The 55,197-nt window shown below is 64.9% G+C and carries 59 protein-coding genes and 2 pseudogenes; 26 read left to right on the forward strand and 35 right to left on the reverse strand.

Annotation, left to right across the window (positions count from 1 at the left end; genetic code table 11):
• Positions 1-368: 368 nt before the first annotated feature.
• Positions 369-1,265: a LysR family transcriptional regulator gene (locus tag FV242_RS11925; protein WP_147939069.1), complete on the reverse strand. Its 897-nt coding sequence runs from the start codon at positions 1,263-1,265 to the stop codon at positions 369-371.
• Between the two features lie 117 nt (positions 1,266-1,382).
• Here FV242_RS11925 and FV242_RS11930 point away from each other — a divergent pair, with 117 nt between their 5' ends.
• Genes FV242_RS11930 through atzF form a run of 5 tightly spaced genes read left to right on the forward strand, consistent with a single transcriptional unit; the run spans position 1,383 to position 6,722 of the window.
• On the forward strand, positions 1,383-2,333 hold the full coding sequence (locus FV242_RS11930; protein WP_147939070.1) for an ABC transporter substrate-binding protein: 951 nt from the start codon (positions 1,383-1,385) through the stop codon (positions 2,331-2,333).
• Between the two features lie 23 nt (positions 2,334-2,356).
• Positions 2,357-3,193, forward strand: coding sequence for an ABC transporter permease (locus tag FV242_RS11935; RefSeq protein WP_246692684.1), 837 nt, complete (start codon positions 2,357-2,359; stop codon positions 3,191-3,193).
• Entirely contained in the window at positions 3,186-3,968 is a 783-nt protein-coding gene (locus FV242_RS11940; protein ID WP_147939072.1) for an ABC transporter ATP-binding protein, read from the forward strand. The genes FV242_RS11935 and FV242_RS11940 overlap by 8 nt, the downstream gene beginning before the upstream one ends.
• Positions 3,968-4,882, forward strand: coding sequence for a polysaccharide deacetylase family protein (locus FV242_RS11945; protein WP_147939073.1), 915 nt, complete (start codon positions 3,968-3,970; stop codon positions 4,880-4,882). Before FV242_RS11940 ends, FV242_RS11945 begins: the two co-directional genes overlap by 1 nt.
• 49 nt (positions 4,883-4,931) lie before the next feature.
• On the forward strand, positions 4,932-6,722 hold the full coding sequence (atzF, locus tag FV242_RS11950) for an allophanate hydrolase (RefSeq protein WP_147939123.1): 1,791 nt from the start codon (positions 4,932-4,934) through the stop codon (positions 6,720-6,722).
• 107 nt (positions 6,723-6,829) lie between these two features.
• On the opposite strand, the gene FV242_RS11955 is transcribed toward atzF, so the two are convergent.
• From FV242_RS11955 to FV242_RS34495, 4 genes are all read right to left on the reverse strand, one after another.
• A complete protein-coding gene (locus FV242_RS11955; RefSeq protein WP_246692678.1) occupies positions 6,830-7,111 on the reverse strand; it encodes a GNAT family N-acetyltransferase in 282 nt (93 codons plus the stop codon).
• Positions 7,112-7,189: 78 nt separating this feature from the next.
• Entirely contained in the window at positions 7,190-7,417 is a 228-nt protein-coding gene (locus FV242_RS11960) for a hypothetical protein (protein WP_147939074.1), read from the reverse strand.
• 2 nt (positions 7,418-7,419) lie between these two features.
• Positions 7,420-7,785 (reverse strand): hypothetical protein, encoded by a 366-nt coding sequence (locus FV242_RS11965; protein ID WP_147939075.1) that lies wholly within the window; start codon positions 7,783-7,785, stop codon positions 7,420-7,422.
• Positions 7,786-8,388: 603 nt separating this feature from the next.
• A complete protein-coding gene (locus FV242_RS34495) occupies positions 8,389-8,532 on the reverse strand; it encodes a hypothetical protein (protein ID WP_187278400.1) in 144 nt (47 codons plus the stop codon).
• Between FV242_RS34495 and FV242_RS11975 the strand changes: the two genes are divergently transcribed.
• The 3 genes from FV242_RS11975 (at position 8,525) to FV242_RS11985 (ending at position 10,471) form a co-directional block, all read left to right on the forward strand.
• Entirely contained in the window at positions 8,525-8,725 is a 201-nt protein-coding gene (locus FV242_RS11975; RefSeq protein WP_147939077.1) for a hypothetical protein, read from the forward strand. The two genes, FV242_RS34495 and FV242_RS11975, sit on opposite strands and share 8 nt — an antisense overlap.
• 91 nt (positions 8,726-8,816) lie before the next feature.
• The gene (locus FV242_RS11980) at positions 8,817-8,999 is read left to right on the forward strand and encodes a hypothetical protein (protein ID WP_147939078.1); all 183 of its coding nucleotides are present in this window, start codon (positions 8,817-8,819) and stop codon (positions 8,997-8,999) included.
• 1,097 nt (positions 9,000-10,096) lie between these two features.
• A complete protein-coding gene (locus tag FV242_RS11985) occupies positions 10,097-10,471 on the forward strand; it encodes a DUF4440 domain-containing protein (RefSeq protein WP_147939079.1) in 375 nt (124 codons plus the stop codon).
• A 20-nt stretch (positions 10,472-10,491) separates the two neighbouring features.
• Here FV242_RS11985 and FV242_RS11990 read toward each other — a convergent pair whose 3' ends face one another.
• Entirely contained in the window at positions 10,492-11,421 is a 930-nt protein-coding gene (locus FV242_RS11990; protein WP_147939080.1) for a hypothetical protein, read from the reverse strand.
• Between the two features lie 110 nt (positions 11,422-11,531).
• Between FV242_RS11990 and FV242_RS11995 the strand changes: the two genes are divergently transcribed.
• The gene (locus FV242_RS11995) at positions 11,532-11,999 is read left to right on the forward strand and encodes a hypothetical protein (RefSeq protein ID WP_147939081.1); all 468 of its coding nucleotides are present in this window, start codon (positions 11,532-11,534) and stop codon (positions 11,997-11,999) included.
• Here the strand turns inward: FV242_RS11995 and FV242_RS12000 are convergent.
• Positions 11,971-12,501, reverse strand: coding sequence for a hypothetical protein (locus tag FV242_RS12000; protein WP_246692679.1), 531 nt, complete (start codon positions 12,499-12,501; stop codon positions 11,971-11,973). The genes FV242_RS11995 and FV242_RS12000 overlap by 29 nt on opposite strands.
• 263 nt (positions 12,502-12,764) lie before the next feature.
• Here FV242_RS12000 and FV242_RS12005 point away from each other — a divergent pair, with 263 nt between their 5' ends.
• Together FV242_RS12005 and FV242_RS12010 are read left to right on the forward strand one after the other, a co-directional pair.
• Positions 12,765-12,929: a Flp family type IVb pilin gene (locus FV242_RS12005; protein WP_147939082.1), complete on the forward strand. Its 165-nt coding sequence runs from the start codon at positions 12,765-12,767 to the stop codon at positions 12,927-12,929.
• Between the two features lie 81 nt (positions 12,930-13,010).
• The gene (locus FV242_RS12010) at positions 13,011-13,295 is read left to right on the forward strand and encodes a hypothetical protein (RefSeq protein ID WP_246692680.1); all 285 of its coding nucleotides are present in this window, start codon (positions 13,011-13,013) and stop codon (positions 13,293-13,295) included.
• Between the two features lie 106 nt (positions 13,296-13,401).
• Here FV242_RS12010 and FV242_RS12015 read toward each other — a convergent pair whose 3' ends face one another.
• Positions 13,402-13,590 (reverse strand): hypothetical protein, encoded by a 189-nt coding sequence (locus tag FV242_RS12015; RefSeq protein WP_147907891.1) that lies wholly within the window; start codon positions 13,588-13,590, stop codon positions 13,402-13,404.
• Between the two features lie 229 nt (positions 13,591-13,819).
• Between FV242_RS12015 and FV242_RS12020 the strand changes: the two genes are divergently transcribed.
• Positions 13,820-14,080: a hypothetical protein gene (locus FV242_RS12020; protein WP_147939083.1), complete on the forward strand. Its 261-nt coding sequence runs from the start codon at positions 13,820-13,822 to the stop codon at positions 14,078-14,080.
• 654 nt (positions 14,081-14,734) lie between these two features.
• Entirely contained in the window at positions 14,735-15,433 is a 699-nt protein-coding gene (locus tag FV242_RS12030) for a thermonuclease family protein (protein ID WP_147939085.1), read from the forward strand.
• 18 nt (positions 15,434-15,451) lie between these two features.
• Here FV242_RS12030 and FV242_RS12035 read toward each other — a convergent pair whose 3' ends face one another.
• Positions 15,452-15,895, reverse strand: coding sequence for a hypothetical protein (locus tag FV242_RS12035; protein WP_147939086.1), 444 nt, complete (start codon positions 15,893-15,895; stop codon positions 15,452-15,454).
• Positions 15,896-16,659: 764 nt separating this feature from the next.
• Positions 16,660-17,244, reverse strand: a complete 585-nt coding sequence (locus tag FV242_RS12040) for a thermonuclease family protein (protein ID WP_147939087.1) — start codon at positions 17,242-17,244, stop codon at positions 16,660-16,662.
• A gap of 170 nt (positions 17,245-17,414) precedes the next feature.
• Here FV242_RS12040 and FV242_RS12045 point away from each other — a divergent pair, with 170 nt between their 5' ends.
• Genes FV242_RS12045 through FV242_RS12055 form a run of 3 tightly spaced genes read left to right on the forward strand, consistent with a single transcriptional unit; the run spans position 17,415 to position 19,762 of the window.
• Positions 17,415-17,720: a PepSY domain-containing protein gene (locus FV242_RS12045; protein WP_147907885.1), complete on the forward strand. Its 306-nt coding sequence runs from the start codon at positions 17,415-17,417 to the stop codon at positions 17,718-17,720.
• A 15-nt stretch (positions 17,721-17,735) separates the two neighbouring features.
• Positions 17,736-18,398, forward strand: a complete 663-nt coding sequence (locus tag FV242_RS12050; protein WP_147939088.1) for a response regulator transcription factor — start codon at positions 17,736-17,738, stop codon at positions 18,396-18,398.
• Positions 18,395-19,762, forward strand: coding sequence for an ATP-binding protein (locus FV242_RS12055; protein ID WP_147939089.1), 1,368 nt, complete (start codon positions 18,395-18,397; stop codon positions 19,760-19,762). Before FV242_RS12050 ends, FV242_RS12055 begins: the two co-directional genes overlap by 4 nt.
• Positions 19,763-19,846: 84 nt before the next feature.
• On the opposite strand, the gene FV242_RS34500 is transcribed toward FV242_RS12055, so the two are convergent.
• Positions 19,847-19,984 carry a hypothetical protein gene (locus FV242_RS34500; protein ID WP_187278401.1) on the reverse strand — a complete coding sequence of 46 codons (138 nt, stop codon included), beginning with the start codon at positions 19,982-19,984 and terminating at the stop codon, positions 19,847-19,849.
• A gap of 54 nt (positions 19,985-20,038) precedes the next feature.
• Complete coding sequence (locus FV242_RS34505; RefSeq protein WP_187278402.1) at positions 20,039-20,398, reverse strand: hypothetical protein; 360 nt, start codon at positions 20,396-20,398, stop codon at positions 20,039-20,041.
• Between the two features lie 14 nt (positions 20,399-20,412).
• Between FV242_RS34505 and FV242_RS12060 the strand changes: the two genes are divergently transcribed.
• Together FV242_RS12060 and FV242_RS35440 are read left to right on the forward strand one after the other, a co-directional pair.
• Positions 20,413-20,949: a MucR family transcriptional regulator gene (locus tag FV242_RS12060; protein WP_147939090.1), complete on the forward strand. Its 537-nt coding sequence runs from the start codon at positions 20,413-20,415 to the stop codon at positions 20,947-20,949.
• A gap of 832 nt (positions 20,950-21,781) precedes the next feature.
• A pseudogene (locus FV242_RS35440) lies at positions 21,782-22,012 on the forward strand (alpha/beta hydrolase); the annotation flags it as partial.
• A gap of 105 nt (positions 22,013-22,117) precedes the next feature.
• Here the strand turns inward: FV242_RS35440 and FV242_RS35445 are convergent.
• From FV242_RS35445 to FV242_RS12090, 4 genes are all read right to left on the reverse strand, one after another.
• The gene (locus tag FV242_RS35445; RefSeq protein ID WP_147939092.1) at positions 22,118-23,209 is read right to left on the reverse strand and encodes a G1 family glutamic endopeptidase; all 1,092 of its coding nucleotides are present in this window, start codon (positions 23,207-23,209) and stop codon (positions 22,118-22,120) included.
• Positions 23,206-24,180, reverse strand: coding sequence for a phosphatase PAP2 family protein (locus tag FV242_RS12075; RefSeq protein WP_187278403.1), 975 nt, complete (start codon positions 24,178-24,180; stop codon positions 23,206-23,208). Before FV242_RS12075 ends, FV242_RS35445 begins: the two co-directional genes overlap by 4 nt.
• Positions 24,181-24,202: 22 nt before the next feature.
• Complete coding sequence (locus tag FV242_RS12080) at positions 24,203-25,960, reverse strand: adenylate/guanylate cyclase domain-containing protein (protein ID WP_147939094.1); 1,758 nt, start codon at positions 25,958-25,960, stop codon at positions 24,203-24,205.
• A gap of 1,508 nt (positions 25,961-27,468) precedes the next feature.
• On the reverse strand, positions 27,469-28,182 hold the full coding sequence (locus FV242_RS12090; RefSeq protein WP_147939096.1) for a Crp/Fnr family transcriptional regulator: 714 nt from the start codon (positions 28,180-28,182) through the stop codon (positions 27,469-27,471).
• A 519-nt stretch (positions 28,183-28,701) separates the two neighbouring features.
• On the opposite strand from FV242_RS12090, the gene FV242_RS12095 reads away from it, so the two are divergent.
• The 3 genes and pseudogenes from FV242_RS12095 (at position 28,702) to FV242_RS12105 (ending at position 31,654) form a co-directional block, all read left to right on the forward strand.
• Entirely contained in the window at positions 28,702-29,409 is a 708-nt protein-coding gene (locus FV242_RS12095) for a helix-turn-helix transcriptional regulator (protein WP_147939097.1), read from the forward strand.
• A gap of 102 nt (positions 29,410-29,511) precedes the next feature.
• A pseudogene (locus tag FV242_RS12100) lies at positions 29,512-29,865 on the forward strand (integrase core domain-containing protein); the annotation flags it as partial.
• A 571-nt stretch (positions 29,866-30,436) separates the two neighbouring features.
• Positions 30,437-31,654: a M23 family metallopeptidase gene (locus tag FV242_RS12105; RefSeq protein WP_147939098.1), complete on the forward strand. Its 1,218-nt coding sequence runs from the start codon at positions 30,437-30,439 to the stop codon at positions 31,652-31,654.
• A 285-nt stretch (positions 31,655-31,939) separates the two neighbouring features.
• Here FV242_RS12105 and FV242_RS12110 read toward each other — a convergent pair whose 3' ends face one another.
• The 17 genes from FV242_RS12110 to FV242_RS12180 form a co-directional block, all read right to left on the reverse strand.
• Positions 31,940-34,696, reverse strand: coding sequence for a PAS domain-containing sensor histidine kinase (locus tag FV242_RS12110; RefSeq protein WP_147939099.1), 2,757 nt, complete (start codon positions 34,694-34,696; stop codon positions 31,940-31,942).
• 313 nt (positions 34,697-35,009) lie between these two features.
• Positions 35,010-35,210 (reverse strand): hypothetical protein, encoded by a 201-nt coding sequence (locus FV242_RS12115; RefSeq protein WP_147939100.1) that lies wholly within the window; start codon positions 35,208-35,210, stop codon positions 35,010-35,012.
• Positions 35,211-35,213: 3 nt separating this feature from the next.
• Entirely contained in the window at positions 35,214-35,561 is a 348-nt protein-coding gene (locus FV242_RS12120; protein ID WP_147939101.1) for a DUF3140 domain-containing protein, read from the reverse strand.
• A gap of 55 nt (positions 35,562-35,616) precedes the next feature.
• Positions 35,617-36,129 (reverse strand): DUF892 family protein, encoded by a 513-nt coding sequence (locus FV242_RS12125; protein WP_147939102.1) that lies wholly within the window; start codon positions 36,127-36,129, stop codon positions 35,617-35,619.
• Between the two features lie 141 nt (positions 36,130-36,270).
• Positions 36,271-38,310 carry a PAS domain-containing hybrid sensor histidine kinase/response regulator gene (locus FV242_RS12130; protein ID WP_147939103.1) on the reverse strand — a complete coding sequence of 680 codons (2,040 nt, stop codon included), beginning with the start codon at positions 38,308-38,310 and terminating at the stop codon, positions 36,271-36,273.
• Positions 38,310-39,827: an ATPase domain-containing protein gene (locus FV242_RS12135; RefSeq protein ID WP_147939127.1), complete on the reverse strand. Its 1,518-nt coding sequence runs from the start codon at positions 39,825-39,827 to the stop codon at positions 38,310-38,312. Before FV242_RS12135 ends, FV242_RS12130 begins: the two co-directional genes overlap by 1 nt.
• 251 nt (positions 39,828-40,078) lie before the next feature.
• Positions 40,079-43,072 (reverse strand): PAS domain-containing protein, encoded by a 2,994-nt coding sequence (locus FV242_RS12140; protein ID WP_147939104.1) that lies wholly within the window; start codon positions 43,070-43,072, stop codon positions 40,079-40,081.
• Between the two features lie 220 nt (positions 43,073-43,292).
• Complete coding sequence (locus tag FV242_RS12145) at positions 43,293-44,249, reverse strand: HWE histidine kinase domain-containing protein (RefSeq protein WP_246692682.1); 957 nt, start codon at positions 44,247-44,249, stop codon at positions 43,293-43,295.
• Positions 44,250-44,583: 334 nt separating this feature from the next.
• Positions 44,584-44,982: a hypothetical protein gene (locus FV242_RS12150; RefSeq protein WP_147939106.1), complete on the reverse strand. Its 399-nt coding sequence runs from the start codon at positions 44,980-44,982 to the stop codon at positions 44,584-44,586.
• A 1,300-nt stretch (positions 44,983-46,282) separates the two neighbouring features.
• Positions 46,283-46,453: a hypothetical protein gene (locus FV242_RS34510; protein WP_187278405.1), complete on the reverse strand. Its 171-nt coding sequence runs from the start codon at positions 46,451-46,453 to the stop codon at positions 46,283-46,285.
• Between the two features lie 707 nt (positions 46,454-47,160).
• A complete protein-coding gene (locus FV242_RS36065) occupies positions 47,161-47,289 on the reverse strand; it encodes a hypothetical protein (protein WP_281407057.1) in 129 nt (42 codons plus the stop codon).
• Between the two features lie 151 nt (positions 47,290-47,440).
• Positions 47,441-47,788 (reverse strand): hypothetical protein, encoded by a 348-nt coding sequence (locus FV242_RS12155; protein WP_147939107.1) that lies wholly within the window; start codon positions 47,786-47,788, stop codon positions 47,441-47,443.
• A 161-nt stretch (positions 47,789-47,949) separates the two neighbouring features.
• Positions 47,950-48,450, reverse strand: a complete 501-nt coding sequence (locus FV242_RS12160; RefSeq protein ID WP_147939108.1) for a hypothetical protein — start codon at positions 48,448-48,450, stop codon at positions 47,950-47,952.
• Positions 48,447-48,698, reverse strand: coding sequence for a DUF6074 family protein (locus tag FV242_RS35450; RefSeq protein WP_147939109.1), 252 nt, complete (start codon positions 48,696-48,698; stop codon positions 48,447-48,449). Before FV242_RS35450 ends, FV242_RS12160 begins: the two co-directional genes overlap by 4 nt.
• On the reverse strand, positions 48,695-49,024 hold the full coding sequence (locus FV242_RS12170; protein WP_147939110.1) for a hypothetical protein: 330 nt from the start codon (positions 49,022-49,024) through the stop codon (positions 48,695-48,697). Before FV242_RS12170 ends, FV242_RS35450 begins: the two co-directional genes overlap by 4 nt.
• On the reverse strand, positions 49,021-49,266 hold the full coding sequence (locus tag FV242_RS12175) for a DNA-binding protein (RefSeq protein WP_147939111.1): 246 nt from the start codon (positions 49,264-49,266) through the stop codon (positions 49,021-49,023). Before FV242_RS12175 ends, FV242_RS12170 begins: the two co-directional genes overlap by 4 nt.
• 18 nt (positions 49,267-49,284) lie before the next feature.
• Entirely contained in the window at positions 49,285-49,899 is a 615-nt protein-coding gene (locus tag FV242_RS12180; protein ID WP_147939112.1) for a hypothetical protein, read from the reverse strand.
• Positions 49,900-50,008: 109 nt separating this feature from the next.
• Here FV242_RS12180 and FV242_RS12185 point away from each other — a divergent pair, with 109 nt between their 5' ends.
• Positions 50,009-51,352, forward strand: coding sequence for a site-specific integrase (locus FV242_RS12185; protein WP_147939113.1), 1,344 nt, complete (start codon positions 50,009-50,011; stop codon positions 51,350-51,352).
• Between the two features lie 599 nt (positions 51,353-51,951).
• Here FV242_RS12185 and FV242_RS12190 read toward each other — a convergent pair.
• Positions 51,952-52,131, reverse strand: coding sequence for a hypothetical protein (locus tag FV242_RS12190; protein ID WP_147939114.1), 180 nt, complete (start codon positions 52,129-52,131; stop codon positions 51,952-51,954).
• A gap of 343 nt (positions 52,132-52,474) precedes the next feature.
• Complete coding sequence (locus FV242_RS12195; protein WP_246692683.1) at positions 52,475-53,578, reverse strand: SMP-30/gluconolactonase/LRE family protein; 1,104 nt, start codon at positions 53,576-53,578, stop codon at positions 52,475-52,477.
• A gap of 307 nt (positions 53,579-53,885) precedes the next feature.
• On the opposite strand from FV242_RS12195, the gene FV242_RS12200 reads away from it, so the two are divergent.
• The 4 genes from FV242_RS12200 (at position 53,886) to FV242_RS36070 (ending at position 55,009) form a co-directional block, all read left to right on the forward strand.
• Positions 53,886-54,131: a DUF333 domain-containing protein gene (locus tag FV242_RS12200; protein ID WP_147909628.1), complete on the forward strand. Its 246-nt coding sequence runs from the start codon at positions 53,886-53,888 to the stop codon at positions 54,129-54,131.
• Positions 54,132-54,189: 58 nt separating this feature from the next.
• Positions 54,190-54,507 (forward strand): hypothetical protein, encoded by a 318-nt coding sequence (locus tag FV242_RS12205; protein ID WP_147909627.1) that lies wholly within the window; start codon positions 54,190-54,192, stop codon positions 54,505-54,507.
• A gap of 10 nt (positions 54,508-54,517) precedes the next feature.
• On the forward strand, positions 54,518-54,724 hold the full coding sequence (locus tag FV242_RS12210; protein ID WP_147939115.1) for a hypothetical protein: 207 nt from the start codon (positions 54,518-54,520) through the stop codon (positions 54,722-54,724).
• A 162-nt stretch (positions 54,725-54,886) separates the two neighbouring features.
• The gene (locus FV242_RS36070) at positions 54,887-55,009 is read left to right on the forward strand and encodes a hypothetical protein (protein ID WP_281407058.1); all 123 of its coding nucleotides are present in this window, start codon (positions 54,887-54,889) and stop codon (positions 55,007-55,009) included.
• The last annotated feature ends 188 nt before the right edge of the window (positions 55,010-55,197 follow it).

A 55,197-nucleotide genomic window follows, 5' to 3' on the forward strand; every position in this document is an offset into this window, starting at 1 on the left:
ATCCGGACGCTGCAGCCGCAGCACCAGTTCGATCAACTCCTCGCGGCTCAGCCGCTCAAGATCGGTACGAACCATCCCACGAGGGAATCAGCGAAACCCAACCCGCGCAAGGGGGTGGGTAATTACGAGTAATATGTAGCGCAAAAGCAATATTAGAACATGGATCGCAATTTTGATGACATTAATTGATGATTGATAGATGTTACAACAGATTTAGATCGTAATTAATGCATGTGATTTATAACTCGATAGATAAAAATTTCAATTTGTATTTTTTTCTTAATATCGTCTGACGCATCCGAAAAAATTACTAGAATATAAAAGCTACTTCATCAAGCGATACTGGTAATGCCCAACCAAACGATCGGTCAGACTGCTTCTCGATTGAGTCGAAGAACAAGCTGATCGGCAAACTTCGCCGCGGCCACCGAGAGGGATCGCCCGCGCAGCTGCGCGAGAACCAGCGTCATCGGCGTCAGATCGCGCGTGTCGATAGGACGACTGTGCAGGCGCGGATCCTGGGGGATGCCACTGGGGATCTGAAGGCTGATCACGTCCTCCCGTAGCGTCAGATTGCGCAAGAATTCTAGCGACCCTGATTCGACAGCCGGCCGTAGCTCGACGCCGCGCCGGGCCAGCGCGTGCTCCATGTGGTGGCGGATGGCCAGCGAGTGGTCGGGCAGCGCCAGGGCATGGGTCAGGCAGTCGCGCAGCCGCACAGGCCCGGTCTCCGCCGCCAGCGCGTGGCCCTTGCGCATCAATGCGCAGAGCGTCTGCTGGCCGGAATAGAGGAGATGCAGCTCCGCCGAGGGCGGCGGCTGCAGGATAAGGGCGAGATCCGCCTCAAAGGCTGCCAGGGCGCTCACCCCCTGCGCGTGGTCGCGGACCTGCACCGCGAAGCCGACCTGCGGGAAGCGTGCACGATAGGCCTCCACCTCTTCCGGCACCACCTGCGTGACGAAGGCCTGGCTGCAGGCCAGGGCCACGTGCCCTCGCCGCACCCCCGACAGGTCGGCGATCTGCGAGCGCACCCGCTCAAGATCCGCGGCCTGATCGCGGATGTGGCGGACGAAGAGCTCGCCGGCCGCGTTGAGCCGCATTCCCTGTGGCAAGCGCTCGAAGATCGGCGTGCCGAGCTCGTATTCGAGGTCCTGGATCTGTCGCGTTAGAGCCGACGGCGTGAGGTTCAGACGCTCCGCCGCGCGTCGGATCGAGCCGGCCCGGGCGACTTCGGCGACATAGGTGACCGTGCGCAGGTGCTTCATGCCTTCACCATGAGCGCCGTTGCCTGCGAAGCAACAGCGCGATCATCAAATAGCACTTCCTTGCAACAGGGGAGAATCCTAGCGTTTGCAGCATCGGGACTCTGAAGGAGCCATTCGATGATCCGCCGCCGCACTCTTCTGGCCGGTCTCGGGGCTGGCCTCGCCCTTGGCCCCCTGTCTGGCGCGCGCGCCCAGGGCACGCCCGTCACGATCCGGATGGGATCGCTCAAGCTCATCCACTCGATCGCGCCGAGTTTCTACGAGCGCTTCACTCCCGCGGGCGTGACGGTGGAGGTGGTGCCCTTCGAGAGCCCCACGGAATGCAAGAACGCCGTCGTCACCAAGTCGGTTGATTTTGGGACCTTCGGCATCGCCGCCGCGACGCTGGGAGCCGCAGCCGGAGAGCCGCTCGTGGTCATCGCCTCTACCTGCAACCGCGGCATGGCGGTGATTGCCAAAAAGGATTCTGACATCCGCGCCATCAAGGACCTGCGGGGCAAGCGGGTCGCGATCTGGCCCGGCAGCACCCAGGAGGTCTTCGTCCTCGAACGGATGCGCATGGAAGGACTGTCCGTAAAGGACATCACGCCCGTGCGGATCTCCTTCTCGGAGATGCACATCGCGCTGGCCCGCGGCGATATCGATGCCTATGTCGGCGCAGAGCCAGGGCCGGGCGTCAGCCTCGCCTCCGGGGTGGGGCAGCTCGTCGAGTATCCCTACGGCACCGAGATGGGGGCCCTGAACATGGTGTTCGGCGCCCACCGCGACACGCTGGCCGAGCGTCCGGACCTCGTCCGGACCATGCTGGAGATCCACCGGAAGGCCACGGATTTCGCTGCTGGAGACCGCGGCGCGATGATCGCCATGGCGGTGGTCAAGCTCGGGCAAAAGCGCGAGGCGCTGGAACTCTCGGCCCCGAACGTCGAGCTGACTTGGCGCCTTGGGCCGGACGAGGTGAGGCAGGCTGGGGCCTACGCCCAGCACATGCTGGCGCTCAAGCAGATCAAGCGCCTGCCGGAGCCCGGCTTCATCGACACCCGTTTCGTCGATGCGATGGGGCGGGCGTGAGCACCGGGATTGAGGCCGGCGCACTGCCGGCGTCTACGGTCGGATCGAGCTCCGCGCCTGCAGCTAAGACCAGCTCCGGGATCGCACGCCTGCGCCGCCTGGGGCTGGCCTGCGTGGTACCAGCTTTGCTCGTCGCCGTCTGGCAGGTCGCCACCGCGGGCCGGCCTTACAGCCTGATCCCGCCGCCCGCCGATGTCTGGACCGAAATGCAGGATCTCGCGGTTGGCGGGGTCAACGACGACGCCTTCAGCGGCACCCTGTGGACGCATCTCGCGGCTTCGCTGGGCCGCGTTTACGGCGGCTTCGCGCTGGCCGCTGCCGCAGCCCTACCGCTCGGCCTTCTGATCGGCCGCGTCCCGCTCATCCGGGCGCTCCTCGATCCAGTTCTCCAGGTCCTACGACCGGTCCCGGTCACCGCGTGGCTTCCACTGGCGATGATCCTGTTTGGCCTTGGTCCGCGCTCGGCGTTTTTCCTGGTTTTCCTTGGGGCGTTCTATCCGATCCTGGTCAACACCGTGTTCGGGGTGCGCTCGGTGGAACCGCGCCTGTTCGAGGCGGCCGCAATGCTGGGCTGCACCGGGCCAGCGCAGTTCGCCCGGGTGGTTCTGCCGGCCGCCCTGCCGTCGATCTTCACCGGTCTCCGGCTGGGCCTGGGCTTTGCCTGGGTGGTGATCGTGGTCGGCGAGATGACCGGCGTTCAGACCGGGCTCGGCGCGATCATCATGGAGGCGCGCCAGCTGTCGCGCACCGAGATCGTGATTTGCGGCATGGCGGTGATCGGGGTTGCGGGCTTCGTCTCCGACTGGCTGGTCATGCAACTTGGAAGACGGCTGCTTGCCTGGAGCCCCACCCATGGCTGATCCCTCGATCCCGATCCTCGACCTGCGGGCGGTTTCGAAGACCTACACGGCGGGCGGCCGCAGGACCGAGGCGCTGCGCGAGGCGAACCTCACCGTAGCCCGAGGCGAGTTCGTCTGCCTGCTCGGCGCCTCAGGCTGCGGGAAGTCGACGCTGCTACGCGTGGCCGCCGGCTTCGAGGCGCCGAGTGCTGGCGCCGCTCTGATGTGGGACAGGCCCATCGCCGGCCCCGGGCCGAGCCGCGGCATGGTCTTCCAGGATTATGGCCTGTTCCCGTGGCTCACGGTGCGCGACAATATCGGCTTCGGCCCGAAGGCGCGCGGCCGGCCCGCAGCCGAGGTGCGTGACGTCATCGAGCGGTACGTCTCGCTCGTCGGCCTCCAGGCCTTCGCCGACGCCTATCCGCACCAGCTCTCGGGTGGAATGAAGCAGCGGGTCGCCATCGCACGAGTGCTCGCCAACGAGGCGGAGGTGGTGCTGATGGACGAGCCCTTCGGGGCGCTGGACGCCATGACCCGGGAGCGGCTCCAGGACGAGTTGCTCGATCTCTGGTCGCGCACGGGTCTGACGATCCTGTTCGTCACCCACGCCATCGAGGAAGCCATCTTCCTAGCCGACCGCATCGTGATGATGTCACCCGGCCCCGGCCGGATCGAGGCGGTGCACTCGATCGACCTGAAGCGGCGGCGCGATGTGTCGAGCCCGGCCTTCAACGACCTGCGCCGGATGCTGGCCGCGCAGCTCCATAGTCACCACGCGCCGCGGGCGGCTGCCTGATGGACATCGCGTTGGACGATCCCCGCAGGCCCGAGAACCGCCTCGCCTACCGCGCCGCCGTCGACCGGCCGCGCCTGGCGCTGCCCGGGGGCCAACACGTCGCCGTCTGGCCGGTGGTCAATGTCGAGCACTGGCTGATCGACCACCCCATGCCGCGCCAGATCTTGGTACCGCCAACCGCCGCGAGTCTGCTGCCCGATCTGCCGAACTGGGCGTGGCACGAGTACGGCATGCGGGTCGGCTTCTGGCGCTTCCTCGAGGCGTTCACCAGCCGGGGCATCTGCCCGACCTTGTCTATCAACGGCTCGGTCTGCGCCGCCTATCCACACATCGCCGAGGCAGCCCACACGGCCGGCTGGGAGTTCATGGCCCACGGCTTCCATCAGGTCCCGACCCACCGGGTCGAGGACCAGCCCAAGATGATCGCGCGCACGGTCGCGGCGATCGCAGAGGTCACCGGGCGTCCGCCGCGCGGCTGGCTCGGCCCGGGCCTCACCGAGACCCTCGACACGCCCGATCATCTGCACGAGGCTGGTATCGAATACGTCGGCGATTTCGTGGTCGACGATCGCCCCTGCCGGGTGGCGACACGCACCGGGTCCCTCGTAGCGCTGCCGTACTCCGTCGAGTTGAACGACATTCCGCTGCTGGCCATCCAGCACCACCGGGCCGACGAGTTCGTCGAGCGGGCGGTTGCCAATTTCGACCGCCTCGCAGCCGAGGCCGCAGGTCCCGGTCCGCTCGGCGGCGCCAAGGTGATGAGCTTCGCGATCCATCCCTACATCACCGGCGTTCCACACCGCATCGGCCTGCTGGAACGGCTGCTGGACGCCCTGGTCGCGCGCAGCGACGCGGTCTTCATGCAGGGGACCGAGATCCTCGACTGGTATCTCGGATCTGGTGACGAATCCTGAACCTCCGAGCCGGCCAAAGACGAGGAGAGCCTCAGTGCCCCCCTTCCCGATGATTCCGCTTCTGCACGCAGCTTATGCGGCGGGCCTCGACCCGCGCGAAGTCGTAGCCGAGTGCTACCGGCGACTCGTGACAGTCGATGATCCCGGTATCTTCCTCGCGCTGGTGCCAGAGGCGGAGGCTCAAGCCGAAGCGGCCGCGCTCCCACCCTTCGACCTCGCGGTAATGCCGCTCTGGGGCGTGCCCTTCGCCGTGAAGGACAACATCGACGTGGCTGGCCTGCCGACCACCGCGGCCTGCCCGGATTTCGCCTACACCCCCACCGAGACCGCGCACGCTGTTGTACGGCTCCGCGCTGCCGGGGCGATCCTGATCGGCAAGACTAACCTCGACCAGTTCGCCACCGGGCTCGTCGGCCTGCGCACGCCCCATCCTGCCCCGCGCAATGCCATCGACCCAGCCTATGTGCCCGGAGGCTCCAGCAGTGGCTCGGCGGTGGCGGTCGCCCATGGGATCGTGTCGTTCGCCCTTGGGACCGACACGGCGGGTTCTGGTCGGGTGCCGGCTGCGCTCAACAACGTCGTAGGGCTGAAGCCGTCCCTCGGCGCGATCTCGAGCCGCGGGATGCTCCCAGCCTGCCGCACCCTCGACACGCTCTCGGTCTTCGCTGGTACCGTCGCCGACGCCGATACAGCCTTCCGCGTCATGTTGGGTCCCGACGGGCTTGATCCCTGGTCGCGGGCGCTGCCCGTAGCTCCCGTCCCCGTGGGGCTCCCGCCGGGCCTGCGCCTCGGGCTCCCGGACGCGGCAAGCCTGCGCTTCGGTGGCGACGGCCTATCGGAGGCGGCCTTCGCTGCTTCCGTCGCCGACCTTGAAACACTTGCCGGTGCGGCGGCGCCGGTCGACCTGAGCCCGATGTTCGCCGTGGCGGCGCTGCTCTACGACGGACCGTGGGTCGCAGAGCGTTACGCGGCGATCCGCCCGGTGATGGAGACGCGCCCTGGGATCCTGCACCCGACCACGCGGGCGGTGATCGGCGCCGCCGAACGCTACAGCGCCGCGGACGCTTTCGCGGGCCTCTACCGCCGGGCAGATCTGCGCCGGGATGCGGATGCCGTCTGGGAGCACGTCGACGTGCTGGCGGTGCCGACCTATCCGCGCCCACAGACCTGCGCGGCCTTGGTGGCCGACCCGATCGGCCCGAACAGCGAGCTCGGGACCTACACCAACTTCGTCAATCTGCTCGACTGGTGCGCCCTTGCGGTCCCGGGGCGGAAACGGGAAGACGGCTTTCCTGCAGGGATCACTCTGCTCGCGCCGCGCGGGTCGGACGGCCTCCTCGCCGCTCTCGGCGCGCGCCTGCATGCGGCCTCCGCTGAGCGGATCGGCGCCAGCACGATGGCTGTTCCAGCGGTGGAGCCGGGCCCGGTCCGGGCCGGCCCGCGCGAGATCGAGCTGGCGGTCGTCGGCGCGCATCTCTCCGGCCTGCCCCTGAACCGCGAGCTGACTGAGCGCGGCGCCCGCTACCTGCGCGCGGTGACGACCCGGCCCGATTACCGCCTCTACGCCCTGCCGGGCGGGCCGCCGCAGCGCCCGGGTCTACTCCGGGTGGCCGCGGGCGAAGGCAGCCACATCGAGACGGAGGTCTGGGCGCTGCCGCCCGCCGCCTTCGGCGACTTCGTGGCTGCCATCCCGACGCCCCTTGGCATCGGCACCCTGCGGCTCGCCGACGGGACGGCGCCAAAGGGCTTTCTCGTCGAGGCGGCTGGCGTCGCAGGTGCGGACGACATCACCCAGTTCGGCGGCTGGCGCAGCTACGTGGCCGGTGGTGCCGCCGCCTAATAAACCTGCCGCTTCTAAGAAGTCCCTGGACTCAAAGGAGCGGCCACGCACCTTGCTATGCCAAGGCCGACGATCTCAATTGATCTGAATAGCCTGTGTTGGCTACCTCACGCGATCAGATCGCGGTGCGCGTGGTGCCTGTGCAGCCAAGTCCTGGCGTAGCCGCACAGAGGTACAATCCGCTCGCCGCTTGCCCGGGCCTGTGCCACCACGCCATCCATGAGCCGTCCAGCAGCTCCGGTGCCTCGCAAGGCAGGTGGTGAGTAGACGTAGCTGATGATGAGGCAGCCTGCTTCGCGCCGATAATCTGCGAACACAACTGCATCGCCGGCCCCCAGCTCGAAACGGCTTTGGTCGACGTTGTTGCGCACCGAGTCCGTCATGTTCATCCCTTGCCTAACATCAATCGTAGAGCATTTTGCCGCCTTCAGCCGGATTGAAACGTCTAAACGTCGTCGGTGTCCGGCTTATCGCTCCATTTCAATTCCAACATAACCGGCCTGGATTTGCATGCTGTGGAGATTGTCGGGCTGGAAAACCCAGTCGCCGGCTTGGGCGGCAGGCCCTCGATCTTGATCATCTAACAGCGCGACGATCCGCTCTACGACATCGAGCGCGAGCTGCTCGAACTCCTCCCGCGGAATGGCTTTGGCCATCACCCGACGGCTGGTGGGAAATGGAACGACATTGCTCATGATCAGCCCCAGGCCTTCACGGCTTCCATGAGGAGATCGCGATCCCGGATCGCCCCCTCGCATAAGATCTCGTCCTTGATGCGCAGGCTTAGGGCTTCGTCGCGCTGCCAGTCGTCCTGCGGCCTTCGCAGACGCGCCTCATCGGCGATGCGGTCACGGATCAGGGCCGCACGCGAGGCTTCCTGCTCAGCAAGATCGCCAGCTGCATTCGGACGCACGCCGACGATTGGGTCATGGCTCTCTGCGAACGGCTGACAGCCTACCTCGAGCCACTGGTGGTGGATCGCCTTGAACACGTCGAAGAGATTGCTGAGCTGGGAGATGTTGAGTCCGCTCAGCTCCACCGCGTCAGCCTGCGTCTTGGCCAACGGCATAGGTTGAGGCGCAGCCGGCTCCTCGGCTTTCCGTCCCAGAACCCGGGCGGCCGAGGCACCTACATCATCGAGGAGAACGGCGAAGGGCCGGGTGTGCGACTGCGGAAGGCCTGAGGACCAACTGGCCGTGGCGCTGGCGCAGGATGCTGTGGCCTGAAGATCACGCGAAAACTGAATTGGCGAACTGTTTAGTTTTGGACCTAGTGGCGGCCCTCAGTCTCCGGCCATCAAGGGTGACGCTCTAGTAGGCCCCCGTCATGCCCGCTGACCTCTCCGACCGTTTTCATCGTTACCTCGTGATCGTCCTGCTGTGCGGGGGAGGAGCCATGATGGGGGCGGCTTGGATATGGGACACGCTTTGATGGCCTCATTTTCCGAGCATCTGAAAGCGAAGGGCTACCTGAAGTGACGGGCTCCCACGCTGAGCCCGACAAGCTGGTCGAGGTCGCCAGGCTCGCGACGGCAATCGCTAACCGCATCCTCGAACAGAACGAGGCGGGCACGACGATCCCGCCAGAGCAGTTCATCATGCTCGTCCGGGCCGCCAGAATGCTCCAAGACAACGGCGCCCCGTGGCCGCCTTCCGTGGAGCACGTGCTAATGGAAGTGGCCAAGCGTGCCGAGCCAGCTGAGGTAGCTCCCCAGGTTGGCCCGGCTGCGACGAAGGGTGACGACGTCGTGGGGCACCTGACGCAAGTTCTCCATGCGATACGGCGGCCGTAGGAAAGCGAACATGCGCATGGGACGATCGAAGCGCAGGCTGCCCGACAGCCTGCCCCAGCACCTGTCGGATCCGAAGATCGTAGCCTTTCGGCCCCGGAACCGCCGGCGCGGCGTTTTTCAGGGGTCCGAGGCGGCAAAGAAAATCGGGATCTCGGCCGTGACCCTCATCGTCGTCGTGCTGGCAGGTGGGTACCTGCTGCGCCTGTGGTAGACTGATCGCTACGCGCTCACAGTTTGGCTCACCGGTCAGGGCTACGTGCGGCACCGCGAGGATCCTGAGGGCGCAAACTAAGGAATCCAGTTTGCCTGAAAATCATAGCAAAGAGCGGAAGCAGGCCGACGCCGCGTTCGCCAAGATACAAGATCATCCTGGCGACAAAACCTCCGTCGCGCCGGGTATCAGCGATGCGGATCAGAACACGGCTCGGCTGAAGGCTGCACGTTTGGAACGGGATGGGTCCACGGGCGAGCTGAAGAAGCTCTGACACACAGTGCTTGCATCTCAACCACTCCCAATCATCGCGGAGGGCCAATGTCTCACTTCCCGATTATACGCTCCAACGATCACACAAGTCTGCACCTGAAGGCTGAGACGCGCGAGACGAACTCCACGGAGGTCTGGATTGAAATCGAGGAGAAGCGTCAGGTCGTTGAGGAGCGGACAGCGCGCCTGAGAGCAATGAGGCTGGCGCGTGAGAGTGTCGGATCCTGAGAGCATGAACTGACGCTCCTCACCGAACACCTGAAGGCGAAGGGCTATCTGAAGTGAAGTCATCCGGGTCGCGATAATCCTGGGTGTCGCGGTCCTGTCGGCGGGAGCCGTGAATATCCTCAACGGCATCGGCTATGAGCATCCTCAGCTCATGGTTTTAGCAGCCGGGCTTTTTGCGTGTGTCGTCATCGCCTTCCTGAAGTGACCGCCCTTGAAGCCGCCAGCGTCATCTTCATCCAACAGAACGGCCAGGGGCCGCAGGCTTGCGACGGGTGCGATGCTTGGTTCTTGGCGGCCAAGCGCCGGCATCATCCAACTGTTCCAGAATGTATGAGTCGGGATTGCGGCCCATCATGTGCTGCCTTGCCCGCCAGTCGCGTTGCTGCGGCGAGAGCAGGTGAATCCAAGGCGGCGGTCCGTTTGGGTCAACGACCCGGTCCTGATCGTCATCCATCGTGGCCTACCTTGGGTTTGCGGCAAGGCAGAACTTACACGAGATCGGTCCGGCCTGGGTTTTGATGGGTCCGGAGGGTAGTCCCGATCAGTCCGTCACCATTTCTCAGGCCCTTTCCAGCCGGATTCGATCACTACCGCCGTCCTGGCGAAGGAGGGCTGCAGCTACCTGCCCGCGAAAAGCATCACGTCATCCCGGGCAGCGCGAGACCGCTGCGAACGAGCTCGTCAACGCCGCTCGCTGATCATGAGCTCGGCGGCGAGCGTGCAACGGGAGAGGTAGGAGGCGGTCGACATCGTTCAGCTTTGCCGCGTAGGTCCGGGCGGGTGTCCAGCGCGTCTGCTCCAGGTCGCAGGCGGAACGAACGTGTCGGCGGTCCGCTTTCCTCTACAATCCGAAGAATCAGGGAGAGCGCTGTGGACGATGATCGCGTGTGGTCGTTCGAGAAGAGCCTGTGGACCTGCGACGCCGAGCACTACCGTGAGCTCGTGGACGAGGAATGCCTCATGGTCCTGCCACAGCCGCCATTCGTCCTCAGCGGGACCCAGGCCATCGAGGCGGTCGCGTCCACACCGCGGTGGGCTGAGATCGAGATCTCGGATGAGCGGATCAGCCGTCCGCAGGAAGGCCTCATCGTGATCGCCTACCGTGCCAAGGCGAGCCGCGACGGCGAGACGTACGAGGCGCGCTGCACCTCGACCTACCGACGGCTGGAGCACGAGGTCTGGCGCGTTGTGCAGCACCAGCAGACGCCTCCGCTCGTGACACCCGCTGCAGAAGTCAGCGGCTGATAGGCGGGATACGGGGCGTCTCAGGGCCCGACGAAATCAATCGACTCGTCGGGCCCGTGCGTCGGCGGAATGACACGCTGGACCTCGACCACATCGTGCTGGACCGACGTCAACCGACCGCCCTTATCGTAGGCGTAGGCATAGCGGACCATGCAGGCGAGTGCAGAGCCTGGCACGATTGGTACCGCACCCGCCCGAAACCGTTGCAGCCACACCTCGTCGAGGATCGCAGCCGTCACGGTGTCCCGCCCGTGCTTGAACTCCCACTTAGCCTCGCCGAGGTAGTCCGGCCGCCTGACCAGCAACTGCATCGGCAGGACACCGCTCGACATGCTGCCTTCGGCTTCGGTGACGAATTCGCTCGGGCGCTTGGTATCCGCGACGTTGGCCTCGTAGGCACCGGCATCCGTCGTCAGTAGCAACCGGTCGCCCGGAGATAGTGCCGCCTTGCCGGCCTGGATCTGATCGAGCGGCCTCACGAGGTCGTGCAACTCAATTTGCGCCGGCTGCGGCAGATGCCGGATCGGGGACGATTCGGCCAGCGCCTGGAGGTCGTCTCTGAGCTGTACGAGCCGCTGGCCCTCGTTCACCGCGTGCTTGGCGTCGAGGTACTCCAGGGTTCGATGCTTACCTTTGACCAGTATCGAGCCAACCGCCTTCTTCCAGTCGCCGGACTTCAGAACCTCGTCGTCGGACTGGCGCAGCCGTGTGCGCACCCAAGCGGTGATTGAGGCCGCCTCGACGTCCTCCAGCACCATCAGCGGCACGATGCGTGGGTCGAGTGCCGAGATGACGACGCGGTCAAGCCCCTCCAGCCCTTCGAGGATCGTCACAAGACCGCCGAACACGCGGCGCGGGCTGGCGGTGCCTTTGGCGAAATCGATCGTCACGCCGAGATCCGCGTCGGCAGGCTTCATGATCAGCGTCTCGGAATGGATCAGCTGAGGCATGATACCTGCAACCTTGGGTAAGGCGAGCGGGTCAGCTGCCCTCAACACCGCCATTCCGGTGGCTACTTTGCATAGACGCACCTCATCGAAGCGGACAGCACGACGACTTTATGCACCGCACTCTGATCCTGGCTATCCTTTGCGGCTGCCTTCCGACCGCTGCGCTCGCCGATCCATGCGACGTGCAGACCGCCGAGATGGTCGAGGCGACCGGTGCAACCTTCGTGCGTCGGTCGCCCAGCGGGGACAATGTGTTCCTGTGGCACCCCCTTGCTGAGAGCTTCATGTTGAGCTGTCGCGACCGCATTGGCGTCGGACCTGGCCACATCAGCCTGAACGTCGAGACGGCCTACCCCCCAAACGATTTCTTCGACCTGATTGGCAAGGCAGCCTCATCCTCCCTCAAGGTCCCCGCGGCCGAAGCCGGGCGCCTGGCGATGCGCTGCCATAAGACCGCGCCCGCAGACAGGGACGAGCTGAGCCAGGCGGACTCCAAGGCTATCCACGTCGAATGCCAGTCCTTCCGTCGGGACGGCGGCGGTACCATCGTCAGCGTGTGGCCGCCGAACCCGCGGTAATGGCGGGGACCGCGACGGTCTCCTCCGGCCGTTCCCGCCGCGCTACGATCCGGCACCGATCCCGAAGCGTGACCTCGTGCTTCGGCCACAGCTCGCAAGCGGCCTCGAACGCGACTCGTGCCATGGCGATGGGGTAGATCACCGCGAGCTGCGCCTCGACGCAGCCGCCCGTCTCCTTCCACACCTCGATCGTGAACGGCACGCCCGGCGGGACCGGCGTCGTGGGTCTGGCCGGCGGCGGAAGCGTGATCGCGGCCAGGCACAGGTGCTCGTACTTCCGGGCCGGCGGCGAGCCGGGCGGCCGCTGGTAGCGGCACGAGGCCGTCAGGGTGCGGAGGATGTCGAGCGTCGACATGTCCGGCCCGAACCGCTCGCGGAGGCTGGCGACCGAGTACCGACCGGACCGCTTGCAGGACGAGCAGTCCACGTAGACCCGCCCGGGCAGAACATCCCGCAGAGACCCCAACGCCATCGCCTCCATTCTGGAACGAAGGTGGAACATGCCAGATCCGGCCGCGCGGTTCAGCAGGCCACGCCCTGGGCTGGCAGCGTCCCGGTGGAGGACTGTGGATCGCGTCGGAGAACGCCAGCCCTGTCAGGCGCTTCGAGCGCCCCAGACACGAAAAGACGTCGCCTTCATCGTCGATGATGGCGAAACGCACTCAACAGGGGATTGGTGGGGACCTGGTAGCGGTTCTTCACAAGCCGTAAACGCGCCATCGGTATCACGGGGTTGTGAGCCCTGACCGGCGCAGGATCCCCGTGATGCCTCGGCTGCTGCAGCGGTTCGCCCGCGACGAGACCGGCGCCACCGCTATCGAGTACGGCATGATCGCCGCCCTGATCGCCGTCGTCATCATCGGCTCGCTCAGGCTCGTGGGTTCGCGGCTTGGCGGCAAGTTCAGCGCCATTGCCGGCAACCTGAATTGAGCCGAGTCCTGCGGATAGGTCCGCTCTCTCGACCCTAACCGAGTGCGGTCTGGGAACGACGCTCCAAGGGGGCAGTTCAGCTTGTTCGCCAGCCGTGCCGTCGGCTGGCAATTCGCAGGCATTCAGGGGCCGATGCACAAGCTTCCGCCCATGAGCTTGTACCAGCTCCGCCTACTGTCCGCAGACGGGCCGCGCTTCTACAAAGTGACCGCCTACCTGCGGCGGCTGGAGGTGCTCCAGCTGATCGACGCGACCGGACGAACCGACATGGCCCTAGGCAGCATCGAGTATCAAATCACCGACGCTGGGCGAGCTGAATTGGCGGAACGCTACGGCCCTGCGTCTCCGCCGCCGACTGCTGAGTGATTCAGGTCCTCAGCTGAACCCCGCTCCTTTCCACGTCACCGGGCCATGGGCCTTTACGCTCGGCCCTGCCCCGATCTGCTCATGGGGCGGGGCGGAACTCGGCCGATCAAAAGCGGCGCATGTGCTCTCCGAGTTCGAGGCGCATCCCCGCTTCGAAGCCGATGTGCCACGCCCGGACTTCAGAAGTTAGCATGCCGGCTTCCTGATGCCCCTGGGCCACGATGACCCCGACCTGCTCAAGCCGGCGCACGACGCCCTCGACGCTGCCTGTCTCCGGGCTCAGCGTCTTGATCATCTCGCTCGCTGCAAGCCGGCCAGCTTTTTCGCCTCGAGCGGTGGGAGCTAGCGGCTTGCTATGTGGCGGCATGGGTCTCGATTGCCTCACCTAAGTGAGCCGATACGCAACGCGGCTCGTGAGACAGGATGGCGCCGGGTGGTTACCAGCTCTTGTCGCCAGCCAATATGTTGTTGCCCCACGACTATACCCTGCGTTAGCGGCGGGTCAGGGAACAGGATCGGGCCGCATGGACGATGACGATCGCGAATTCGAGCATTCCTCGCTGTTGGGCGCGTTCGCCCGCGACGGCGAGACGGTCGAGGTCGAGATCTACCGGTTCGAAGGGGAGACAGGCCGGTGGCGCATGGAGGTGGTCCATCTCTCCGGCTGCGTTCGGTGGGAGACCACGTTTGCGACCGAAGCAGAAGCGCACGCCGCTTTCCTCACGATGATCGAGGCCGTGGGCACAAGGTACTTCGTCGGCGATCGCCCAAAGGCCCGGCACTGATCGAACGGCACGGCACGAAAAAGCCCGCGCCGGCGAACCGGGCGGGCGAAGGTCAAGGAGTCCCCCGGTGCGTTACGCCAGGCAACGAGTCGACCGTATCAGCATTGCAGGCGCAGGAGAGCCCGCTGCGATGACAGATCGGGCGGGCTCTCAGCCTCGGACAAAGGTGTCACCGCGGAGTTCGACGCTGGCGTTCACGTACCATGTGGCGGGCCACCACGATGGAAGCCTGCGGTGGCTAAACTGCGCAGCCTGTGCCGTTTAACCGCCGCCACCGTTGCCGGCACCACCGCCGCTGCCACCCGTCGAACGTGACCCGCGAGAAGGCTGACCTGCATTGCCACCAGCGGCCGAGCTCGACGAGCCACGCCCGCCGGTGTTGTTCGTGATGGGGATGCCCGTCCGCTTGGCCGACTTCATGTGACGTGAGCGCGCATCAGCCGGCGCTGTCGTCTGTGAGAGTACGAAAGATGACAAGGCTAGGGCGCATGCGCCAAGAAGGAGCTGCTTCAAAACGGTTCTCCGATTCAGCCGATAACGAGCAACCCGTTGCGGAAGCATAGTATCCGCACCGCCATTCGATCGTCCGTCCTTGGCTCGGCATCGCGCTCTCGAACCGGTTGCCGGAAGCCGCGGATCGGCTATCGCTTCGGGATGCGCCACACCCTCCTCGCTCTCCTGCTGCTGAGCGGCCCCGCTCTGGCTGCCGAGCCCATCACCGGTCGCGCCTCCGTCACGGACGGCGACACCGTGGTGATCCACGGAACCCGCATTCGCTTGTTCGGCATTGACGCGCCGGAGAGCGCTCAACTCTGCCAGGACGCGGCGGGCAAGGACTATCGCTGCGGCCAGCGGGCGGCGCTGGCGCTGGCCGACCGGATCGGCGAGGCTCCCATCTCCTGCGAGCCGCGCGACACGGACCGCTACGGGCGCACCGTTGCGGTGTGCAGGAAGGGCACGGAGGATCTGAACGCCTGGATGGTCCAGCAGGGCCTCGCCACAGCCTACCAGCGGTATTCCCGCGATTACGTCCCGGCCGAGACGACTGCGAGAGCTGCGAAGCGCGGGCTCTGGGCTGGCACCTTCGATCCACCGTCGGACTGGCGGCGCGCCAAGCGTGCGGGTGGCGTCGAGACCAGGCCGGAGATGGAGAAGCCCCCGGCAGCCGCGCCGGCGCCAGCGCCGGTCACCTGCGCGATCAAGGGCAACATCTCGCGGAAGGGCGATAAGATCTATCACCTGCCCGGGACCCGGGACTACGAGCGCACCGTGATCAACGCCGGCTCCGGTGAGAGGATGTTCTGCAGCGAGGACGAGGCGAAGGCGGCCGGCTGGCGGGCGGCACGCGGGTGATCGGACTTCCAGCCGCGCTCACAACTGCCCGATTATGCGATCCCACCGATTACGATATGGGGTCATCCGCTCCAAGACCGCAGCGCCGGGGTTCGTTACCGCGTAGACCCCGTTCTCGGCCCAGAACTTGGACGCGCTGAACGTGGCGCCGAGCGCCTCCTCAATCCTCGCCAACGAGTCGAAGACGTAGAACTTGGGCGTGGCTTCGAGCCGCCACACGAGCACAAGGTTGGTCGACTTCCTGAGCCAGCTCTTGTGGAAGTTGAAGGCAACGTTCGAGGCTGATTTGACCTGGACCGGAACGATGCGACTCGGCACGGTCGAGGCCGGCTCCAGGCGATAGGCCAGCAGGTCGACGCCTACATCGGAATGGGGCTGGGCGACCTCGACGCCACGGCGCATCAGTTCGGCCGCCACCATCATCTCGCCGGCCTTCCCGATCAACGCCGAGCGGGCTGCCATCGCCGATCGCTGCATTGGCGCCCCGACCCGAAGGCTTCGCTAGTCAGACGCTACGTCGGGTCTGGAAGGGCGACAAGGCGCTTTGGGTGTGCAGGCCCGGGCATGCTCCTCCCACCCTCGATCACCCGCCATCCGGTCTGCGCGGCCCGAGGCTACCCACGGTCAGAGCCAGTCGGCCATGTCGTCCTTGGTCCCGGGCTTAGAGATCCCAAGATCGTCCGTCATGCCGCTGCGGCCCCGCACCCTGAGCGCCGTCGCCCGCCGCCGGTGACCGCGAAACTGATCTGGCCGTGGAAAACCATGTCGCCCAGCCGGTCGACATGCTTGCCGAACGCATCGACGTGTTGCCCGATGCGCCCCGAGCGCCGACCCCGCCGACGCCGCCGGCAGGGGCTTCCGGAACGATCGACCGGATCGCCCCATCTGGCATCCGCATGGTGCCGTTGCCGAGGTCGAGCCGCTCACTGCCGTCAACGCCTATGGGAGAGCAGAGGCCATGAAAAAGCCCGCGCCGGCGAACCGGGCGGGCGAAGGTTGTGACCTCGAACTCGGGGGAGTCGGAAATCGCGCGGACCATACCCCAAATACCGGCATAGGAAAGCCCGCCACGATGCTGGATCGGGCGGGCTTTCAGCCTCGGACAAAAGTGTCACCGCGGTGCCCGAGGCTCTGATGGCGCCAGCTGTTGAGACGGGCGCCAGAGGCAATTGTAGTGCTGCAGCGCAACAGGAACACTCGTAGTGCACTACGTCAGGCGACGAGGGTTATGTGGCAGGGACGACATCGACCTGTCTGATCCGTCTCTCAGCTGGGTCCTGGAACACCCCGGACCACAGACCCAGATGCTGCCCCCACGCCCGCTCGGCGGCCTTCGTGTAGTCCAGCCCATGGGTCCGATCTGGCACGGCGTAGCCACGCCCGACCATCCAGGCGCCAAGATCCTCGTCACCGACCCGGCAAATCGCTTCGACCGCACCCCCGGCCGTACCGCTGCGTGGTTCACAGGCGATGATAGCGCCGCCGATATGGTCTTTGAGCGCTCGGGCCGCCGTTCGACCGCATGCATAGGGCCGATCCTGTGTGTCTGAGCAGGTTTGGTCAGCATCCGGCGCTACGATGCCGTAGAGGCTGATGCGGCTGACGCCGACCACAACGGTCTCGCCGTCGAGCACCCTGGCTGGGCCGCGTAGAGTCTCGCCTGCTTGGGCGGGGGCATGCCATGCGAGCCCGCCTGCGAGTAACGCTGCCAGCAAAGGCAGCCGCGAGCGGCGGCCGGTCTCATCGGGGCACAGGATGGTACCGGCGAGGCCGGCGGCGCAGGCGAGGAGGGCACCGAGGATCAGGGACATGGGTCGTCTCCGGAAGAGGTCTGGTCCCCTTCTGCTTGAGAGCCGCCTCGCAACCCTGACGGCCCTTGTCAGCCTGCCGTCAGGCAACCGGAGCTATGCCTGTACGGTCACGGGATGATTTCGGGCGACCGGACCCCACCTCTCCCCGTCATGGCCGAGCCCGAGCCCGTATGATCCAGCTCCCGTCCCGACGCGCCGCGCTCATGCTGTTCGCTTGCGTGGCTTGGCCGGCGCACGCCTCCGAGGATGCCGATCGCGCCCGTCGCGCCCTGGAGAAGGGCGAGATCCGCCCGCTCGACGAGATCCTGCGCGCCGCCCGCGAGGCGGTGCCGGGAGACGTGGTGGCGGTCGATCTCAAGCGCGACGATGGGCAGTGGCTGTACAAGCTGCGCATTCTCGGCACCGACGGAAAGCGCCGCTCCGTAAAGGTCGATGCTGGCTCCCTCAAGATCCTGGACGAAGACGACGATGATTGAGCGCGGGAGCAGGCCGTGCGCGTCCTAGTGGTCGAGGACGAACCGCGCATCGCCGCGGACTTGAAGCACGGGCTCGAGCATGCCGGCTACGTCGTCGACGTGGTCGCGGACGGCGAGGCGGCGTGGTTCCGCGCCGAGACCGAGCCCTACGATGCGATGGTGCTCGATCTCGGCCTGCCGCGCCTCGACGGGCTCGGCGTGCTGCGGCGGCTGCGGGCGGCGGAGGTGGCGCTGCCCGTGCTGATCCTCACGGCCCGGGATGGCTGGCGCGAACGGGTCGAGGGCATCGATGCCGGCGCCGACGACTATCTGGTCAAGCCGTTCCGCATGGAGGAGCTGAACGCACGCCTACGAGCGATCCTCCGGCGCACGGCCGGCCACGCCTCGCCGGTGCTCCGGGCCGGAGACGTAGAACTCGACACCCGCACCCGAGCGGTGAGCGTCGCGGGCCGACCGACCGAACTGACCGCCCTCGAATACCGGCTCCTGGCCTTCCTGCTGCACCGGCAGGGGCAGGTCGTGCCGGCAGGCGAACTCCTGGACCACCTTCACGGCGTCGGCACCGAGCGCGAGACCAACGCCCTTGAAGCGCTTCTGACCCGCCTGCGTCGCAAGCTCGGGTCCGGGGTAATCGAGACCCGTCGCGGCCAGGGCTACCGCATCCCGGATGCAACGTGAGGCGCGACTCCCTGCAACTGCGGCTGGGGCTGGCGGCGGCGGCGCTCATCGGGCTTGCCCTGCTGCTCGCCGGCGTCGGCCTAACGGTGATCCTCGACCGGGTGCTCGACGTTCGCACCGCCGACGAGCTCGACCGGACCGCCAAGCTCATCGCCGGCCGGGTCAACCTCGCCGCGGATGGGAGCCCGATCGTCTCCCGGGAGCCGCCGGACCCGCGCTTCGCCACGCCTTATGGCGGACTGTACTGGCAGGTTGAGGCTGGGAGCCAGGTCCTGCGCTCGCGCTCGCTCTGGGACAAGCGCCTGGACCTGGGACTCACTACCGGCGACTCCCCAGCGACCGTGGAGGCCACCGGGCCAGATGGCGGCCGGCTGATCGCCATCGTCCGCCCCCTGGAGATTGGCCCGCGCGGTGCCGAGACCGGCTTGCGGGTGGTCGTGGCGGAGGACCGTCGCGACCTAGCGGCGAGCCGGGCCACATTCCTGCGCCTGCTGGTCCCTGGGCTGGCGGCCCTGTTTGGGGTGCTCACCCTCGCCCTGTGGCTGTTCGTGCACCGGGCGCTGGCGCCGTTCCGCGTGCTGCAGCAGGATCTCGGCGCGGTCCATGCCGGGACCCGGACGCGGTTGCCGGATCATTTTCCCGACGAGGTTCTGCCGCTGGTAGCCGACCTCAACCAGCTGCTCGACGCTCAGGAGCGTGCCCTGATCCGAGCCCGGGCCGCGGCCGCCGACATGGCCCACGGCCTCAAGACGCCGCTTGCCGTGCTGGACGCCTTGGCGCGCCGGAACGGGCCGACCAATGCCGGCTTGTCGGAGGAGATCGCCGAGCAGGCCCGGGCGATGGCGGGCCAGGTCGAGCGCGCGCTCGCCCGAGCGCGGATCGCTGCAGCCGGCGACCTGCGGCGCCGGACTTGCCGGGTCGCCCCGGTGGCCGAGCGCCTGATTGCGACCATGCGCCGGCTGCCGGAGGGCGATTCGCTTGCCTGGGACATCGCCGTGCCGGACGGGCTCGCCTATCCGGGCGAAGAGGGCGAGCTGATGGAGGTGCTGGGCAACCTGCTCGACAACGCTCGCAAATGGGCGCACCGCCGCGTCCGAGTGGCTGGGGCAGTAGATGGTGGGGGCCTGCAGCTCACCATCGAGGACGACGGCCCTGGCATGAGCGAAGCCGCGATCTCCGGCATCGGTCGCGGCCAACGCTGGGACGAAAGCCGCCCGGGTACGGGCTTCGGTATCGCCATTGCCCGAGATATCTCCGAAGCCGCGGGCGTGAGGATGCGCTTCAATCAATCAGAGATGGGTGGTTTGCTAATCGAGCTGAGATGGCGTGGCTCGAGCGACGGTCTCAGACCCAGTCAGATCTGAATGCCGTGCGCGTTCGTCGCTGCCGAACTAACATCACCTTGGCTACCCTCCCCCGGAGATGGAGAGGGCTCGGAGGCCCTCCGATCAGATCGCCCGGGCCTTGTAGCGGACGATCCCGCATCTGTTCAGAAGATCAACCCGCTTGTGAGCCTCGTGCTGGCTGATCTTGGTGAGGAAAATATTGTTGAGCTTTGTGTCGATGATCCGGATTAACTTGGTCATTTGCTTGGTTCCTTCCTGCCGACGGCTAAAAAATAATTGCGAATGATTTTAGCATCAGCGAGCATTCGAAAGAAAAACGCAGGCCAGGCGAAATTTGCGCGCGCCGACGAAGGTCAGCTCAGTGTACTTCCTGATGTCGTGGGAGAACCCGACCGGCGTAAAGTTGGACCAGGGTGGCTGATAAAACGACCTGACGCTGCCGCTAGCTGTGGCGCCTACCGAGTAACTGCAAATCGCCAAGGTTAAAATAACCTCAGCGTTAGGCGTAGCAGAATGAACAAGCCCAGGAATGGGAAAAACGATCTCTGGCGATCCAATTGGGAAAATTCCTAAATAAAACGGGACTTGGATCAGATATGGCGTCCCGATCTCTTGACTCTCAATGCGGTTCGAATCGTTTGTGTGGATGAGCATGAAAGGATCACAACATGTCCGAGAACACACCCACCCCGCAAAATAACCATATCGAACTGAGCGCCGATATCGTGGCGGCATACGTGTCGAACAACAGCGTTCCGGTCGCCGAACTGCCGGCCCTGCTTTCCGGGGTCTACTCCGCTCTGTCCGGGCTCGGCCAGGGTGGCGCCCCGGAGACGTCCGCGGTCGAGAAGCCTACGCCTGCACAGATCCGCAAGTCCGTAAGAGACGACGCGCTGGTAAGCTTCCTTGACGGCAAGCCATACAAGACGCTGAAGCGGCACCTCAGCGGCAACGGCATGACGATCGAGCAATACCGCGAGCGCTTCGGTCTGCCGAGGGATTATCCCTCGACGGCCGCGAGCTATTCAGCGCAGCGCTCGGCGCTCGCCAAGAGTCTCGGGCTGGGTCAGCAGCGGCGGAAGGCGGGGGCAAAGACCGCCCAGACCGACGAGACCATCAGCGAGACGCCGAAGAAGGCTGCGGAGCCGGCCGCGAAGCCCACCAAGGGCCGCAAGAAGGCTTCATCGGCCGTCGCGGCCGAGTGAGATTGTTCGGTGCGGACAACCTATCGATCCAGACTGTAGGCAGATCCAGGACGTGGGCGGCGAGCGAATGCTGCCCACGCTCCAATCCAAGCTGCACTCAACGAGCTATCTCATCCGCCGCCGCCTCCATGAGTCACCATATCGCTTCGTTAAGCGTCGTATGGTCAGCCTGGCCGCTACAGCCGACTTGGATCGGCATGACAATTTCGGACCCATATGCGCAGAGATTCACGGCGCTCGTTCACCGTCGAGATCAAGTCTACTGATCGTCGACATGGGACCGTCATCCCTCGGCGCTCGGCCCCGCCAGCAGTCACCTCGCCGTGGTTCAGCACGATCGTCTCTTCCGAACCGCCAGCACCGGTCCCAGAGCAGCGTCGCGTCCTGCCTAGCCTCATCGTATCCGAGGCGGTCGAGCTGATGCCGGTTGCTGATGAGATCCGCATGAAGCGTTCGCGCGGCCGGCCTCGCAAGACCGCCCCCGCCCCGTGCGCGTCATTCGAAGATCTGGCTGACGCTGCACCTGCTTACCCGCTCTCGGTAGCCGCTGTGCCGCTGCCAGTGGAAGATTACGCTGCGGCGGCTCCCTCGCCAGCGCTTCGCTCCCTCAAGATTAAGCCAGAGCCGAACCTCGCACCTGGCGAGCGGTGGAAACGGCGTCTCGGGCGCTGGGCACGGTAAGCCCCGTATCTCGGGGGCCGGTCATGTGTCGAAGTCCGTGCTGTTTGGACATCGCTTCCCGGGCCGATGATCCAGGGAGTGTACCGGTCCACTTATCTGACCGCCCCTGTGCTGCGAGCTAATGCTGCCTCAAGGCACACAGGATAAATTTAACGCCGATGTGGCCGGCTTGCCGCCGATACTTATACTAGTCGGTTCTGCCGAGACGCTTCTCAAAGACGCCCTGCGGTTGGCCCGCCTTGCCGGCGCCGCCGACTTCGCCGTGGATCTGCAGATCTGGCCGCGGATGATCCACGCATGGCACCTGTTCTACCCAGACCTCGCTGACGGGCGCCGGTCCCAGTCGAGCGCGGGGCGATTCATGCGGGCTCACCTTAGAGGCGTCGCCGCGGGCTGGTCGCGCGGGTGGCCCGACTCGGGGACGACCCCCGACACGCCCGTGGCGCGGATCAGCCCATCGCAGTTGATCGATCAGGAGGGCTGCGCGTCAGCGCATACCTCCGTACGTCACCGTCAGCGCGGTCGGGCTGCGTCGCTTGGCAAGCGACAGGACCGCGATGCGGGCCGGGTCGGGCTCGCGTTCGAGCATCCTGATGTAGCGAGTCCCGTGCAGGATCTGCGGAACCCCAGATGACAGGGCCGGGAAATCGGCGGCTGGGCTTCCGACAGCGACGCACAGGTCAAACTCGGCGCTGTCGTAGTTTGGAAAGTTGTATATGTCCGAACTTCCGACGATGCTCGGTCGCTCGACGATCCATTCCGCGGTGGCGCCTGTGATTTTGGGACTTATCGTCTGGCCGCCGATGTCGACGGGCTGAGGGCCGTATTGGACGGCGATGCCGACCGGCGGCGAAGTCGAGAGATTGACGACGACGGCAACCACGCGCCGCGCATCGATCGCCGTCAGCACGCAAAGCACCTCGTCGCCTGGGGCGAGGGGAAGTGGGAGATACGTCGGCGCGTTGTGCGCGGCGTCTCGCGTCCACCATTGCGTCCACGCTTCGACCGTCACCGTGCCATCCGCGTGCAACAGGGAGACGGTGCCGACCTGTGGCAGCGACGCGTCAAGATACCGGCGCTGACCGTCGAGCCCGATCCAGTGGGAGCACGCATAGGGCAGGCCGGGCGTCCCCGCGTTCGGCGGGGCCGGGAAACGCAGCGTTTCAGGCGTCTTCCATGCCCCCCAGATCTGGGCGAACTGTCGGCCGCCGTTGGCCGTCAGATAGGCGCCCGCCCAGTTCCGGCTGGTGTCGAGCGGGCTCGCGGTCGCACTCAGGCGGTTGGCGCGCTGCGCGCTGATCCGATACGGGGTCGTCTCGATCCTCCGACGGACCACGGGGTCGAAAGCGAATGTTCTGAGGGCCAAGGTCTTTCCGAACCCGCGCTCCCACACGCGGTGCAAGATACCAGACGCCGCAGGCCCCGGTCGTGGCGGCAGGCCGAATCGACGAAGCTGAGTGGCATCGATATCGGCCGGCGTGATCGGCTGGGCTGGCGCGTCGAAGCCCGTGAATCGTCGCCGCAGATCATCGAGCACACGCTCATCGACGCCGCCAGAAGCGGACGATGGATCTCTCATGCCCACTCCTCCCGCGCAGCATCGACGGCGATCTGATACTTGCTGGCGCCTGGCGCGATCGCAGACTGTTGCAGCAGCGGTAAGGTGCTGATCGCGAGCGCGACGCCCCCATCCGTGTCGCTTTTGTAGTGAAGGCCGGCGATCTCCCTGTTTCTCGCTATTCTGTTAGCCAAGGTCCAAAGAACTACCGCGGCGGTGTCGTACATCTGCGAGCCCGCGAGCACGTCGCGCATACACAGCGCCATGAGGTGCGCCTGGGTCGCATGGCCGCTCGGAAAAGATGCGTGACCCGGGACTTGAACGGGAGGCATAAGTGCGGGGCAGAGGTGCGAGGGGCGTGGCCGCGCATAGTGACCCTTAAAATACATCGCCACGAACGTACCAATTAGGCTTGCGATTGTCAGAACCTTGTTCGTATTCGGGTACGATCCGGGTCGGGACGATAATGAATTCAGAAAATAGCTGATGAATTCGTCCGACTGGGAAACGATTTCGCCCAACGCGTCGGCCCGTTCCTCCTCGGCCGCGATGACGAGATCGTGGATCTCCTCGGTTACGTTCAATGCGCTGTTGCTACCGAGCCAATCCACGGGCGGGACGGCGGGAAACGCCGGAGGTTGTGCGGTGACCGGCGGAAGCTGCGGTATGCCGGGCGGCCATGCGGGGGTCATAGCGCGCCAACTCGTGGCCGAGAACTCGGCCAGGCACTGCCACGCGTACCACTCCGCCGACCAATTGCGATCGGGGAACTTCGAGTGCGCAATGACGGCGAGCGCCCCGATGGTCTCACCGGCAGGCACCACGGCCCCACCCGGTGGAGTGGCCGCAGGCGCGAAGATGAACGGAAGAGCGACCCGGTCGGGAAAGAACCATCCGGCGGAATTGCCCGAGGCGTTGCCGCCGCCCCCGGCGTTGCCACTGTTGCCGTTATTTCCATTGTTGCCGTTATTTCCATTAAAGCTCGCCGGCATATTCATTTCCTCTCAGAAAAAACTAGTCGGGGATTCCAGCCTCAAGAAGTTGCGTCGCGAAAAGATCGCGGACTTGGCCACGTAGCGGCGTTCGGCTGCGGAACATGCGGACGCGATATTCGGGAATACATTCGAGAAGCTGACAAGCGACGAGGCGGGCTTCCGCTCGATGCCCTGCTGCAACGAGGCTTGCGATCAGGCACCGCAGATTGGAGGCGTTGTTGGCGCCCTTAGCCGCAGATGCGCGGCCCCAGGTGATCGCATCCGGATACCGCCCGGCGAGGTAGTACGCCTGCGACAAATAGTGTTCCAGCCAAAAGGCATCGACGCCCAATGGTGATAACCGCACGGCGTGCTCGGCATGCACAACAGCGCGCGCCGTTTCGCCGGTGTAACCGAGGGTCAACCCACTGTAGGCCCAAGCCGAAGCACAGCTAGGGCCGGCAGCAAGAGCGCGTTTAAAATACTCATGGGCGCCGTTATAATCACAAAACAGATAAGACTGAAGATGTCCATAGATCGATAGGCCGACCGCGTCGCTTGGATCGCGCTCGATAGCCATCTGCGCGGCATGAGAGGCTGCGAGGCAGTCGGCATTCTCGTCGTCCGACCAGCCCTGGCCGATCCATTGCATGCCGAGCGATGCCAGGTGGGAATAGGCCGGCGCGTAGGCTGCATCGCAGACTGACGCCTGTTCGAGCAATCTCCTGGCCTCGATGAAAGACGTTCGCTCCAGTCTGTGAATGAGACTGAGTGCCTGGAGCGTGAGGTCATAGGCCGTGAGGCTGTCGGGTCGCTTGCGGTGTGCACGCGCAAGTTCGTGGGATCGCAAGTGCGGAGCGACGATCGACGCGACCCGCAATGCGATCGCATCCTGCATTTCGAAGACACTGCCGAGCATCCCGTCAAAACGATCTGCCCAGATCACGCCGCCTTGGTTTGCCAGTTCCACCGTGAGGCGCAAGGCATCCCCGTGTCGTCGCAGGCTGCCGTGCAGGACATAGTCCGCATCGAGTTCATGAAAAGCGCGGCGCATATCGACCGGGATGAGTTTGAACCCCGCGGTAGAGCTTCGCGAGATGACCAGCAGATCCTTGAGTCCGCTCAGCGCGCGGATGATGTCATCGATCATGCCTTCCGCAAAGTACGTATCCGATCTGCTCCTGTGCAGTGCCCGAAACGGAAGCACAGCCAGCACGGGCCTGTAATCACGACGATCGTCGCCTGACGATCGTTTCGATCGCTGTGGCGGCGTATGCACATCCGCTCCTGTCGGGACGGTCTTTGCGCAAGCGGCATACAGCATGACGGGCTCGCGGATGTTTTTCAGCCGCCGCTCGCCGACGCACGCGAAGGCCGACGGTAAGCGTTGGCTGACCTGATCGTAGACGGTCGCCGAGATCAAAATTCCGCCGGGATCCGCAAGTGGTTCCAGACGTGCTGCAATGTTTACCGCAGTTCCCCCGATCTGATCTCCCTTGACCATGATTTCGCCGGCATGGATACCGACCCTAAAAAGTATTCGCCGGTCGGCCGAAACCGCGGCCGTGCGGCGCTGGCAGTTGGTTTGAAAGCGCAACGCGCAGGTCACGGCCTCGACGGCGCTGGAAAATTCCGCAATCACTCCGTCGCCCGCGATGCCGAACACTTGGCCACCCGATCGCGCGATATCGCGGCAAAGCCTTCGGATTTCCGCGCATACGCGGCGGTGGGTATCCTCTTCCGCGCTCCCCATCAGGGTGCTGTAGCCAACGATGTCTGCCGTGAGGATCGCGGCCAACCGGCGCTGGATCTTCTCCTTGCCGACCGAAGCGACGCTAATCGCAGGGAGAGGCGACAATGTCTTGCCCTCGCGACAGCCAGGCTAGATCCAAGATCACGGGCATGCGTTGGCGTTCCATTTAACTGATGGCTGCATAAAGAGTCATCAATCCGAATGCGACGAAAATCAATAAAATACGTCACGTTCCGACAATGCAATCTGCGCCGATCCGGATTCATCGCACACCGATTTCATTGCTCAGATTGCATTCAATCCTTTCGAGTTGCACATAACAGTGGTCACGTCCGCGGCAGCACGCTGGAACCTATATCGGCGGTCGTGATTCGATCAACGTATTTTTTGAATGCTCGGTGTATCCGGTGCCTCCCCCTCCCGAGACCGATCTCGACCTTGCTTGGCCGCCAGCCGGTGAGGGGCGCCGAGCGGCGGGCCGCTCCGTGGCTTCGGGTTGCGCTTCGTTCTGCAGATCTGTCGATCCGCACTCCGGACTCTCTCTTCCACGCCGGTGTCGAGCGCCTTCAGCCCAAGCCTTTGGGGCAGGCGGGAAGCGCCCGCAGACGCCAACCCGGAGCGCGCATCGGGTGTCCGGGGGCTGATCAGCGCAGGATGCCGTCGATCCCGCACCGGGCGGATGCATCCGGCATCTTGGCGTGCGTCGCAGAAAGATTTCATCCCGGCGTACGTCGATCGATCGACGCGACTACGACACGTAAGCCAGATCCCGCGCTGTGGCGGGCGTCCCCAACGGAAGCGACTGTTCCGCGACCGTCGATCGCGCCGGATGGCTGCCGTGATCGGGCCAGCACCGATTACCGCATGTCGCGGTCCATCAGTATCGGAACGTGTTCGCCGTTAGGTGTCAAGTCTTTGAGCCATGCACGCTCAATAATTGAATCATAACATTCAGATTGTCAAAATAATAACGTCGTTTTATATAATATTCATTTCATAGAACGCATCATTAAAATTATAAAGTATGTGAAATAAATATTAGTTGCTGACAATTCAGATCATATTTGAATCACATTTAATCACCACATGAGTAATCGGATTGCACAAGCATCGCGGCCGATGACTTATTCGTAGTTATCTCAATCGGTGGGCCGCATCCCGGCACTGTGCCTGGATCGGCGCTTGTCTGGGCGGCTGCACCACGTTTCATCGCTGGCTGGACACACTACGTCGTCCCGCATCAAGCCAACATCCTCGAGTTCGCGGTCCGTGAAATGAACTAACACGCGGCGACTGCTCAGGATCCGCTGCCGTATCTCCAACAGTTCCAATAGGTAGCGCACCATCGCTGGCCTCCACAGAACGTGTACAGCACACGCTAACGGATCCTCCAAGTCACGGGTGTGCGATGCCTCACAGCGAAAATTACATAAGCGGCGATATTGCAATGAATATCTTATAATTTCAAATTATACAAAAATAAAAGATGTCCATTCGGACAGAACGAGTAAAAAATAGGATGTAAAAACTTGTGTTGAGCCGCCAAATCGATGTCAGGAGATTTCGAGAAATCCTGATGCGATATTTTGCAAAGCTTTGCGATTAAATACCGTGCAGGCACCCGGCGCCAATGTGACATAACCTTTGCGTTGCCACGCTGAAAGATGCCGGTTGATCCCCTCTCGGGAAAGACCAACCATGTGGCCAAGTTCGCGTTGCGTGGTCAGCACGCGGCCGCCGTTGCGGTCGGGGTCGCCGGCCAGCGTGAGCAGCGTTTTCGCCAAGCGCTGCTCGGCGCAGACGAAGGCATGATCCGACAATTGCTGGCTGGTCCTCCGCAGCCGTCCGCTCAAGATCGCAAGGAGCCGGATGGCCAGCATCGGGAAGTCGTTGACGAGGGGAAGGAGATCGCGCCGCTCCAACAACAGAAGGTAGCAGCGTGTCGCCGCGACCGCGTCGGCCGTGCGCGGCCCATCGTCGAGAAGAGCAATTTCGCCGAAAACCTCGTTCGGGCCGATCAGATTCATGATTAGCTCGGACCGGCCCTCCGGGCACGGTGTCGAAATTCGAACGTGACCGCTCACGACGGCGAGCAGTCCATGACTCTCATCGCCCCGGCAAAAGATGCGCTGCCCGCAGCGAAACGTGAGGGGCTGCGCGCGCACGGCGAGGCGCTCGGTGACGGTTTGCGGCGCGTCCCGAAATAGCTCGTGCTGGGTCAGCACACGTCGCTTATCGAACGCCGCGGCGGCTTTGTCGGACGGCACGCGTCAGGCTCCTTCCCCGGTTCGGGGCAGACGAGGCGCAGGTCTGCGGAAGAGCCCGAAAACCGACGGCGTAGTGCATGAGGATCTGTCGTTTCGTTCCGAACCAATCATATTGGACTGTATCCACGGCATGCCGAAGACAGATCGCAACTCCGAGATATCGCCAAATCGCAGCAGTGCAATACGGCTAGATACGAAATCGGTACAAGACCACCATACCCGCTCGCCCGGCGCAGCCGGCCGTGTCGAACGTCAATAAAAATTGAATCCCGCGGCGGGCGGGTGATGTCACGGCCGGCCGAAGGGGCGCATTGCGGTCTCAACGATCGCGCCGCGACCTGACATCAGGATCCGGCAACAGCAGGCGCGCTGCGATCGATGGTCCTCGCCGCCGCAGTCGTCCTGTTCTTCCGCGTGGTGCGGGGGTGACGAACCTCACACCCTTCCGCCTCCGACGGATTGCACTGTGTCCGCTCTCAAGAGGTCGTTTCACCTGAACCGGACGAGGGATCGCTCATGTTGGCTGCCGCAGACCCGACCCCGTTGATGCCGGGCGTCCCGCCGGCACCCCTCCGCGACACGAGGGGAGGCGGCTCAGACCGGTCGGACGGCGCTGATGGACCGCAACGCTCCAGGGTCGATCCGACGGGCGTCGCCGCCGCGCTTCTGGCTTTCGTCGAGCATTTCGAGGAAGGAGTAGCGGTCCTCGCCACCTGCGGGCGCGTGCTGTTCCTAAATTACGCCGCCCGCGCCATGGTTCTCGGTGTTCCGTTGCGGCTTGTGGATGGTCATCTCCGCGCCGGGGCGCCGAACGATACCGCGGCCCTTCGCAGGATGGTCTCGGGTTGCGCGGTGACGGGCAGCGGTTCGATCCGTCTCGTGAGCGAGGACAGGACATTGCTGATCGCCGCGAGCGCGCTGGCCCCGACACCCTATGGGACTGCCGAGCCAGCCGTGCTCCTGCGCCTGATCGATCCCGCTACCATCCGGCTGCCCGGGAAAGACACGCTGCAGGTGCAATTCGGTCTCACGCCCGCCGAGGCTGCATTCGCCCTAGAGATGCTGGCCGGGAACGATCTGGTGGCGAGCGCGAGCCACCGCGGGATCACGTTGCATACCGCACGCGTCCATCTGCGCCGCATCTTCGAGAAGACGGAGACACGTCGGCAGGCGGCGATGATACGTCTGCTCCTGCTCTGCCCCCGACTTGTCACGCGGCAGGCTTGAAGCGAGCGCTGATCGGACGGTTGACGCGGTTCACGAGCGAGGCAGGCTTCGTCCGGCCGTCGACATCGAACGCCGTCGGGATTAACTTCCTGGAAGCCGCGCGAACTCAGGGTAACCAAGCCGCGTCACTCCTGGACCAACAGTCAGGTCGAGCGAATGAACCGCTCGATCAAGGACGCGACGGTCAAGCGCTACCACTACGACAACCACGCGCAACTCTGCGTTCACCTGGCTAACTTCGTTGACGCCTAAAACTTTGTCCGCGGCCTTAAGACCTTGCCTGGGCTCACCCCCTATTAGGCTATCTGTAAAGCATGGTCCGCCGAGCCCAGCCGCTTCAAGTCAAACCCACTCCACCAAATGCCGGGACCAAACAACTCGTTGATTTGCTTGCCCTCTGCCGTCCTGTACCACCGCGCCCGATCCTGTAGCTCAATAAGTTGGCTCGCTGGATGATTGCCGAACCCTCATGTTGCTTGACCTCTTGCTAACATAGCGCGCAGTCCTGCTCTTCAGCGGATCTGTCGCTGGCATGTCTGACCGCAAGCATCCTCTGCGGGTGGGGCGGCCCACCCGCTTCGAGATGGGGGGCTAAAGTCTGATTTCCAACCAAAGCCGATGTTATTGGGCGGCTGGCCAGTGGCCGCTTTAGAGAAGGGCCGATAGCTATTCGCGTGAGCGTGATAGGTTGGTGCAGGTCCGTCCGCTTTTCCGGCTGGCCCTCCCCGGAGCGGTCATTCTGCTATCGGCCAGATCAGGACGTCAGCATCCGCGCACGCTCGCGTCGCGAGAACGTCGACTGGTCCGATGTAATGCGCGATCTCGCCCGGCAGACATTCACCACGGCCGAAGGTCGGGACCGATGGCGGTTGCGCCCTCGCGCATCAACGTCGTGCCCGCGCGGCTTCAGATTTCCAACACATGGGCTCGAAATGACCGGTATCGGTAAAACCGTTTCGACTTCTATTCTTGCTCCCAAACGGTCGGTGCGGCGCGCCGAGCGATTGTCTCAGCCCGGAGGAACTGTATGCGTGCCCTGACTCTCGTCCGCGCTGCAGCCATCCTCGCGCCTCTGTTCTGCGGAGCGGTGCGGGCGGCCGAAACCGGACAACCGAGCGCCTCCACGGTGCCCGTCATGACGCCGCTCATTGCCGATGTCCTGACAGCGCCACGCGTCGTGCCGATGTCGGACGGCCGCAATCACCTCGTCTACGAACTCCGCCTCTCGAACGTGCTGGATGGACGGTTCGACCTCAAGCGGCTGGTCGTGCTTGACGCCGGCTCACAACGGCCGCTCCTGGCGCTCGATCGGGAAGCGATCGGTCAGCGGTCGTCCCTCGGTGGCCGTCGGGGAAACGCGACGGCGTCGCTCGGGGCTTATCAGTTCGGGATCGTCTTCCTTCACATCATCCTGCGGGCGGACGAGCGTATTCCCGAGGCCCTCGTCCACGAGATCGAAGGGTTCGCCGAGCCGCTGAAAGCCGATCTGTCGATGCAGATTGCGAGAACCCCGGTCATCGATCGATCCTTGCCTGTCCTGGCGGCACCGCTACACGGCGGTGGCTACATCGTCGGGGATGGCTGCTGCGATTCGATTCGGCATGTCCGAGCTCTCCTGCCGCTCAACGGGGCCTTACGCTTGGCACAGCGCTACGCAATCGACTGGGAAAGGATCGATGACGAGGACCGGATCGTGCGCGGCGATCTGAAGGACGTGAGAAGCTACCGCATCTACGGTGAGCCCATTCTGGCCGTGGCAGACGGCACGGTGGCTGGCTCGCGCAACAACTTGCCCGACCAAGTACCGGGTGCGCTGCCGTCGAATCTGCCGATCGGCGAAGCGGACGGCAACTTCATCGTCATGGACATCGGTGGTGGAGCGTTCGTTCTCTACGCCCATCTCAAGCCCGGAAGTGTCGGCCCGGGCGTCGGCGATCATGTCAGGCGCGGCGACCTCCTCGGCGAGGTCGGCAACAGCGGCAACAGCCAAGCGCCACATCTGCACTTGCACGTCATGGACAGTCCGAACGCACTTTTCGCAGACGGGCTGCCCTACGTGTTCGAGGCCTTCACCGTTCCCGCTGCAGTCGATGCAGGGACCGCTGACTTTGATCACGCCGAGGCGACCGGCTCCCCGCTTCGCTTGGCGCGGAAGACCCGACCGTCGGCCGTGCGCGACGTCCTGCCGCTCGACCTCTCCATCGTCGATTGGCCGGCGCCACCGTCGAAGCCAAGCAAGCCGTAGCGATCATGCGCTCAGGAGGCGGACTGCGTCGCTCGCAGCGCGGTCCGCATGGCAGTCCGAGGCAATCTGGATGGCACCCGACGCGCGGAAGGGCCACGAGCGGTCGCACGGTGGCGGGATCGCGCCCATTTCGGACATTCAAGGAGTTTTAAGCCTTCCTGAATAGCGGACATTCAGCAACACTCAGCGATCAGTCGCGGGACCATGATATGTATGATCGTATCCCGGGACCGGTAGAAGGGTGAGCGTGGCGGTCGGGCTACCGCCATTCGGGCGATCCGGCCCTTATATCGGGGCGGCGATGAGATCTTTGATGCGGGTTGCGAGGGCTTCCAGAACGAACGGCTTGGTCAAAACCTGCATCCCCGGGCGGAGGTGCCCGTTCCCGAGAACGGCGTTTTCGGCGTAGCCGGTGATGAACAGCACCTTCAGGTCCGGGCGCCGCTCGCGTGCGGCGTCCGCCATCTGGCGGCCGTTCATGCCTCCGGGCAGGCCAACATCGGTCACCAGCAGATCGATGCGGACGTCCGACTGCAGCACCTTCAGACCCGAAACACTGTCGGCGGCCTCGATGGCCGTATAGCCGAGATCCTCAAGAACCTCGGTGACCAGCATCCGCACCGAAGGCTCGTCGTCGACGATCAGTACCGTCTCGCCCTGGCCGGCACGCCCGACCTCTGCGAGACGCCGTGTGACGTCATCCTCATCGGCCGCGCCGTAATGGCGCGGCAGGTACAGGCAAACCGTCGTACCCTCGCCGACCTCGGAGTAGATCCGGACCTGCCCGCCGGACTGTCGGGCGAAGCCGTAGACCATTGACAGGCCGAGCCCCGTGCCCTCGCCCAGGGGCTTGGTGGTGAAGAACGGCTCGAACACCTTGGTCATCAGGTCCGCGGACATCCCAACGCCAGTGTCTGTCACGCACAGGCTCAGGTACTGGCCCGGCGGCATGTCGTGCTGGGTTGCGCCGGCATCGTCCATCCACCTGTTGGCGGTCTCGATGGTAATGCGGCCGCCGTCCGGCATCGCGTCCCGGGCGTTGATGCATAGGTTGAGCAGGGCGTTCTCAAGCTGGCCCGGATCGATCAGGGCCGGCCAGATTCCAGCGAGCCCCACGACCTCCAGGTGGATGGCCGGGCCGACCGTGCGGCGAATGAGTTCCTCCATGTCCGTGACGAGGCGGTTCACGTTCGTGGGCTTCGGATCGAGGGTCTGCCTGCGCGAGAAGGCGAGCAGGCGATGCGTCAGGGCTGCCGCCCGCTTGGCCGCGCCCTGTGCCACCGTCATGTACCGGTCGATGTCGGTGAGCCGACCCTGGGCCATCCGGGTCTGCATCAGCTCCAAGGAGCCGGAGATGCCCGCCAGAAGGTTGTTGAAATCGTGCGCGAGGCCGCCGGTAAGTTGACCGACCGCCTCCATTTTCTGGCTCTGGCGCAGTGCTTCCTCGGTTTTGGCAAGGGCCTCGGCCTGGTGCTTGACCCGAGTGACGTCGCGGACAGTGGCGTAGATTAACCCGTCGCTCGGGACTGCATTCCACGACAGCCAAACATGGCTGCCGTCCTTGTGCCTGTAGCGATTCTCGAAGGTGAACTGGGCCTCGCCGCGCGACAGGCCGGCCGCCGCCGCCAGGGTGGCCTCGATGTCGTCCGGGTGCACGAAGTCGAGGAATGGCCGCGCCTTCATCTCTTCCTCAGTCCAACCCAGCGTCCTCGGCCAGGCCGGGTTGAGGCTGACGAAATAACCATCGAGGTTGGCTACACAGAGCAGGTCAGAGGAGGCTTTCCAGACTTGGTCGCGCTCGGCGGTACGGGCCGCGACCTGGCGAGAAAGGTCCACTTCCGTGCGCTTCCGTGCGGTGATGTCGTGGACGAACACGTGGAAGCCGTCGACGGTTCTGTCAGTCGCGCGGCGGGGCAGGTAGCGGATCTCGGCGATGCGGGGTTCCCCGTCGCGACGCGGCCAGTCGAGCTCGAAGGTGACCGTCTTGCCTGCAAGCGCCCGGTCGATGTACGGCCTCCGAGCGGCGTAGGCCTCCGGCCCAAGCAGGTCTCTGACGTCCCGGCCGACGACCGCCTCGGCCGGGATGGAGAACCAGTCGTCGTAGGCGCGGTTGGCGAAGCGATAGACGTGGTCGTCGCCGATGAAGGAGATTAGGACGGGCAGCGCGTCGGTGATTAAGCGGAGCTCGCGCTCCCCTGCCTCGGCCCGCTTCTCGACGGTCCTTCGTTCGGTGATGTCCGAGAAGAAGATGGCGACCCGTCTTGCGGAAGCGTCCCCGGTCCTCAGGGCACGGACGTCGAACCAACGTCCGAAGACTTCGGCGTAGTGCTCGAAATGGGCGGGCTCGCCGGTCAGTGCGACGTGCCCGTAGGTGTCGAACCAATGCCGTTCCAGGTTGGGAGCGAACTCGCTGACCCACCGTCCCGCGACATCGGCCCCCGTCTGCCGCACGAAGGCCGGATTGGCCTCGACGATCCGGTAGTCGACGGCGCGCTCGCCCTCGAACCGCATCTCGACGATGCAGAACCCGACCTCAATGCTCTCGAACAGCGTCCGGTAGCGCGCCTCGTTTTCGCGGAGGGCGACCTCGGCAAGCGTGCGTTCCGTGACGTCGTGCCCCTCGACAAAGATGCCGCTGACCGTGCCGTGGGCATCGGTGATCGGTTGGTAGACGAAGTCGAGGTAGCGCTCGTTGACCGGTCCACCTGGCACAGCCTGGACGTCGAACCGGGCAGCCGTGGCCCTATGTGCCTTGCCCGAACGGAAGACCTGGTCGAGCAGGTCGACATAGCCCTGCGCCGCCGCGTCCGGCAGAACCTCCGCCACGGTGCTTCCGACCACGTCCCGATGATCGATGGCCTGCTGGTAGGCGGCGTTGGTCAGCGCGAAGCGATGCTCGGGCCCGGTCAGAAGCGCGATGAAGCTCGGGGCCTGCTCGAACATCTGCGCGAGCGAGGCCGACTGGGCACGTAATTGGCGCACCTCAGCTTCGAGTTTGTCGCGTGTCAGGGTGGTTGGGTCGGATCGGTGCGAAGCCTGCATGTCGGGGCGTTAGTAGGCAAATGTGTTGGACGCGAGGAGGTTGGAGCCAGTTCGTAGCGGCGCCGACAGGACGCCTGAGACGAAACATGTAACCAGCCGGAAGGCTCATCCCCAGAGTCGACCGTCTTCTGACGAAATGCCACTATGGCGCAGGGCCGCCAGGGTTCTGCAGGCTTCCGAGCCCCTGACGCGATGCTTGCGACTCAAGCGCAGCATAACGTCGGCATAGGCATGGTGGCTATCCATCCTCAGAACGTGGCCCGGCGCCGCCAGGTCTCGTGCGTATCTATTCCGGTTCTGACCTTACAAAACTTTACGACGTTCGAAGGTTTGAGGCCGAACCAAACGCCTCCAGCGCCGCCTGCCCCGCTACCTCGGCATCCTCGGCCGTGTCGTAGGCTTCAGGGGCGACGCGGACGGACACACCGTCCGCGTCCGTGAGGTGCCACCGGTAGCGAGCGTGATCCTGGCCACAAGCCTCGACGGTGGTGGCGATCGGGGTGGGGTCATCCATGGATCAGGCCTTCATCGGGTCGTGGCCCCAGTTCATCAACGACATCCGCCAAGGCGAGTCCTTCATGTCGGCCTTGTCCTGTGGGCCACCTTGCTTCAGGTGCCGGTGAACGTAGCCGACGACCTTGCGCATGTGTCCGTAGTCGTCGTCCGACAAGTCGGATTTCTTCTTGTGCAGCATCTCTACGATGCGGCGCCCTTCTTGGTGCCCCGTCGCCTCGCCCCCGTCCTTCTTCTGGCCGACGGCTTGGCTATCCTCGCTCCCGAGATGCTTATCGAGGGCCGCGGCAGTCATGTTCACGACCTCCTTGAACGCCTTGTAGGTCGCCTCGTGATCGTCCTTGTCCGCCATCGTTCAACTCCGAAACGGGAAACGAGCGACCTGAATGAGGCCGCCCGGAAGCGGTTCAGCAATCGGCCTTGGCGCCGCTAAGGGTGAGGTCGAGGTAGGTCTTGGTCACCGGTTCGATCAGCGCCGCGATATCCTCGGCGGCCTTCGCCTCTTCCTCGGCCGTGGTGTGGAAGGCCGAGACTTGGTCGGTCTTGCCGGCCTTTTCCGCGATGACCGCCAACGAGCGGTAGGCGGCGACTTGGTCGTACTGGTAGGCGTAGCCCGCGTAGAGGTTCTTCAGCGTCTCGTCTTGGGCGATGCCGTGCACGGCGGCGCCAATGGAGCCGGCGACGCTGGTGACGGTCTCCTTCAGGGTCGAGGGGCTCTCGCCGATGGCGGCCAACGCCTTGTCAAGGCGGTCGATCTGCGCCTTCGTGGTCTCGACGTGGCGTCGAAGGACGGCTGCGTAGTCGGGATAGCGCTCCAGGCCCGAAAGCTGACGTTCCATCTGCTCCAGGCCTTGCTTCTCAAGGGCGCGGGTGTTGCGCAACGCGCCTGCGTAGATCGTGGCGATGTCCGTGCCGGCCATGTATTCGAGGCTCCGATTTATTCAGGGTTCGGCGGCCAACGTGGGGCGGGTACCGCCGTTCCTGGAATGTCCTGCGGCGGAAGCGCCCCGCCACGCCTCGGAAGGTGGAGGTTCGAGGGCACCCGGAGCGTTCGCCGGACCTCACTCGCCATTTAGGACGAGGCGCAGGGACCGGGCGAGCTCGTCCCGTCGATAGGGCTTGTTCAGGACCGGCAGCTCGCCCTTGCCGATGACTTGGCCCTCGTCGAGATTCGCGACGTAGCCCGAGGTGAGCAGGACCTTCAGCCCGGGGCGCAGGCGTTGGGCCTCGACAGCGAGCTGGGACCCGTTCATCCCGCCGGGCATCACGACGTCGGAGAACAGGATGTCGATGCGTTCGACACCCCGCAGATGCTCCAGTGCCTCCGCCGCGTTGCGGGCGACGACCACGCGGTAGCGCAATTCCTCCAGGCTCTCGACCGCCATGCCGAGCACCTGCTCGTCGTCCTCGACCAGCAGGACGGTGTCGCCGTCCGTCGCCCTCCTGAGCGGCAGGGAGCCGCCCGTACCGACTTCCTCACCCGCGGGGTCCGAGGACCGTGGGATGAGCAGCCGGAACGTCGTGCCGGCATCCACGACGGATTCGATGGCGACGTAGCCGCCTGCGCTGCGGGTGAAGCCGTAGACCTGGGATAGGCCGAGCCCGGTTCCCTTGCCGACTTCCTTGGTTGTGAAGAACGGCTCGAACACCCGCGCCAGGGCCTCGGGCGGAATACCGGATCCGGTATCCGCGACCGAGACCTCGACGTAGTCGCCCGGCGGCACGCCCTTGTCGGCCACGGCGGCGGTGTCGAGGCGGACGTTGCGGCTGGCGACTGAGATCCGTCCGGCGCGGTCGCTCCCATCCATCGCGTCGCGGGCGTTGACCACGAGGTTCAGCACCGCGGCCTCAAACTGAGCCGGGTCGATGCGGATTGGGTCGATGGTCGGATCGAGGTCGAACGCCATCTCGACGGCACCGCCGGCCGCACGCTCGGCCAGGGGCCGGAAGTCGAGGAGCAGGCGGTTCGGGTTGAGGGTCTGCGGCCGCAGCATCTGCCGTCGCGAGAAGGCCAGGAGCTGCTGGGTCAGCTGTTCGCCGCGGCGCGCGGCGCCCATGGCGGCCTCGGCCAATCGCACGACGCGCTCGGTGTGCTCCGGCTTCCGGATCATCATGTCGAGGCCGCCGACGATGACGGTGAGCAGGTTGTTGAAGTCGTGCGCCACGCCCCCGGTCAACTGCCCGATGGCCTCCATCTTTTGGGCTTGGCGCAACGCGTCTTCAGTGACCCGCTGGTCGGTCCGGTCCATGACGATGCCGGCCATGCGCACGGGTTCGCCGTCGGCGCGGTACTTCGCCCGGCCCTTGGCGGCGATCCACCGGATCGCACCGTCGAGTCGCTTGATGCGGCACTCCACGTCGAGGGTTCCGGTCCCAGTCGCCCGTACGAAGGCGGCCTCGACGAGCAAGCGGTCCTCCGGGACGACATGGTCGAGGAAGTCCGCCCGACCCCAGGTTGCCACCGGTTCGTCGTAGCCGAAGATCGCGTCGTGGCGGGGGGAGCGCCGTGCGTTATCGCTGGCGAGATCCAGATCCCAGGAACCCATGCCGGCTGAATCCAGCGCGAACGAAAGTGTCTCGCGTGCGGCCTCGACCTCGCGGGTACGCTCCGCGACCCGGCACTCCAGCGTCTCGTTGGCTTCGCGGAGCCGTTCCTCAGCCTGTTCGCGTTCGAGAATGTGCCCACGGGCCTGGTACTGCCGCCGCCTCACTCGGACCGCCGACGCCACCGCGCTGGCGAGGGTCTCGGCGTTGATGGGCCGCTCCAGCAGCACGACGTTGCCGAGCCGCTCGATGATGGCGGCCGCACGCGCCGGCCTGCGTCCGGCCTGGCGCGTCGCCAGCAGGATGAACGGGAAGTCCGACCATGGCGGCTGGGCGTCGATCCAAGCATCGAGCGCGGCCGTGTCGGCCTCCACAAGGGACTCTTCGGTCACGACCGTGGTTGCCGCCCCGTCATTCAGTGCGGCGACCCACGCCGTCACGTCCGCGCAGATCGCGGCGGGCGTCCCCGACTTGGCGAGCAACTGATGGATGACGCCTGCATCGCGTCCGCGCGGTGCCAGGATCAGGACCCGACTCTCGACCTCGGAGGCGGACATCACGTGACGGGTCCGGACGTCACCGTCTCGCCTTCCAGCATCGCGACCTTGCCCCCGTAGGCCGGCAGCCCTGTGAGCACGCCCTGGAAGTCGGTCAGCACCTCTCCGACCTGAAGTCCAGTCGCCGAGATGCGCAGCTCCCGGATCGTGCGCTCGTGCGCGTTGACCCGGCTCTTGACCACCGAGAGTGCGGTCCGGACCGATCCTTGCGCCTCGAAGTACCTGAACAGCAGGATGCCGTCGCTGAGGTAGCTGAGGTCGACGTCACTGCGAACCTCGCCGATGACCCCGTGCTGGCCGAGGACGATCACGGTCGTGACGCCCTTCTGGTCCAGGTAGCTCAGGAGCTCGTGCATCTGCAGGATCAGGTACTGCTCGTCCGGCATGGCGTGGACGTAGGCGTTGAGGCTGTCGATGACCACGAAGGTCGAGCCATTCTGCTCGACGGCCTCGCGGACACGCGAGGAGAGCTCGCCCGGTGAGATCTCGGCCGGGTCGATCTGCATGAGGTCGAGCGAGCCGTTCGCCACGTACGGTCGCAGGTCCATGCCGAGGAGGGCGGAACGCGCGAGCAGGGTCGCCTTGCCCTCATCGAACAGGAAATAGCTCGCCCTCGAACCCCGTTCGAGGGCGGCGAGCAAGCAACGGACGGCGGTGGTCGTCTTGCCGCTGCCGGAGGGCCCCATCAGCAACGTGCTGGTCCCCTTCACGAGGCCACCGCCGAGCAGGAGGTCGAGTTCGGCCAGGCCGGTCGTGTTCGTGACAGGATTGAAGTCAGCTCCGTGTTCCGCGGCGACGAGGCGGGGGAAGACGGTCAGGCCGCCGGTGTCGAGGATGAAGTCGTGGAAGCCGCCTCTGGCCTTGACGCCACGCATCTTGAGAACGCGGACGCGCCGACGTTCGGCCCCGAACTGGCGCTCCATCTGCTCCAGGACGATGACGCCGTGGGCGATGCTATGAAGCTGGACGTCGGCGGTGTTGTCGTCGAGCATCAGCACGGTGCAACGGCGTGACGCGAAGTATTGCTTCAGGGCCAGGATCTGCCGCCTGTAACGCAGCGGGTTCTGGGCCAGCAGGCGGAGTTCCGAGAGGCTGTCGAACACGACGCGGCTCGGTTCGAGCGCGTCGACACGCTCCATGACCTCACGCACGGTCTCGCCGAGTTCGACGTCCGAGGGATGCAGGATCGACTGCTCACTGTCGGGGTCCAGACCGAGTTCGTTGACGAGTTCGTAGACCTCGATGCCGTCGAGCGACCAGCCATGGGAGGCAGCGCCCGCCCGAAGCTCGTCCGCGCTCTCGGAAAGGGTGACGTAGAGGCCCTTCTCGCCCCGCTCGACGCCTTCGAGCAGGAACTGGAGCGACAGGGTCGTCTTGCCGGTGCCGGGGGTGCCTTCCACGAGGTAGAGGCGCTGCGGGGTGAGACCTCCGGCCAGGATGTCGTCGAGGCCCGGGATGCCGGTTGACACCGCGGTCCGGGCAGGGGTCGGAACGGAACGCTTATCGTCGTCGGGCATGGGCACCATGATGCGGGAGCGGCGCAACGGCAGACGCCCGAAACGCGGGCGGCTCATGAGCCTCTCGAAGAACCTAGTGATTTCCCAACGCGTCGTCGAACGATAGGTCCCCGCGGCGCCCTTCAGGCGATGCCGGATGTGCGGAGCGGCGACGCCGTGAAGCCGGTCTCCGGAGGCCCCATGCCCGATCAGGGATTGCGGGGGCACGCCTAAACTTGCGATGGACATCGGAACCCGACCTCACCGCGGCATCAGGCCGCCTCGTCCCTGGTTTCCTGCATCGACGCGAGCGGCGCCTCCAGCCGACAGACGAGCCCAGCGGGGCTGTAGGTCATACGCACGTCGCCACCGACGTCTGCCGCGAAGCTGCGCTCGATCAGTCGAGAACCGAAGCCGCGGCGCGACGGCTGTGCCAGGATCGGTGGGCCACCCTGTTCGGACCAGGTTAGGCAGAAGCGCGGCGTGTCGCCCTCGTGGACGACGTGCCAGCGCAGGTCCACGGTCCCATCCTCGTTCGACAGGGCTCCGTACTTGGCCGCGTTGGTTGCGAGTTCGTGGAGGGCGAGCGCCAGGGCGAGGGCCGGCTTGGCGGCAAGCGGCACGTCGGGACCGCTCGAACGGATACGCGAGACCGCCTCGCCGCGGTGAACCGCCAGGGCGCCGTCCACGACCTCTGCGATGGGAGCCTGGGTCCAGCTGGACTGGGTCAGGATGTCGTGCGCACGCCCGAGGGAGATCAGGCGGGCGGAGAACGCCTCGCGGGCGGACTCGATGTCTGCGGCGTTGCGGAAGGTCTGGCTGGCGATCGCCTGGACCATGGCGAGGGTGTTCTTGACCCGGTGCTGGAGTTCGCCGGTGAGCAGGCGCTGGTGCTCCTCGGCGCGCTTGCGTTCGCTGATGTCGAACATCGCGCCGATCATCCGCACGGCACGACCATCATCGTTCCGTATGACGTAGCCGCGGTCGAGGATGTCGGCGTAGGACCCGTCCGCCCGGCGGAACCGGTACTCGTCGGTCCACGCCGTGTCGATCCGGTCGATGACGGCGTGGATGGAGGCGTCGATACGGGACCGGTCATCGGGGTGGATATGGGCGATCCACCAGTCGCCGGTGGGCTCCACCGTCTCCGGTCGGTGTCCGTGGGCGACGTGGAGCGCCTCGTTCCACAGGACAAGGTTGGTGGTCAGGTCCCAGTCCCAGATCGCGTCGTTGGTTGCCCGTGCGGCGATGCGGTAGCGCTCCTCGGTCTCGCGCAGGGCCTGCTCCGCCCTGCGGCCCTCGGAGACGTCGCGCGCCGTGCCGATGAGGCGTATCGGCCGGTCGCCCTCGAACAGCGTTTGGCCCCTCGCGGAAACCCAACGCTCGATCCCGCCCGCCGGGTCGATGGTGCGGTACGTGATGTCGTAGGTGCCGCCGCCGGCCGGATCGAGCGCCGCGGCCACGGCTCGGTCAGCCCGTTCGCGGTCGTCCGGATGGAGGCGGGCGAGGTAGACCTCAAGGCTGACCGGATCGTCGGGTCCAAGGCCGAAGAAGGAACGCGTGCGGACGTCCCACTCAAGCACATCGGCGACCAGGTCGTAGTCGAAGATGCCGGTGCCGGTCGCGTCGACGGCAAGCCTCAGCTGTTCCCGCGCCCTTGCGAGGTCTTCCACGGCCTGCCTACGGTCGTGGATATCGCTGTTGCTGCCGAGCCAGCCAACAACGTGCCCGGTGCCGTCGCGCATCGGCTCGGCCCGGATCAGGAACCAGCGGTAGGCCCCGTCGAGCCGTCGCAACCGGGCCTCGGTGTCGTAGGTGACCTCGCCCATGCGCGCCGCATCCCATGCCTCTCGGAGGCCGGGCAGGTCGTCCGGGTGGATCACCTCCGCCCATCCCCACGGCAGGGCCTGCTCGGGGATCTGTCCGGTGTAGGCGTACCAACGGTCGTTGAGATAGCTGAGGCTGCCGTCCGGATTGCCGAACCAGATGACGGCCGGGGCGAGCGTCATGAGCGCCTGAAAGCGTTCCTCGGCGACCTTGCGCTCGTGGATGTCGAGTGAGGTTCCGATCCAGCTGCGGATCGTTCCATCGGTGTCCCGTACCGGTTGGGCTCGGGATAGGAACCACCGGTACTCGCCGTCCACCCGCCGAAGGAGGAACTCGACCTCGTAGGGCCGGCCCGCCGAGGCGGCGGAGAGCCATGCCACACGGGTCGCGTCGCGATGATCGGGATGGATCACGCCCATCCAACTGGCCTCGCCGGTCTCGCCGGCCGGGAGGCCCGTGTAGTCGTACCAATAGGCGTTGCAGTAGGAGATCGTCCCGTCGGCATCGCCGAACCACACCACCTGCGGGCTCACCTCGACGAGGGAGCGGTACCTCAACTCGCTGGCTTCCAGTGCTGCCGCGACCTCGCGCTCCTCGGTGCGGTCCCTCAGGATCTTGAGGTAGCCGAGCACCTCGCCGCCGCCCGACATGAGCGGCTTCACCTCGCCCGTCGCCCAGAAACGGCTGCCGTCCTTGCGCACGTGCCATCGCTCGTCCGGACCGTTTCCGGTCAGCCGGGCGAGCTCCATTTCTTCGCGCGGGATGCCCCCGGCCCGATCCTCAGGCGTGAAGAACACGTCGAGTGGGAGACCGAGCATCTCCGCCTCGATCCAGCCCATGATGCGCTCGGCCCCGGCGTTCCACCGGGTGATGCGTCCTTCCGGATCGCTAGCGACGATGGCGTAGTCGGTGGCGCCGTCGAGGATGCGCTCGTTGAGCAGACGCTGCTCGGCCTGCTCCCTGAGGGAGCGGCGAAGCTCCATCTGGCCCATGGCCTGTCGGGCGAGACGCATCAGGCCCTTGCGTTGTCGATCCGTGAGGTCGTGCGGCTTGGTGTCGAGCACGCAGACCGTGCCGACCGGTTGGCCTTCGGGAGTCCTCAGCAAGGCGCCCGCATAGAAGCGCAGGCCAGGCTCGCCGGTCACGAGCGGGTTGCCTGCGAACCGCGGGTCGTGGCTCGCATCGGGGATGCACAGGAAGTCTTCCTGGAGCAGCGCCTGCCGGCAGAAGGAGGTCTCAAGCGGGGTCTCACGGACGCCGAGGCCGATCTCGGCCTTGAAGAACTGGCGCCCGTCGCCGACGAGGTTGACCACCGCGATGGGCGTCTCGCACAGGTCCGCGGCGGCCTCGGCGATCTCGTCGAAGTCCTGCTCGGGAGGCGTGTCCAGCAGCCGGTAGCGGTCGAGGGCTCGAAGGCGTTCGACCTCTCGGTCGCTCATCGTGATGCGATCCATGGGAATGTCAGGCCCAAGCGGCGTAAAGCGTTCCGGCCAATCGGGGTTCTGGTATCGCAGGACATCACATCCACGCTCTCATTCCGTCGTCCGAGCTATTTCTGCAAACATTGCACGACCTTATCGCAATGGTCACCACGTCACCATGCGATCCGCGCAGCGTCCCGGCGGTCGTCGTCCGATTTGTCGATGGCGAAGAGAACCGTCAGCGCTTCGGCAGGGGGATGCCGATGCTGATCCGAAGGCCGTCGGCGTCCGCTGCGATGTCCACCTCGGCGCCCGTCTGCGCGGACAGGATGCGGTTGATCAGTCGCATGCCGAAACCCTCCCGTGTGGGCAGCGAAGGCGGCGGTCCGTCATGCTCGTTCCAGACCCAAGCTAGCCAGCCGCCGTCCGGGCGATCCTCCACGGTCCACGTTACGGTGACCCGACCATTCGGATGCGCCAGAGCGCCGTGCCTAAGGGCGTTGGTGGTCAGCTCGTGCAAGGCCATGCCGATGGGTACCGCCAGCTCGGAGGGAAGCCGAAGGTCCGGCCCCCGGAGGGTGATGCGACCGTTCTCGTTGTAGGGATCGAGTTCGGCCCTGAGCAGTCCCTCGAACGATGCGACCTGAGCCTGGTCCTCGGTAATGAGCGCGTGGGTCCGCGCGAGCGAGACGATGCGGCCGGTGAAGGCCCTCCCGAATTCCGGCAGCGACACGGCCGAGCGCATCGTGGCGTTCAAGACGGCCTGGACGGTCGCCAGGGTGTTCTTGACGCGGTGGTGGAGCTCGCGGACCATCATGGCCTGCCGCTCCTCGAAGGCACGGCGGTCCGTCACGTCGCGCTGGGCGGAGACCCAGTGCGTGATCCGGCCATCGGCTTCCCGAACGGGTGTGATCAGCCACTCGACCATGTAGGTCGAACCATCCTTACGGTAATTCAACGCCTCGCCTTGGAACGGCTCCCCCGCCTCAAGCAACGCCCGGGCGCGGTCGAGCTCGGCACGTTCCGTTCTTGAGCCCTGCAGGAAGCGCGGGCTCCGGCCGATAACCTCGTCCAACCCATAACCGGACAGGCGCACGAAGGCGGCGTTGGCGTATTCGATGCGCGGCCCAGGCTCGTCGAGCTCCGCCGTGGTGATCAGGATGGCCTCGCCCGTCGCCTCGACCGCAGCCTTCAACAGCCTCAGGTCAATCTCGCCAGGCCCGCTATCGTTGCGCAACGCCGTTGCAACCCTTGCCCGGGGGCACCGAAATGCGGTGACCCAGCGTCCGGAGCGAATGCAATCCTCGATCCCGCCGACAGGGAGAGAACCTGCGATGAACGAGTCGGTTGCCGTCCCTCCCGAAGTGTCGCGCCCCTCCTGGCCCGCAGCACGATGGGTCGCGTCGGAGACCCGGATGCCTTGGGATCGTCCGTCACACGGGACCGTCGAAGTCCCGTGTGACGGACGAACGACTCTAACGAGACACAGATCTTGATGATACTTCAGACGCAGGCGGACATCTGCAAACTCACTCTGTCTTGGGTGCGACGGCAGGCGCCTGCGGCTGAGATGGGCCGGGATGGATCGTCATGGCCGGAGGCTGGTCCGAGAGCTGCTGACGCGCCTCGGCGAGCTTGGCCTGGGCCGCCGCCAGTTCCTGACGCGTCGTCCCGAGACGGTCCTCGAGCGCGGCCATCTCCTTGTTCCGAGTGGCCAGCGTCTCGGTCAAGGTCGCCAACTGCGCCTGAGCGTCGGCCTGCTTTCTCTGTAGCGCCTCCACCGCCGAGGTCGCACCGTCGCGGTCGGACGCCAGCTTCCGGACCGCCTGCTCGGCTTGGCTCCGCTCGGAGATCACGCGATCCCGCTCTGACTGCGCCGTGGCGAGTTCCTTCTGGGCCGCTGCCAAGCCGTCCTTGGCTTGCTGCACCTGCTGGCCAACGATGATTGGGAAGCGGGTCGCAACTGAATCACCCGCTCCAGTCGTAGATCGTTGCCCACCAAGCTGCCGGGGAGCGGACCTTCGCTGGGTCTGCAAAGTGTCGGTAGGGGCCCGTCCGCTTTTCCGACCGACTTTCTCCGCAGCGGACAGGCCGCTTTCGGCCACCTTCGGTCATCCGGAGGCGCTCAAACCTCTGGGAAGCAGACGTTCCGAAGCTCGGCGTAGGGTCGCGAGCTACGCGACGGCGGTGAGGGTTGGCGCAAGCGACGGCCTGACCGGGTAGGTCGACGCGATGGCGGCGGGCGAACTCGACAATTCGGCGCAGGGCAGTCTGCCGAAGCATGCTGCGGGGATCCCCGCCGCGGCGGCATCACGGCCGGGGAGGCGCGGGGTCGCCCAGACGATCGAAGGCGACAAGCTGGCGTTGTGCGGCTTGCCGGAGTGCTGGCTCGCGGTCGCCCTTCGGCATCCGCAGCACGTCGAACGGGTGCATCGTCAGCGCCTTGCTGCCGGCTGCGCGAGCCAGCGCAACGCTGTCTTGGCCGCTGCCACGGAAAAGGTCCGGCCCTGGCCGAGCCCGGCGCGAATAATTTCGTGCCGGATGTTCGTTCGCAGGACGATGCGACCAACATCGATGTCAGCGCCGAGGAGTTCCACTAATTCGGCAGGCTCGATCGCCAGAGCCGCGGCGATCTCCTCATTGCTGGCACCGTATGCCGCAAGCGCCGTCGCACACCGCCTTCGCCGGCCCGGTTCTCCGCAGGGTAGCCGGCTGAGTACGTCGCCCAGGGCAATGATCGGATCTGGAGCAATTACAGGCCCCGGTTTCCGCCCTGCGCCAGGGCGATTTCCGCCGTGCTGACCGACCATGTTTGCCCCCAACTTGAATAGAGAAATCAGGCTTGAGGAAATTAAATCTGCGAATGCGACCCTGTGCGGTCAGAAACCCCTACGGCCCGGACTTTTGCCTCCCCCCTCCCTTGGTAAACAGAGCGGGCGATCAAGCTGACACAGGCTCCAGCGTGGTCCGCATCATGTCGGCGGCTGCAGCGGCCCGCGTGTAGGCGTCAGGAGCGACACGACGGTCTCGGGGTGGGTACCCCTCCCGGATCTCTGCAACGGCCGCTGTTGCCTCTCGCTGCCACGTTGTGACGGCGCTCTGGTAGGCGATGGCGGTAGGCGATGGCAGGAAGGTCGCCTTCAGCCTCGGCCGCCTTCACACCGATCGCCAGCATGGGCACGCGCTGGATGAGGCGGATCAGCAGCTCGGTGTTGGTGTCGTTCCTGGTCATGCCGCAACGGGCTCCAGGTCGACGCGAGCTGCGAGCGCCGCGGCGGCCGCATCGAGGTCAGCGTACTCGCCCAGGGGAGCGCCGCTTGGGCTGTAGGCGAAGCAGCCGGACCAACAGTGGACGACGCTCCCGATCAGGACGCCGGAGACGAACAGGTCCAGGGCCATGACGCGGCCTCCCACTACGCTACATGTGCAGCGTTTTACCAGTTAACGGTCAACAATTCGTCACGTGTTCCCGATATGGACTCGCGCGGCACCGGGACGTTGCTAGGATAATTTTGGGGCGAACTTCAGATCGGACAGCCTGTCCGTTCTGCCCCGGATCGCGGTTAGATCGAGCGCATGGTCCGGCCCGGACCTGAAACAATCGATCCTGACCTGAAAATCCCACTGGTCTGCTCTTTTAGGCTTGGTGCCGCCGCATCGCCAGACGCGCCACTCCCAGCGCCCGTTCACTTCCTCCGGCAGGATCGTGACGACCTCGAACCGGGCCGGATCGGTCCAGTCGTTGCGGTGGACGATGTGGAAGCCAGGGCGCGCCTCGTCATCTTTGAGTCACGGCGTAAGGCGGGGGGAAACGATAACTGCGCGGGTCATCGAAGCTTCGCTCTGGGGGATCGCCGGCGCGAAATGCGACGCTCAATGACTACAGCCGTGCGCGGCAACGGCGCTGAAACCGGCAACAGTGGCTCCGCCGGCGGCGACACGACCGGCTCTTTAAGGGGAGGCATTACCGAAGCGACCTGTGCGAACACGGCGAACTCATCATCGTGCCGCTCAGCCAGGACCCGTGCTTGCGTCTCAGCCTTGGCAAGGCTGGTATGCTCGAAAGATCTGCTCGCGATTGCGAATTGCGAATTGCGGACAGAGGCTCAGCGGTTCGCGTGCCGGGCGGTGATTGCGTCGACCCGGTCGAACATGTCGAGGTTGGAAGCGATCTGCTGGACAAGGGCGGCGCGCAGCGCGCGGATGGCCTCGCGATCGGAGTCCGGGTCTCGCATGGTGCCTATCACGGCCGAGACCCGGCCGTGCTGCGGGGAAGCGTGCGGGCCAGCCGAAGGCGTGTTATTTTTGATGATGACTGGAATTCCTCTGCGGGGACTGTGGTTGGGCTCGGGGGCGCTCGCCGTCGCTTCCCGGGCCCGTTTCGTCTCAGATGCGCTGAGCGTCGCCGAATTGATCGGCGATGGCGCTGAGCGCCATGACGGTTTTCATATTGCTCTGAGCTTCGCAGCTCTCCTTTAAGATCGCCGAGTAGAGCGAGGCTTGGAGTTGGAGCGCGGTCGACGCCATCAGCAGCGCCATCCGGAGGGTGATTCCGTGATCACGCCAGTCCGTTTGCGCCGCCGTCGTCTCGAACAACTCCTCGAACTCCGCAGCGGTAATTGTGCTGACGCTAGCTGCATGGAGTTGCTGGGCCATATGTGCCGCCATGGTGACGGCGGGATGCACTAGGCAGTGATTGATCCGGTGGGGCTCGTTTTTTTCTTTCTCAAACATGACTTCTCTCCCTCCGGATAGCGCCGGGCCGCACAGCCGCGGGTGGCGGCCGATCTCTGTGATGGTGCTGGATGCTGTTGGCGCAGAGCGCGTGGCGCCTACGGGAATGGTATATTAGATGTGTCCGCCCTGAGGGACCGTGAGAACGCTGAAACCGGGCTTCACGGTCCGCGGAGAGGGACGGTTCTAGGAATTCTTTGGCCCATCAGTCCGCTCTGGGGGACCGACTGTCCGCCCTCGGGGACTGAGCGTCCGCCCTGGGGGACCGTGAAATTCTTTCCAGGCACCCAACTCATGAAGCGTTTGGTCGGCAATTGGCCCGACACGTCGCATGTGTGTTCGGTCAACCGCCATTCGGTAGCACGTCCATCCTTTCTGCTGTCGAAGCCTCCTACGATCACGACCTCGACGAAGCCGAGCGACTGCAGCTCCCGAAACGCTTTCGAGGCACTGGTCTTGCTAATGTTCAAATTATCGGCGGCTTGCCGCACCGAGAGGATGATGCGACCGTTGTTTATGCCCTTGTATCGCTGCTTCAGCAGCACGTAGAGCGCCCGGCCCGCCGTGCTGAGATGCTGCCAAGCCGCTGATTCCGTCAGCCACTCGTAGAGGCGGATATGCTGCGGCTCTTTCTTGTCGTTGCCCTTGGCATCCCTCTTCACGCGGCGCCTCCTTGGCTGACCAAGAGGCGCCATAGGTGCGCGCGGATGGCGCTTTCGTAGGATCCGACCTCGGACCGGATGAGCGGTTCAGAGATGCCCTTCCTACGAAGTCCGTCTTCAAGGCGCCGCAGCTGCTCCCGAAGGTGGCCCTCGGCATGGTTGCTAGGGACCGTCACCATGTACAACGCCGTCTTCCGAATCTGCGGCAGCCGGCGGGCGAAGCGGAACGGGAGGACGACGGCGGTCATGTCGAAACGGCCAAACGTTCAAACTCGTCCCAGTCGAATTGTTTTACTGGACAATTAGGGACTGGCGCGTCACGACGAACTGGATCCCAGAAGGCCCCCACTTCCTTATATGTATAAGGATCCTCGTAAGGATCAGAATTAAGGTCTCCTGTGAAGGCTGGATTCTTGATCAGCCTGCAGAGCACTTCTTTGCCGGTCCAGTGTGGCACACCGACGCCGTCAACGATGTCAATGCCATATTCAGGCACCCAAGCAATTATTTGTTTGATCGGCGCGGCGCCAAAATTTGGCCTCCCCGTTGGAAACTTGATGACATCCGCGCTCATACCACGCTCTCCTGCTTCGCGATCCACTTCAGGATGGTGGTGCGGCGGGCGCACAGTGTTCCACCTAATTTAAAGCAGGGCAGCCCTAGTTTATCGGCTGCGTGATAGACCTTTCGGCGACTGCCCTCTGAGTCATTGCCGAAGATAAAGTGTGCAATCGCTCCAGCACCAGACATAAGATCCTCAGCAAGAGGCAAGCCGGTAGCGTTCACGCCAGGGGGGCGAGTTTTGATATCTTCCATTTTTCTAATCCCAGCGGTTTAAGATTTTAGTGCTTCGCCAACTCTGGCAAGCGTTCGGTCAGTGAATGTTTTGCTGATCTCTTGATCAGGTACTTCTTTTGAGTCATCACAAACTATATTCGGTCCAAAAGAGACATTTACGAACATGTCTCTTGCTCGCTCTGCTTCTTCTGCACCCATGTAAATGCTGGCTGTCAGTTCCGGCCCGGAGAGCGTGATCCGAGTAGTGTGGCGATCCAACTGATCACCTTCATTGCGGAACTTATTGATTATCTGTTCAAGTGTATCTCCGAACGGAGCGAGTCGGTAAAAAGATTTATTCCAATCATTATCATTTTCTGACCTAAGTTCGTCCCATTCTTCGGGGTCTTCTAGAGATAAAAAATCACGAGTTAGTGGTAGTGCGCGAAATGATCTAACAAGCTGACATGATTGTTTTGCGGCGCCGGGAGCGTTGACGCCAATTAGCAAGTTTGCTGCATCTCCTACTCTCATTTTAGCTCCGCCTCGACCACGGCCACCCTGAGCAATCAGTCCGTCCTCGCGAAGGTATCTAGCGATCCAAAGCACCTGATTTTCCTCAAGTCCCTGAATCTGAGCGATTGCCTTCACCAGTTCGCTAAGGGTTGCCATCGTCTAACGGATCCGATTATGAGTATGGCTCATTTTCAATGCAACCCTATTTTTGAGTGCGGCTCCGTTTTTTCTGATAGCCTCCAAGCGCGATGTCAACGAGGTGCCGATGGCAACTATCCGAAAGCGAACGCTCCCAAGCGGTAAGGCCGTTTGGCTCGCGTCCTACACAGACGGCGGCGGCGCTCGCCGCTTCCGCCAGTTTCCCACGAGGAAGGAGGCTGATGGGTTTCTCGTACGTGTTCGGAGCGAGGTGATAACCGGCATCCATGTACCAGACCGCGCAGCGAGCACGGTGGACCACGCCTACCGGTTGCTGATCGCCGCGCTGGAGGCGGATCGGGCGGCAGGCGCCACGCTGCACAATTACCGCGTCTACTATGGGGGGCATGTAAAGCCCTACCTGGGTACTCGGCTACTCCCGAAACTCCACCCGGCGGACGTCGGTGACTGGCTCGAACGGCTCAAGGCTGAGGGACGCACCGACGACACGTGTCGGCGTGCCAGGATCGTGCTGGGTGCGATCTACGATGAGGCGATCCGTCGGCGACTTGCCCACGCTAATCCCGTCCGCTCGCTTCGGAGCCGGCGGAAAACACGGCGCGCAGAGATCCGTGAGGTCGAGGAGACGATCCGCATTCCAGAACGCGAGGTCGTTAGGGCGATGCTCGCCGCAGCCGCTGATACGGAGGCTCTGTTTCTGATCGCTCGTGAGCGAAGCGGAGACGGGGCCCGTGTCGTTGAGGTGCGGCGGGTCTCGACCGAGCATCCGATCCGGCAGGCGCGTGCCTTCCGCGCGCGGCACTCAGGGGTCGCTGTGGAGACTTTCCGCCCAACACCATGGCTCCGGCCACTCCTGGCCACGATGGCTCTTGCCGGCCTGCGCATCGGTGAGGCGCGCGGCTTGTCCTGGGCCAACGTCGAGCCTGAGCACATTCAGGTCCGAGAAGGAGTCGACCGCTATAATGTTCGAGACACCGTGAAGACGGCGGCGGCTCTGCGTAGCGTGCCGATCGGCCCACAGCTCGCAACGATCCTGGCGAACTGGCGAGCTAGGATGGCAGGGGAGGGCGGTCTGGTGTTCCCGTCGGAGACCGGAACACCGATCGGCTACCCAAACATCGTGAACCGGCAGCTCGGCCCCCTACAGATCGCTCTCGGGATCATAGCGGCTGACGGCTCGCCGCGCTGGACGGCGCACAGCTTCCGGCACTTCGCCGTATCGCTCTGGATCGACGAGGGAGCGAAGATCGGGCAGGTCTCGGAATGGGCAGGGCATGAGTCGCCTGAGTTCACGCAACGGGTCTATGGACACCTGTTCAAGGCTGGCCGGACGGACCGCCGGGCGGTCACTGCAGGCGAGCTTTCTGTGCTCGGCGCGATTGAACCAGCAACACCAACGCAACACGGCAACGACAACGCGCTGAAAAACAGCGCATCAGCAATAGCTTAATCGACCGCAGCAGCCGCCTTCTAAGCGGCAGGTCGTTGGTTCGAGCCCAACCGGGGTCGCCAGGCGTTTTCTGGAGGCGGTGGAGCGTCGCCTGCGCTCGCTCACGCAGCGTACGAGCCCGGCGCCGCGGGGCGGAGGTCGTCCCCGTCGTTGCCGGCCCTGGCGTGCCCGAACGATTCGCCGGCCGCACCCTGGCTCAGCATCCTGCCTGCTGAGCTCGTCGGAGCGTCGGCCCGACGTGTCTGTGCGGGTGAGGGTGAACGCGCTCCGACAACTGCCACTGTCGCACCGGCGCTCCGGCATGGGCGCAACGGCGATCGCCGGATCACGGCGCCGCCCCGGCGCGCGGGTTGGGTGGGAACGTGAAGCGGTTCGACCCTTCGTCAGGCTCGTAAGCCGCTGATCTGGCCCTGTGAAAGGCTTTCGGTTCCGGCGCGTCGACCGAGCTGCGGCAGGCGCACCTTCGGTGCGAAGGCGGCTCAGGCGTGCACCTCGAACCCGGGTCCCCAGAGCGGGCCGGCCCCCAGGACGATGCCGTCCCGGAGGCGCCGTATGTCCTCGTCTTCAGCCCCGCGGATGCGGAACAGGAAGCGCCGCCGTCAGATCGAGGCGGCGCGATGGATGCGGTGGTATCGCGCTGCGCGCTGGGTGGCGCGCGCATTGTGCAGACGGCGCATCCGGTCCTGATGAACCTCATCCTCGTACGATGGATTGACTGTCATCGCGGCGTGGATCGGCAGTGCAGGAAGCCTCTCGTTCTGCGGGTGTACGGTTTTCATGGCGATGCCCCTCGTCACTACTTACGCATTCGAGCTTAACCGCTCATTTGCGATTTGCAAGCGGGCGGCGGGACCCCGTCACCATGGGATTGGCCACCGCGTCCGGCGATCCGTCCCGATCCGCATGAGCCCCCCGCTTCCGGACGCAGGGCCTGCCGGCAAGATCCGGCGGAACGCGGCCGGGTGTCGGTCGGCTCTCAACGCCCCCTCCGTTCGAACACGTGCGCGCGGACCAAACACGTGCGCACGGCCCGGCGCCTGCCCGCAGCACGGCAGGCTCCCGACCGCATGCCGCGGCGCGCCGATGAGCGCCCAGGCCTGCGCCCGGGGGCTCGAACGCGGATCAGTTCCGCAGCGGCTTGGCGTCGATCTGCATCCGATAGATCGTCGTCGGGAATTTCACCGCCGAGGCCTCGCCACCGTTCATCGCCGGCGTGCGGTTCATCTGCGCGGCCGGAATCCACAGGCCGCCCTGCTCGTCGATCCACATCGCGTCGACCCAGACCAGGCGCGGATCCTCCACGAGCGTGCTCATGCGCCCATCCGGGGCGATTTTGAGGATACGCAGCCCGTCCGTATCGCTGGCGTAGATCGTCCCGTCCGCGTCGATCGCGGTCCCGCCCGTGGCTACGGTGGCGGCGAACAGCGTCACGTGTTTGGCCCGCTCGGCGTCGGCCAGGCCGGCATCGTCCAGATAGCGGGTCTCGATGCTGTAGAGCGGGCCAGTGCAGGCCTGGTAATACAGGGTCTTGCCGTCGGGAGAGACTTCGAGCTGGTCGGCGTGGATGAACAGGAGCTTGCCTGTGTCGTCCCGCAAGGTGCGGCCCTGGCCGGTCAGCGGCCGCTGCGCGATGGTGGACCAGTGCCCGTCGAGCGCACGCCGCAAGGCGCCTGTATCGAGATCGAGCACGATCAGCCCGGGCTGGCCGGCATCCGTCAGGTAGACATTGCGGCCGTTGAACCGGAAATCGTCGATGAAGCTCCGGTCGGTGGTTGCGGCTTGCAGCGGATAGACCCGGCGCACGGCGTTGGTGGCCAGGTCGATCTGCACGAGCTTCGGGCCGCCCGGGAGTGGCACCTCGCCCATGCCGGGTGCGCCCTTGTCGACCACCCAGAGGTCGCCGTCCGGTCCGATCCGGATCGCGTTGACCGCCACGAAGGCCTTGGCCGGGTCGTCACCGGGCTTCCACGCGTTCCAGCCCGCGTCGGGGAATGCCACCGGCTGACCGTCCCGCCATTCGCCGAGTTCAATGCCCTTGCCCTTCGACTGGCGCTGGAACGGCGAGAACAATCGGCCATCCTTCGACCGCGTGAACCCGTTGAAGACCAAGCTATCGGATTGCAGCATCGGCTTGAGCGTGTCGGACCCGTGCTGCGCGTCGGCGGCACGGCCGGGCAAGATCAGGCCTCCGACAATCAGAAGGGCGACGATCGAGGAGCGGATCATGCGGAGTCGGGCCTGATGTGCGGTAGCCGGGTCTCCTGCTGCAAGGCGCGAGGCGCCGCGGGTGTTCCTCGGCGGCGGCCGGAAACGGCAGCTTCCCCCGCCCGCACCAGCCGGGCGGCCCTCTCATGACGACCTGCCCAGCCTCTCGCTTATCCAGAGGCGTGCGGCCGTCTTCCCATCGACGTTGATCCTCAGGGTTGCAGCGGGCACAGTGAGTGTAGATCAACGGGGCTTGAGACCGTGATAGGATCGGAGGCGCTCCATGAAGCGCCGCACCGTGTACCGGAAGGCGAAGGGCTGAACTGACGTGATCGCTCAATCTCTGCTTGCAGCCGCAGGTGTCTGCCTGGTCGCGGGTACAAGCCAGGCTGGCAGCGCCGGCGTCCGGGTCGCGCTGGCGAACCCCTCGTCCGTGAACTGCGCCAAACAGGGCGGCACGACGGAGATCCGGGACGGCGTCGGCGGCCAGATCGGATATTGTCGCTTTTCGGACGGTCGCATCTGCGAGGAATGGGCCCTGTTCCGGGACAACCTATGCAAGCCGCCGGCATGAGACCGGCACGCAATCGGGTCGGCGGCCCCTGGGCTCGTGAGACAACGGGATTCCCGACGTGACCGGCTCCCACACTGAACCCGACAAGGTGGCCGAGGTGGCCAGGCTCGCGACGGCGATCGCCGACCGCATCCTCGAGCAGAACGCGGCCGGGATCACGATCCCGCCGGAGCAGTTCACCATGCTGGTCAGGGCCGCCCGGATGCTTCTCGACAACGGGACGCCCTGGCCGCCGCCTGTGGAGCATGTGTTGATGGAGGTGGCCAAGCGTGTCGCGGAGGCTGAGGTTGCAGCCGACCTCGGCTCGACCGCGTCCGAGGGCGATGACGTCGTGGCGCACCTGACGCAAGCTCTCGATGCGACGAAGCGGCGTTAGGGAGGCGACCATGCGTATGGGGCGATCCAAGCATCGGCGACCCGAGCGTTCGACCCAGCCGCTCTCCGATCCGAAGGTCGTGGTCCTGAGGCCCCGAAGCCGTCGTCGTGGCGTCGATCTGGGATCGGAGGCGGCCAGGAAATTTGCGGTCTCGGCCGTGACCCTCACCATCATCGTGCTGGCCGGCGGGTACCTGCTGCGCGTGTGGCAACCGTAGCGTGGAATGCGGCGCCGAGGGTTCAGCGATCCCTAGCGTTGGCTGCGTAGCCAGATCTATCTCGGCGCGTGAAAATATTCGCCGAACCGTTGCGTTTCCAATCCATGATAAAGCGTGCGGCCAATGCGGCTATAGCCTGCTTCGTGGATGGGGATCCCAACCATGGCCGATGACCGCTCGGATCACCTCGACAATGCGAAGGATCGGTCTGTCATTCGCATCATCGCCATGATGCTGGCGATAGAGATGGCGTTCCTGCTTGCATCGCTCATGGTTCTGGATTGATCAGGAGCCTCCCCGCCACCCCGGGGCAAACGCCCGGGCGCGGGGCATCAAAAAGCCCGCACCGGCGAACCGGGCGGGCTGAAGATTGCTGATCCAGGACCATGGACCACATTGAATGTCGATTATTATAGTTAAAAAAGTCTAAACGCCAGATAATGACAGTCTATTCGGCGGGGCTGGTCAAAGCG

This window comes from Methylobacterium sp. WL64 (assembly GCF_008039945.1).
Classification (GTDB): domain Bacteria; phylum Pseudomonadota; class Alphaproteobacteria; order Rhizobiales; family Beijerinckiaceae; genus Methylobacterium.

Bases quoted from the DNA above. Each gene is read 5' to 3' on its own strand.
- FV242_RS11925 (WP_147939069.1), bottom strand. From the start codon at position 1,265: ATGAAGCACCTGCGCACGGTCACCTATGTCGCCGAAGTCGCCCGGGCC.
- FV242_RS11930 (WP_147939070.1), top strand. From the start codon at position 1,383: ATGATCCGCCGCCGCACTCTTCTGGCCGGTCTCGGGGCTGGCCTCGCC.
- FV242_RS11940 (WP_147939072.1), top strand. From the start codon at position 3,186: ATGGCTGATCCCTCGATCCCGATCCTCGACCTGCGGGCGGTTTCGAAG.
- FV242_RS11945 (WP_147939073.1), top strand. From the start codon at position 3,968: ATGGACATCGCGTTGGACGATCCCCGCAGGCCCGAGAACCGCCTCGCC.
- atzF (WP_147939123.1), top strand. From the start codon at position 4,932: ATGATTCCGCTTCTGCACGCAGCTTATGCGGCGGGCCTCGACCCGCGC.
- FV242_RS11955 (WP_246692678.1), bottom strand. From the start codon at position 7,111: ATGAACATGACGGACTCGGTGCGCAACAACGTCGACCAAAGCCGTTTC.
- FV242_RS11960 (WP_147939074.1), bottom strand. From the start codon at position 7,417: ATGAGCAATGTCGTTCCATTTCCCACCAGCCGTCGGGTGATGGCCAAA.
- FV242_RS11975 (WP_147939077.1), top strand. From the start codon at position 8,525: ATGCGCATGGGACGATCGAAGCGCAGGCTGCCCGACAGCCTGCCCCAG.
- FV242_RS34495 (WP_187278400.1), bottom strand. From the start codon at position 8,532: ATGCGCATGTTCGCTTTCCTACGGCCGCCGTATCGCATGGAGAACTTG.
- FV242_RS11990 (WP_147939080.1), bottom strand. From the start codon at position 11,421: ATGCCTCAGCTGATCCATTCCGAGACGCTGATCATGAAGCCTGCCGAC.
- FV242_RS11995 (WP_147939081.1), top strand. From the start codon at position 11,532: ATGCACCGCACTCTGATCCTGGCTATCCTTTGCGGCTGCCTTCCGACC.
- FV242_RS12000 (WP_246692679.1), bottom strand. From the start codon at position 12,501: ATGTTCCACCTTCGTTCCAGAATGGAGGCGATGGCGTTGGGGTCTCTG.
- FV242_RS12005 (WP_147939082.1), top strand. From the start codon at position 12,765: ATGCCTCGGCTGCTGCAGCGGTTCGCCCGCGACGAGACCGGCGCCACC.
- FV242_RS12015 (WP_147907891.1), bottom strand. From the start codon at position 13,590: ATGATCAAGACGCTGAGCCCGGAGACAGGCAGCGTCGAGGGCGTCGTG.
- FV242_RS12020 (WP_147939083.1), top strand. From the start codon at position 13,820: ATGGACGATGACGATCGCGAATTCGAGCATTCCTCGCTGTTGGGCGCG.
- FV242_RS12030 (WP_147939085.1), top strand. From the start codon at position 14,735: ATGCGCCACACCCTCCTCGCTCTCCTGCTGCTGAGCGGCCCCGCTCTG.
- FV242_RS12035 (WP_147939086.1), bottom strand. From the start codon at position 15,895: ATGGCAGCCCGCTCGGCGTTGATCGGGAAGGCCGGCGAGATGATGGTG.
- FV242_RS12040 (WP_147939087.1), bottom strand. From the start codon at position 17,244: ATGTCCCTGATCCTCGGTGCCCTCCTCGCCTGCGCCGCCGGCCTCGCC.
- FV242_RS12045 (WP_147907885.1), top strand. From the start codon at position 17,415: ATGATCCAGCTCCCGTCCCGACGCGCCGCGCTCATGCTGTTCGCTTGC.
- FV242_RS34500 (WP_187278401.1), bottom strand. From the start codon at position 19,984: ATGACCAAGTTAATCCGGATCATCGACACAAAGCTCAACAATATTTTC.
- FV242_RS34505 (WP_187278402.1), bottom strand. From the start codon at position 20,398: ATGCTCATCCACACAAACGATTCGAACCGCATTGAGAGTCAAGAGATC.
- FV242_RS12060 (WP_147939090.1), top strand. From the start codon at position 20,413: ATGTCCGAGAACACACCCACCCCGCAAAATAACCATATCGAACTGAGC.
- FV242_RS35445 (WP_147939092.1), bottom strand. From the start codon at position 23,209: ATGAGAGATCCATCGTCCGCTTCTGGCGGCGTCGATGAGCGTGTGCTC.
- FV242_RS12075 (WP_187278403.1), bottom strand. From the start codon at position 24,180: ATGCCGGCGAGCTTTAATGGAAATAACGGCAACAATGGAAATAACGGC.
- FV242_RS12105 (WP_147939098.1), top strand. From the start codon at position 30,437: ATGCGTGCCCTGACTCTCGTCCGCGCTGCAGCCATCCTCGCGCCTCTG.
- FV242_RS12110 (WP_147939099.1), bottom strand. From the start codon at position 34,696: ATGCAGGCTTCGCACCGATCCGACCCAACCACCCTGACACGCGACAAA.
- FV242_RS12115 (WP_147939100.1), bottom strand. From the start codon at position 35,210: ATGGATGACCCCACCCCGATCGCCACCACCGTCGAGGCTTGTGGCCAG.
- FV242_RS12120 (WP_147939101.1), bottom strand. From the start codon at position 35,561: ATGGCGGACAAGGACGATCACGAGGCGACCTACAAGGCGTTCAAGGAG.
- FV242_RS12125 (WP_147939102.1), bottom strand. From the start codon at position 36,129: ATGGCCGGCACGGACATCGCCACGATCTACGCAGGCGCGTTGCGCAAC.
- FV242_RS12130 (WP_147939103.1), bottom strand. From the start codon at position 38,310: ATGTCCGCCTCCGAGGTCGAGAGTCGGGTCCTGATCCTGGCACCGCGC.
- FV242_RS12135 (WP_147939127.1), bottom strand. From the start codon at position 39,827: ATGCCCGACGACGATAAGCGTTCCGTTCCGACCCCTGCCCGGACCGCG.
- FV242_RS12140 (WP_147939104.1), bottom strand. From the start codon at position 43,072: ATGAGCGACCGAGAGGTCGAACGCCTTCGAGCCCTCGACCGCTACCGG.
- FV242_RS34510 (WP_187278405.1), bottom strand. From the start codon at position 46,453: ATGGCCCTGGACCTGTTCGTCTCCGGCGTCCTGATCGGGAGCGTCGTC.
- FV242_RS36065 (WP_281407057.1), bottom strand. From the start codon at position 47,289: ATGCGAGACCCGGACTCCGATCGCGAGGCCATCCGCGCGCTGCGCGCC.
- FV242_RS12155 (WP_147939107.1), bottom strand. From the start codon at position 47,788: ATGTTTGAGAAAGAAAAAAACGAGCCCCACCGGATCAATCACTGCCTA.
- FV242_RS35450 (WP_147939109.1), bottom strand. From the start codon at position 48,698: ATGACCGCCGTCGTCCTCCCGTTCCGCTTCGCCCGCCGGCTGCCGCAG.
- FV242_RS12170 (WP_147939110.1), bottom strand. From the start codon at position 49,024: ATGAGCGCGGATGTCATCAAGTTTCCAACGGGGAGGCCAAATTTTGGC.
- FV242_RS12175 (WP_147939111.1), bottom strand. From the start codon at position 49,266: ATGGAAGATATCAAAACTCGCCCCCCTGGCGTGAACGCTACCGGCTTG.
- FV242_RS12180 (WP_147939112.1), bottom strand. From the start codon at position 49,899: ATGGCAACCCTTAGCGAACTGGTGAAGGCAATCGCTCAGATTCAGGGA.
- FV242_RS12185 (WP_147939113.1), top strand. From the start codon at position 50,009: ATGGCAACTATCCGAAAGCGAACGCTCCCAAGCGGTAAGGCCGTTTGG.
- FV242_RS12190 (WP_147939114.1), bottom strand. From the start codon at position 52,131: ATGAAAACCGTACACCCGCAGAACGAGAGGCTTCCTGCACTGCCGATC.
- FV242_RS12195 (WP_246692683.1), bottom strand. From the start codon at position 53,578: ATGATCCGCTCCTCGATCGTCGCCCTTCTGATTGTCGGAGGCCTGATC.
- FV242_RS12210 (WP_147939115.1), top strand. From the start codon at position 54,518: ATGCGTATGGGGCGATCCAAGCATCGGCGACCCGAGCGTTCGACCCAG.
- FV242_RS36070 (WP_281407058.1), top strand. From the start codon at position 54,887: ATGGCCGATGACCGCTCGGATCACCTCGACAATGCGAAGGATCGGTCT.